General features: G+C 72.7%; 53 protein-coding genes and 1 tRNA gene (1 of these 54 only partly in view). 45 read left to right on the forward strand and 9 right to left on the reverse strand.

What is annotated here, in order from left to right:
* The first annotated feature begins 71 nt into the window (after positions 1-71).
* Complete coding sequence (locus tag FIC82_RS08015) at positions 72-791, forward strand: sigma-70 family RNA polymerase sigma factor (protein ID WP_253691601.1); 720 nt, start codon at positions 72-74, stop codon at positions 789-791.
* Positions 788-1,123 (forward strand): mycothiol system anti-sigma-R factor, encoded by a 336-nt coding sequence (gene rsrA / locus FIC82_RS08020; RefSeq protein ID WP_253691603.1) that lies wholly within the window; start codon positions 788-790, stop codon positions 1,121-1,123. The genes FIC82_RS08015 and rsrA overlap by 4 nt, the downstream gene beginning before the upstream one ends.
* Positions 1,124-1,223: 100 nt before the next feature.
* Here rsrA and FIC82_RS21335 read toward each other — a convergent pair whose 3' ends face one another.
* Positions 1,224-1,298 (reverse strand): 50S ribosomal protein bL37, encoded by a 75-nt coding sequence (locus FIC82_RS21335; RefSeq protein ID WP_099052597.1) that lies wholly within the window; start codon positions 1,296-1,298, stop codon positions 1,224-1,226.
* Between the two features lie 224 nt (positions 1,299-1,522).
* On the opposite strand from FIC82_RS21335, the gene FIC82_RS08025 reads away from it, so the two are divergent.
* The 3 genes from FIC82_RS08025 to FIC82_RS08035 all read left to right on the forward strand — a co-directional run bounded on the left by FIC82_RS08025 (position 1,523) and on the right by FIC82_RS08035 (position 3,926).
* Positions 1,523-2,446 carry a DUF4097 family beta strand repeat-containing protein gene (locus FIC82_RS08025; protein WP_154798204.1) on the forward strand — a complete coding sequence of 308 codons (924 nt, stop codon included), beginning with the start codon at positions 1,523-1,525 and terminating at the stop codon, positions 2,444-2,446.
* Entirely contained in the window at positions 2,446-3,045 is a 600-nt protein-coding gene (locus tag FIC82_RS08030) for a PadR family transcriptional regulator (protein WP_154798205.1), read from the forward strand. The genes FIC82_RS08025 and FIC82_RS08030 overlap by 1 nt, the downstream gene beginning before the upstream one ends.
* A gap of 77 nt (positions 3,046-3,122) precedes the next feature.
* Positions 3,123-3,926: a DUF4097 family beta strand repeat-containing protein gene (locus tag FIC82_RS08035; RefSeq protein ID WP_154798206.1), complete on the forward strand. Its 804-nt coding sequence runs from the start codon at positions 3,123-3,125 to the stop codon at positions 3,924-3,926.
* A gap of 70 nt (positions 3,927-3,996) precedes the next feature.
* On the opposite strand, the gene FIC82_RS08040 is transcribed toward FIC82_RS08035, so the two are convergent.
* Positions 3,997-4,620 (reverse strand): GDSL-type esterase/lipase family protein, encoded by a 624-nt coding sequence (locus tag FIC82_RS08040; protein WP_154798207.1) that lies wholly within the window; start codon positions 4,618-4,620, stop codon positions 3,997-3,999.
* A gap of 92 nt (positions 4,621-4,712) precedes the next feature.
* Positions 4,713-5,627, reverse strand: coding sequence for an aldose 1-epimerase family protein (locus FIC82_RS08045; RefSeq protein ID WP_253691607.1), 915 nt, complete (start codon positions 5,625-5,627; stop codon positions 4,713-4,715).
* Between the two features lie 108 nt (positions 5,628-5,735).
* Between FIC82_RS08045 and FIC82_RS08050 the strand changes: the two genes are divergently transcribed.
* Positions 5,736-6,731 (forward strand): aldo/keto reductase, encoded by a 996-nt coding sequence (locus FIC82_RS08050; RefSeq protein ID WP_154798208.1) that lies wholly within the window; start codon positions 5,736-5,738, stop codon positions 6,729-6,731.
* Positions 6,732-6,920: 189 nt separating this feature from the next.
* On the opposite strand, the gene FIC82_RS08055 is transcribed toward FIC82_RS08050, so the two are convergent.
* The 3 genes from FIC82_RS08055 to FIC82_RS08065 form a co-directional block, all read right to left on the reverse strand.
* On the reverse strand, positions 6,921-10,709 hold the full coding sequence (locus tag FIC82_RS08055; protein WP_253691609.1) for a multifunctional oxoglutarate decarboxylase/oxoglutarate dehydrogenase thiamine pyrophosphate-binding subunit/dihydrolipoyllysine-residue succinyltransferase subunit: 3,789 nt from the start codon (positions 10,707-10,709) through the stop codon (positions 6,921-6,923).
* A gap of 389 nt (positions 10,710-11,098) precedes the next feature.
* Complete coding sequence (locus FIC82_RS08060) at positions 11,099-12,307, reverse strand: sensor histidine kinase (RefSeq protein ID WP_154798209.1); 1,209 nt, start codon at positions 12,305-12,307, stop codon at positions 11,099-11,101.
* Entirely contained in the window at positions 12,304-12,984 is a 681-nt protein-coding gene (locus tag FIC82_RS08065; RefSeq protein ID WP_168732236.1) for a response regulator transcription factor, read from the reverse strand. Before FIC82_RS08065 ends, FIC82_RS08060 begins: the two co-directional genes overlap by 4 nt.
* 289 nt (positions 12,985-13,273) lie before the next feature.
* Between FIC82_RS08065 and FIC82_RS08070 the strand changes: the two genes are divergently transcribed.
* The 4 genes from FIC82_RS08070 to FIC82_RS08085 all read left to right on the forward strand — a co-directional run bounded on the left by FIC82_RS08070 (position 13,274) and on the right by FIC82_RS08085 (position 17,248).
* On the forward strand, positions 13,274-14,650 hold the full coding sequence (locus tag FIC82_RS08070; RefSeq protein ID WP_168731622.1) for a hemolysin family protein: 1,377 nt from the start codon (positions 13,274-13,276) through the stop codon (positions 14,648-14,650).
* Entirely contained in the window at positions 14,647-15,690 is a 1,044-nt protein-coding gene (locus FIC82_RS08075; protein WP_168731623.1) for a hemolysin family protein, read from the forward strand. Before FIC82_RS08070 ends, FIC82_RS08075 begins: the two co-directional genes overlap by 4 nt.
* Before the next feature lie 132 nt (positions 15,691-15,822).
* Entirely contained in the window at positions 15,823-16,632 is an 810-nt protein-coding gene (locus FIC82_RS08080; protein ID WP_168731624.1) for a M15 family metallopeptidase, read from the forward strand.
* A 52-nt stretch (positions 16,633-16,684) separates the two neighbouring features.
* Positions 16,685-17,248: a hypothetical protein gene (locus tag FIC82_RS08085; protein ID WP_154798211.1), complete on the forward strand. Its 564-nt coding sequence runs from the start codon at positions 16,685-16,687 to the stop codon at positions 17,246-17,248.
* 70 nt (positions 17,249-17,318) lie between these two features.
* Here the strand turns inward: FIC82_RS08085 and FIC82_RS08090 are convergent, their stop codons facing one another.
* A complete protein-coding gene (locus tag FIC82_RS08090; RefSeq protein ID WP_154798212.1) occupies positions 17,319-17,951 on the reverse strand; it encodes a CYTH domain-containing protein in 633 nt (210 codons plus the stop codon).
* Positions 17,952-18,108: 157 nt separating this feature from the next.
* Positions 18,109-18,181, reverse strand: a tRNA-Arg gene (locus tag FIC82_RS08095).
* Positions 18,182-18,342: 161 nt separating this feature from the next.
* Between FIC82_RS08095 and argS the strand changes: the two genes are divergently transcribed.
* The 32 genes from argS (at position 18,343) to FIC82_RS08255 (ending at position 53,937) form a co-directional block, all read left to right on the forward strand.
* Entirely contained in the window at positions 18,343-20,028 is a 1,686-nt protein-coding gene (gene argS, locus FIC82_RS08100) for an arginine--tRNA ligase (RefSeq protein ID WP_168731625.1), read from the forward strand.
* Entirely contained in the window at positions 20,025-21,413 is a 1,389-nt protein-coding gene (gene lysA / locus FIC82_RS08105; RefSeq protein ID WP_168731626.1) for a diaminopimelate decarboxylase, read from the forward strand. The genes argS and lysA overlap by 4 nt, the downstream gene beginning before the upstream one ends.
* Before the next feature lie 156 nt (positions 21,414-21,569).
* A complete protein-coding gene (locus FIC82_RS08110; RefSeq protein WP_171445695.1) occupies positions 21,570-22,907 on the forward strand; it encodes a homoserine dehydrogenase in 1,338 nt (445 codons plus the stop codon).
* Positions 22,908-22,963: 56 nt separating this feature from the next.
* Positions 22,964-24,067, forward strand: coding sequence for a threonine synthase (thrC, locus tag FIC82_RS08115; RefSeq protein ID WP_154799986.1), 1,104 nt, complete (start codon positions 22,964-22,966; stop codon positions 24,065-24,067).
* A complete protein-coding gene (thrB, locus tag FIC82_RS08120) occupies positions 24,067-24,993 on the forward strand; it encodes a homoserine kinase (RefSeq protein ID WP_154798213.1) in 927 nt (308 codons plus the stop codon). Before thrC ends, thrB begins: the two co-directional genes overlap by 1 nt.
* A gap of 245 nt (positions 24,994-25,238) precedes the next feature.
* Positions 25,239-27,389, forward strand: coding sequence for a transcription termination factor Rho (rho, locus tag FIC82_RS08125; protein WP_168731627.1), 2,151 nt, complete (start codon positions 25,239-25,241; stop codon positions 27,387-27,389).
* A gap of 165 nt (positions 27,390-27,554) precedes the next feature.
* Positions 27,555-27,773 carry a 50S ribosomal protein L31 gene (gene rpmE, locus FIC82_RS08130; RefSeq protein ID WP_168731628.1) on the forward strand — a complete coding sequence of 73 codons (219 nt, stop codon included), beginning with the start codon at positions 27,555-27,557 and terminating at the stop codon, positions 27,771-27,773.
* A 163-nt stretch (positions 27,774-27,936) separates the two neighbouring features.
* On the forward strand, positions 27,937-29,040 hold the full coding sequence (prfA, locus tag FIC82_RS08135) for a peptide chain release factor 1 (RefSeq protein WP_168731629.1): 1,104 nt from the start codon (positions 27,937-27,939) through the stop codon (positions 29,038-29,040).
* Position 29,041: 1 nt separating this feature from the next.
* A complete protein-coding gene (gene prmC, locus FIC82_RS08140; RefSeq protein WP_253691611.1) occupies positions 29,042-30,034 on the forward strand; it encodes a peptide chain release factor N(5)-glutamine methyltransferase in 993 nt (330 codons plus the stop codon).
* On the forward strand, positions 30,031-30,813 hold the full coding sequence (locus tag FIC82_RS08145) for an L-threonylcarbamoyladenylate synthase (RefSeq protein WP_168731630.1): 783 nt from the start codon (positions 30,031-30,033) through the stop codon (positions 30,811-30,813). Before prmC ends, FIC82_RS08145 begins: the two co-directional genes overlap by 4 nt.
* A complete protein-coding gene (locus FIC82_RS08150; RefSeq protein ID WP_168731631.1) occupies positions 30,810-32,075 on the forward strand; it encodes an MraY family glycosyltransferase in 1,266 nt (421 codons plus the stop codon). Before FIC82_RS08145 ends, FIC82_RS08150 begins: the two co-directional genes overlap by 4 nt.
* Positions 32,072-32,599, forward strand: a complete 528-nt coding sequence (locus FIC82_RS08155; protein ID WP_253691614.1) for a hypothetical protein — start codon at positions 32,072-32,074, stop codon at positions 32,597-32,599. The genes FIC82_RS08150 and FIC82_RS08155 overlap by 4 nt, the downstream gene beginning before the upstream one ends.
* Positions 32,600-32,817: 218 nt before the next feature.
* Positions 32,818-33,612, forward strand: coding sequence for a F0F1 ATP synthase subunit A (atpB, locus tag FIC82_RS08160; protein ID WP_253691624.1), 795 nt, complete (start codon positions 32,818-32,820; stop codon positions 33,610-33,612).
* 108 nt (positions 33,613-33,720) lie between these two features.
* Positions 33,721-33,954, forward strand: a complete 234-nt coding sequence (locus FIC82_RS08165) for an ATP synthase F0 subunit C (protein WP_141389322.1) — start codon at positions 33,721-33,723, stop codon at positions 33,952-33,954.
* Positions 33,954-34,556, forward strand: a complete 603-nt coding sequence (locus FIC82_RS08170; protein WP_154799991.1) for a F0F1 ATP synthase subunit B — start codon at positions 33,954-33,956, stop codon at positions 34,554-34,556. Before FIC82_RS08165 ends, FIC82_RS08170 begins: the two co-directional genes overlap by 1 nt.
* Complete coding sequence (locus FIC82_RS08175; protein ID WP_154798215.1) at positions 34,556-35,371, forward strand: F0F1 ATP synthase subunit delta; 816 nt, start codon at positions 34,556-34,558, stop codon at positions 35,369-35,371. Before FIC82_RS08170 ends, FIC82_RS08175 begins: the two co-directional genes overlap by 1 nt.
* 109 nt (positions 35,372-35,480) lie before the next feature.
* Positions 35,481-37,112, forward strand: a complete 1,632-nt coding sequence (gene atpA, locus FIC82_RS08180; protein ID WP_154798216.1) for a F0F1 ATP synthase subunit alpha — start codon at positions 35,481-35,483, stop codon at positions 37,110-37,112.
* 2 nt (positions 37,113-37,114) lie between these two features.
* Positions 37,115-38,011, forward strand: coding sequence for a F0F1 ATP synthase subunit gamma (locus FIC82_RS08185; RefSeq protein WP_154798217.1), 897 nt, complete (start codon positions 37,115-37,117; stop codon positions 38,009-38,011).
* A gap of 91 nt (positions 38,012-38,102) precedes the next feature.
* The gene (gene atpD, locus FIC82_RS08190) at positions 38,103-39,587 is read left to right on the forward strand and encodes a F0F1 ATP synthase subunit beta (RefSeq protein ID WP_154798218.1); all 1,485 of its coding nucleotides are present in this window, start codon (positions 38,103-38,105) and stop codon (positions 39,585-39,587) included.
* 133 nt (positions 39,588-39,720) lie between these two features.
* A complete protein-coding gene (locus FIC82_RS08195) occupies positions 39,721-39,987 on the forward strand; it encodes a F0F1 ATP synthase subunit epsilon (protein ID WP_087469516.1) in 267 nt (88 codons plus the stop codon).
* Positions 39,988-40,000: 13 nt separating this feature from the next.
* Positions 40,001-40,417 (forward strand): DUF2550 domain-containing protein, encoded by a 417-nt coding sequence (locus tag FIC82_RS08200; protein WP_154798219.1) that lies wholly within the window; start codon positions 40,001-40,003, stop codon positions 40,415-40,417.
* A 63-nt stretch (positions 40,418-40,480) separates the two neighbouring features.
* Positions 40,481-41,176, forward strand: a complete 696-nt coding sequence (gene nucS, locus FIC82_RS08205; protein ID WP_154798220.1) for an endonuclease NucS — start codon at positions 40,481-40,483, stop codon at positions 41,174-41,176.
* A 125-nt stretch (positions 41,177-41,301) separates the two neighbouring features.
* The gene (locus FIC82_RS08210; protein ID WP_336240417.1) at positions 41,302-42,108 is read left to right on the forward strand and encodes a TetR/AcrR family transcriptional regulator; all 807 of its coding nucleotides are present in this window, start codon (positions 41,302-41,304) and stop codon (positions 42,106-42,108) included.
* Positions 42,105-43,157, forward strand: a complete 1,053-nt coding sequence (locus tag FIC82_RS08215; protein ID WP_216610004.1) for a YndJ family transporter — start codon at positions 42,105-42,107, stop codon at positions 43,155-43,157. Before FIC82_RS08210 ends, FIC82_RS08215 begins: the two co-directional genes overlap by 4 nt.
* Positions 43,154-43,675: a DUF1990 family protein gene (locus FIC82_RS08220; RefSeq protein WP_154798222.1), complete on the forward strand. Its 522-nt coding sequence runs from the start codon at positions 43,154-43,156 to the stop codon at positions 43,673-43,675. Before FIC82_RS08215 ends, FIC82_RS08220 begins: the two co-directional genes overlap by 4 nt.
* A gap of 138 nt (positions 43,676-43,813) precedes the next feature.
* A complete protein-coding gene (locus FIC82_RS08225) occupies positions 43,814-45,094 on the forward strand; it encodes an N-acetylglucosamine-6-phosphate deacetylase (protein ID WP_154798223.1) in 1,281 nt (426 codons plus the stop codon).
* A 374-nt stretch (positions 45,095-45,468) separates the two neighbouring features.
* Positions 45,469-46,524 (forward strand): LacI family DNA-binding transcriptional regulator, encoded by a 1,056-nt coding sequence (locus tag FIC82_RS08230; RefSeq protein WP_154798224.1) that lies wholly within the window; start codon positions 45,469-45,471, stop codon positions 46,522-46,524.
* A gap of 71 nt (positions 46,525-46,595) precedes the next feature.
* Positions 46,596-47,897, forward strand: a complete 1,302-nt coding sequence (locus FIC82_RS08235) for an ABC transporter substrate-binding protein (RefSeq protein WP_154798225.1) — start codon at positions 46,596-46,598, stop codon at positions 47,895-47,897.
* A gap of 94 nt (positions 47,898-47,991) precedes the next feature.
* Positions 47,992-48,981: a carbohydrate ABC transporter permease gene (locus FIC82_RS08240; RefSeq protein ID WP_082918619.1), complete on the forward strand. Its 990-nt coding sequence runs from the start codon at positions 47,992-47,994 to the stop codon at positions 48,979-48,981.
* Entirely contained in the window at positions 48,981-49,910 is a 930-nt protein-coding gene (locus tag FIC82_RS08245) for a carbohydrate ABC transporter permease (RefSeq protein WP_154798226.1), read from the forward strand. The genes FIC82_RS08240 and FIC82_RS08245 overlap by 1 nt, the downstream gene beginning before the upstream one ends.
* Before the next feature lie 102 nt (positions 49,911-50,012).
* Positions 50,013-52,310, forward strand: a complete 2,298-nt coding sequence (yicI, locus tag FIC82_RS08250; RefSeq protein WP_154798227.1) for an alpha-xylosidase — start codon at positions 50,013-50,015, stop codon at positions 52,308-52,310.
* A gap of 181 nt (positions 52,311-52,491) precedes the next feature.
* The gene (locus tag FIC82_RS08255) at positions 52,492-53,937 is read left to right on the forward strand and encodes a GH1 family beta-glucosidase (RefSeq protein WP_253691766.1); all 1,446 of its coding nucleotides are present in this window, start codon (positions 52,492-52,494) and stop codon (positions 53,935-53,937) included.
* Positions 53,938-54,116: 179 nt separating this feature from the next.
* Here FIC82_RS08255 and FIC82_RS08260 read toward each other — a convergent pair whose 3' ends face one another.
* Positions 54,117-54,371 (reverse strand): hypothetical protein, encoded by a 255-nt coding sequence (locus FIC82_RS08260; protein ID WP_154798229.1) that lies wholly within the window; start codon positions 54,369-54,371, stop codon positions 54,117-54,119.
* A 557-nt stretch (positions 54,372-54,928) separates the two neighbouring features.
* Here FIC82_RS08260 and nrdH point away from each other — a divergent pair.
* The 3 genes from nrdH to nrdE form a co-directional block, all read left to right on the forward strand.
* Positions 54,929-55,174, forward strand: a complete 246-nt coding sequence (nrdH, locus tag FIC82_RS08265) for a glutaredoxin-like protein NrdH (RefSeq protein WP_154798230.1) — start codon at positions 54,929-54,931, stop codon at positions 55,172-55,174.
* A gap of 79 nt (positions 55,175-55,253) precedes the next feature.
* On the forward strand, positions 55,254-55,685 hold the full coding sequence (gene nrdI / locus FIC82_RS08270) for a class Ib ribonucleoside-diphosphate reductase assembly flavoprotein NrdI (protein ID WP_021480850.1): 432 nt from the start codon (positions 55,254-55,256) through the stop codon (positions 55,683-55,685).
* Positions 55,682-57,671, forward strand: partial view of a class 1b ribonucleoside-diphosphate reductase subunit alpha gene (gene nrdE, locus FIC82_RS08275; RefSeq protein WP_168731632.1) — the 5' portion only. The gene runs 170 nt beyond the window's last position; the window shows 1,990 of its 2,160 coding nt (coding positions 1-1,990); the start codon lies at positions 55,682-55,684; its stop codon lies off the right edge, out of view. Before nrdI ends, nrdE begins: the two co-directional genes overlap by 4 nt.

The following is a 57,671-nucleotide window of genomic DNA, read 5'->3' on the forward strand; positions in this document are numbered from 1 at the left end:
TCGCCGCCGCGTGGTCGGCACCGGTCACGTCACCGGACACCCAGACGAACAGGGGACTAGGCTCGTTGTTGATGACAGAGCGAATCTCCGGCAGCGACGTCTCCGGCAGCCCCGCGACGACGTCGGGAACGACGCCGGTCGAGGGTACGGCGCTGCCCGCGGACGCCACCGACGCCGAGGACACGAACCGCGCGCCGCGGGCCGAGAGCGACGCCGAGCGCGCCGCGCGGTTCGAGCAGGACGCGCTGCAGTACCTCGACCAGCTCTACTCCGCGGCGCTGCGCATGACGCGCAACCCGTCGGACGCCGAGGACCTGGTGCAGGAGACGTTCGCGAAGGCGTTCGCGGCGTTCCACCAGTACCGGCCGGGCACGAACCTCAAGGCGTGGCTGTACCGCATCCTCACGAACACGTTCATCAACACCTACCGCAAGAAGCAGCGCGAGCCGCAGCAGGCCCAGACGGACGACGTCGAGGACTGGCAGATCGCGCGCGCCGCGTCGCACACGTCGCAGGGGCTGCGCTCCGCCGAGGCGGAGGCGCTCGACCGCCTGCCGGACTCGGACGTGAAGCGCGCGCTGCAGGAGCTGCCCGAGGACCGACGCATGGTCGTGTACTACGCGGACGTCGAGGGCTTCCCGTACAAGGAGATCGCGGAGATCATGGGGACACCGATCGGTACGGTCATGTCCCGCCTGCACCGAGGCAGGCGCCAGCTGCGAGAGCTGCTGGCCGACTACGCCGCGAGGCGAGGACTGGTGGGGGCCAAGAGCCCCGGAGGTGAGTCGTGAGCACGTCGGAGAACCGGAACCCCGGGAACGTCCCGGTCGCGGAGTCGGTGACGCCCATCCCGCACTCGACCGCGGGGGAGTCCGAGTGCGAGCACGCGCTCACGCACCTCTACGAGTACCTCGACTCGGAGATGACGCCGGACGACGAGCTGCGCATGCGTGCGCACGTCGCGCACTGCTCGCCGTGCCTCGCCGAGCTGAGCGTCGAGGAGCTCGTCAAGCAGCTCGTGCGCCGCTCGTGCCACGAGAAGGCGCCCGCGGGGCTGCGGGAGCGCATCCACACGCAGCTCACCGTCATGGTCACGACGACGACGGTCGTGGAGACCCGCTGAGAACCCCGTCGTCGTCCGCCACCGCACGACGACGAGAGAGGGCCCGGACCGACGACGTCGGTCCGGGCCCTCTCGGCATCCCCCGCAGGGGTGCGTCGGCTCAGGCGTTGGGGCGCTTGCCGTGGTTCGCGGCGTTGCCCTTGCGGCTGCGACGCTTGCGTCCGCGCTTGCTCATGGTGTTCTCCTGACGGTCGGGGAGGGTTGCCGGTCTCGGCGGTTCTCGACGTGGAACGACCGGTCTCGGCTGTCCAGTCCGCCTCCCATGGTCCCACACGTGACCCCTTGCCAGGCCCGAGCACGCGATATATCGTGTTGGTAAACGAGATATATCGCGAGTGTCGCCGCCACGTCCGGGCCGTCGTCCGGCCCCGCGGCGCACCGACCAGGACGGAGCGCGGGATGACGCAGGAGACCTGGACCGTCACCGGTCCGCAGGCCATCGACCTCGCGCGCGTGACGGCGCTCGACGCGACGGTCATCGGTGGGCGCCTCGACGTCGTCGCCCACGACGACCCGACGCGCACCGACACGCGCGTCGAGGTGCACTCGGTCGTCGGTCGCCCCTTGGAGGTACGCCTCGACGGCACCACGCTCCGGGTCGGCTACGGGTCGTTCGTCGCCGGCTGGAAGGGCTTCCTCGAGCGGTTCCGCACGTACACCGGGAAGGACGCGGCCGACGTGCACGTGGCCGTCCCGGCGACGACGGCGGTCAAGGTCGCGACGGTGCAGGGCGAGGCCCTCGTCGCGGGCGTGCGCGACGGCGCCCGGCTGGCGACCGTCTCCGGCTCCGTGATGACGAGCCGCACGCGCGGCGAGCTCCGTGTCGACACGGTCTCGGGGGAGGTGTCGGCGAGCGAGCACGACGGCGCGGTCCGCATGGACTCCGTGTCCGGCGGGCTCACGGCCACGGGCGCGCTGCGCTCGCTGCGGCTCGACTCGGTCTCGGGTTCCGTCACCGTCGACACCCGCACGACGCCGTCCGAGATCACCGTGAGCGCGGTCTCCGCCGACGTGCTCGTGCGCCTGCCCGACCCGGACGCGATGGACTACGCGATCCGCTGCGTGAGCGGGCGCCTCCTCGTGGACGGCGCGGAGCAGCGCGGGTCCGCGCGCTCGTTCCACCAGCCCGCACGGCACGGGAAGGGCTCGCCGGTCCGGGTCTCCGCCGTCTCCGGCGACGTGACCGTCCTGCGCGGGGCGCCTGACGGGACCCCGTGGGACGGGAACCCGGTCGAGGACGCCCCCGCCGACGCGGACGCCCCCGCGTGGGGGAGCCCGGGAGCCGGGAGCGCCGCGCCGTCGAGCGGACCGGTGGACCGCTGATGGCCACGGTCTTCGCCCACGGCCAGCTCCGGCTCTACCTGCTGGCGCTGCTCGACTCCGGGCCCAAGCACGGCTACGAGCTCATCACGGAGCTCTCGGACCGCTTCGGGGGCACGTACCGGCCGAGTGCCGGGACCATCTACCCGCGTCTCGCGCGGCTCGAGGACGAGGGTCTCGTGCACCGCAGCGCGGACGGTCGCAAGACGACGTACGAGCTGACGCCGGCCGGCCGCGCGGAGATCGAGGCGCGCCGCGACGACGTCGCCGCCCTGGAGCACGGCATCGCCGAGACGGTGCGGCAGCGGGCCGAGGCGCTGCGCGCCGACGTGCAGGGGTCGCTCCAGGGCCTGCGGGCCGAGCTCGCGGCCGCCGCCCAGACGGCGCGCGCGCGGCCCCGCGAGGGCGAGCCCGACCCGCGTCGTCGCGAGTCCTACGCGTGGCGCATGGAGGCCGAGGCCGTGCTGCAGCGCTTTCGCGAGGACGTGCGCGCGGACCTGCGCCGGGCCGACGCCGCGAGCGTCGTCTCGGAGCTCACGGTCGACACCTTGCGCACCGTCCTCGACAGCGCGCGCAAGGCCGTGCGAGCGACGCTGCCCTGACCGACGATCACGAGTACCCCTCGACGAACGACACAGCACCGAACCCCCGAACCACGGAACCGAACGAGGAGAAGCGCATGAGCACCGAGTCCTGGGTCATCAACGCCCCCCAGACCGTCGACGTCGCCGACGTCCGGCGCGTCGTCGTCCAGCTCACGGACGGCGCGGTCGACGTCGTCGCCGACCCCGCGCGCGAGGCCGGGGCCCACCTCTACGTCAGCGAGGTGTCCGAGCGTCCGCTCCAGGCGAGCGTGCACGACGGCGAGCTGCGCGTCGGCTACGACTTCGCCGGCGTCGAGGGCCTCGTCGAGCGGGCGAAGGGCCTGCGCGACAAGGACCGCGCCGTCGTGCGCCTGACGGTCCCCGCCCACGTGCCGGTCAAGGTGACGACGGCGCGTGCCACCGCGAGCGTCCTCGGCACGCAGGCGGACCTGTCCGTGACCACGGCCACGGGCGCCGTCCGGGTCCAGGGCGTGTCGGGCACGGCGTCGATCAAGACGGCGACCGGCGCGGTCGACGTCGGCGAGCACGTCGGCGACGTCCACGTGAGCACCGCGTCCGGGGCGGTCACGCTCGGCGGGACGCTCGGCCGGGTGTCCGTGAACACCGTGACGAGCGGCGTCGAGGTCGTCGCGCGCGAGAGCACCCCGCTCGTCGACGCGCGCACCGTCTCGGGCGACGTGGCCGTGCGCCTCGGCGCCGGCTCGCCGGTCAACCTCAAGGCCCGCAGCGTCACGGGCAAGGCGGTGCTCGACGGCGTGCGTCTCGACTCCTCCGCGCAGCGCACGACGTCGGTCGACCACGTCGACCAGCCGGGCGCCGGCGGTGCGTACGTCTCGGCCAACACCGTCTCGGGCGACCTCACCGTCTCGCGCGGCTGACTCACCGACGACGACGGCCCGTCGCCCCGGGATCGCTCCCGGGCGGCGGGCCGTCGTCGTGCGCGAGGCGTCAGACCGTGTCGTCGGGCAGGCCCAGCCAGGCGTGCCAGCCCGTGTGCAGCACGAGCCAGGCCATGAGCCCGTAGCCCGCCTGACCGGGGAACCCGTTGCCGCTCTGCGCGAGGTCCGCGAGCCACTGCTCGTGCGTGACGAGCGGGCTGAACGTGTCGACGTACGGCACGCGACGCCGGTTCGCGACGTCCGAGAAGGCGTGCGAGAGCTCGGCGAGCCGCTCGGCGTCCCGGGCGTGACCGGGCGGGGGTCCCACGACGAACGTCGGCAGGCGGTGCGACTCCGCGACGTCGAGCACGTTCGCGAGGTTGAGGCGCGAGCGTGCGACCGAGAGCCCAGCGTCGAGGTCGTGGCGACCGAGGCCGATGACGAGGCGGTTGTCCACGTCCGGCTCGGGCGCGAACCGCCGCGCCGTCTCCGCCTCCCAGCGCTGGCTGAGCGCCGTCGTCGTCTCGCCGGGGATGGCCAGCGGGAACACGTACGCCGGCTGGGGGAAGCGCGTGCGTGCGACGACGCGCCCCGCCCACCCCAGTGCCTTCGCGTCGCCGACGCCGGCGCTCAGCTCGTCGCCGACGACGCAGATCCGTACCTCACGACTCACCGCGTCTTCCACGGGCGACATTCTCCCCGACGCGGGCCCCGCCGGTCGATCCGGTCGGGCGCCGACGGCGTGTCCAGCCGGGCATATCGGACGGACCGCCCACGGCTGTCGGTTCAGAGCAGCGTCGCGCCCCACGTGACCTCGTGCGAGGCGCCCGGTGCGAGCCGGACGAGGCGCTCGCCGGTGCGGAACGCGTCCGCGATGCAGCTCATCGGCTCGGCGGCGACGCCGGACCGGCGGAACGCGACGTCCCCGACGTGGTCGCCCGTGCACACCTGCCACGTGTCCATCGAGCCGTCCATCCAGACGGCGGCCGTCCGGCCGTCGGGGGCCCCGAGCCGCATCCAGGACAGGCCGTCGGCGTCGCGCAGCACGTCGACGTAGGCGTCGTCCAGGTCGACGCCCGCGAGCAGGCGCGGCTCGCGCAGGTCGAAGCTCCCCGCGGCGGGCTCGGTGCCCGTGGGCAGCAGCCGGTCGTCGGTCGTGACGCGGGTCGCGGCGTCCAGGCGCAGCGTGCACTCGTCGAGGTTCGCGCCGTCCGCCGAGAGCCACGGGTGGAAGCCGATGCCGTACGGCGCGGTCGCGACGCCGACGTTCGTCGTGCGCACGTGGACGCGCAGCCCCGCGTCGTCGAGCGAGTAGGTCACGCGCGTCACGAGGTCGAACGGGTAGCCGGGTGACGGCGGCAGGTGCAGCTCGAGCGTCGCGTACGAGGCCTCGTGCTCGACGACGACCCAGCGCTGCCAGCAGGTGAGCCCGTGCAGCGCGGTGGAGCGGCCGGGCTCCGACACGGGCACCTGGTACGCCGTGCCGTCCACCTCGTACGCGCCGTCGCGCAGCCGGTTGGGCCAGGGGAGCAGCACGGCCCCGTTGAACGCGGGCGCGACCTCGTCCTCGGCGAACGGGGTGAAGACGGGCCGGTCGCCGACCGCGTACTCGCGCACGGCCGCTCCCACCTCGGTGATCGTCGCTGCGTGCTCGCCGTGGGCGATGCGGACCTGGGTCCCCGAGGGGGCATGGGTGTTCACGCTCACATACGGTACTCGGCGTGCGCGGGTGCGCGATGCGCGCTCGGCAGTCAGACTCGGTGCCCGGGTGTGTCTCCCGGCGTACCCGACGCAGCACGAGGAGGAACGATGGAACGACAGGTGCTCGGACGCACGGGACGGCTCGTCTCGGTCGTCGGACTGGGAACCTGGCAGCTCGGCGCCGACTGGGGCGACGTGAGCGAGGACGACGCGCGCGCCGTCCTCGACGCCTCCGCCGCGGCCGGCGTGACGTTCTTCGACACCGCGGACGTCTACGGCGACGGCCGCAGCGAGCAGATCATCGGCGGCTACCTCGCGGACAACCCGGGCCACGCGATCACCGTCGCGACGAAGATGGGGCGCCGCGAGGCTCAGGACGCGGACAACTACACGCTCGCGAAGTTCCGCGAGTGGACCGACCGGTCGCGCCGCAACCTGCGCACCGACCGTCTCGACCTCGTTCAGCTCCACTGCCCCCCGACGGCGGTCTACTCGCGCGACGAGGTCTACGACGGCCTCGACACCCTGGTCGCTGAGGGCGCGATCGCGAGCTACGGCGTGAGCGTCGAGACCGTCGACGAGGCGCTCACCGCGATCGCGCGCCCCGGCGTCGCGACCGTGCAGATCATCCTCAACGCGTTCCGTCTCAAGCCGCTCGACGCCGTCCTGCCCGCCGCGTCCGCCGCCGGGGTCGGCGTCATCGCTCGCGTGCCGCTCGCGTCCGGCCTGCTGTCCGGGAAGTACACGAAGGACACGACGTTCGCGGCCGACGACCACCGCACGTACAACCGCGACGGGAGCGCGTTCGACGTCGGCGAGACCTTCTCGGGCGTCGACTTCGAGACCGGCGTCCAGGCGGCCGGCGAGTTCACCACGCTCGTGCACGACGTCGTCGGGCAGGACCTCACGCCCGCCCAGGTCGCGATCGCGTGGGTCTGGCAGCAGCCCGGCGTGTCCACCGTGATCCCCGGTGCGCGCAGCGTCGAGCAGGCACGGGCCAACGCCGCGGCCGGGGACGCGGACGTCCTCGGCCCGCTCTTCACCTCGGGTGTGCGCGAGATCTACGACGAGCACCTGCGCGCGAAGATCCACGACCGCTGGTGACCTGCGAGATCGGCCCGGACGTCGCCGGATCGACCCCCTGAGGGCGATCTCGGAGGCCCGGGCCGATCTGGCGACCGGCCGGCGGTGGACGTCACCGTCGCCCGGGCGACCGTGCCGCACGCACCGACGACGAAGGCCCCCTCCGCGACGGAGGGGGCCTTCGTCAGGTCAGGGCCGGAGGCCCGGACGTCAGCGGGCGAACGCCTGCTCCAGGAGCACGGCCTGCTGGGCCTGGTGCTTCTTCGCCGTGCCGGCCGCGGTCGACGCCGACGCCGGGCGCGAGACGACGCTCACGCGCGGCAGGTCCTCGGGCAGGTTGATGTGCACGAACGACCAGGCGCCCTGGTTCTCGGGCTCGTCCTGGACCCACACGACCTCGGCGCCCGGGTACTTCGCGAGCTCGGCCCGGATGCCGTCGACGTCGAGCGGGTAGAGCTGCTCGAGGCGGACGAGCGCCACGCCCTCGTCGCCGCGCTTGGTGCGCTCGGCGAGGAGGTCGTAGTACACACGGCCCGTGCTGAGCAGCACGCGGTCGACCTTCGCCGGGTCGGCCGTCGCGTCCGCGATGACGGGCTGGAACGTGCCGGTCGTGAAGTCCTCCACGCTCGACGCGGCGGCCTTGAGACGCAGCAGCTGCTTCGGCGTGAAGACGACGAGCGGACGCCGCGGGCGCGCGTACGCCTGCTGGCGCAGCAGGTGGAAGTACGACGCGGGCGTCGACGGCTGCGCGACCGTCATGTTGTCCTCGGCGGCCAACTGGAGGAACCGCTCGATGCGCGCGGACGAGTGGTCCGGCCCCTGGCCCTCGTAGCCGTGGGGGAGGAGCATGACGACCGAGGAGTACTGGCCCCACTTCTGCTCGGCGGACGAGATGAACTCGTCGATCACCGTCTGGGCGCCGTTGACGAAGTCGCCGAACTGCGCCTCCCACAGCACGAGCGCGTCGGGGCGCTCGACGGAGTAGCCGTACTCGAACCCGAGCGCGGCGTACTCCGACAGCGACGAGTCGTAGACCCAGAACTTGGCCTGGTCCGCCGACAGGTACAGCAGCGGCGTCCACTCGGCGCCCGTCTCGCGGTCGTGCAGGACGGCGTGGCGCTGCACGAACGTGCCGCGGCGCGAGTCCTGACCGGCGAGGCGCACCGGGGTGCCCTCCGCGAGGAGCGAGCCGAACGCGGCGAGCTCGCCGAAGCCCCAGTCGATGCCGCCCTCGACGGACATCTGCCGGCGCTTCTCGAGGAGCTGCGCGAGCTTGGGGTGGACGGTGAAGCCCTCCGGCGGCGCGACGTGCACCTGGCCGACGCGCTCGAGGACCGAGCGGTCGATCGCCGTCTTCCAGCCGACCATCGTGCCGGCGTCCTCGAGCTGGGACTCCGGGCGCTCGAGGCCGGCGACCGGCTCGCGGTCGGCGGCGGGCGTGAAGCCGCCCTCCTTGGTCTCCGTGAAGACCCGCTCGAGCTGGGCCTGGTAGTCCTGGAGGACGTGCTCGGCCTCCTCGAGCGTGATGTCGCCGCGCGCGACGAGGTTCTCGGTGTAGAGCTTGCGCACCGAGCGCTTGGCCTCGATGAGGTTGTACATGAGCGGCTGCGTCATCGAGGGGTCGTCGCCCTCGTTGTGACCGCGGCGGCGGTAGCAGATCAGGTCGATGATCACGTCGCGGTCGAACTGCTCGCGGAACGCGAAGGCCAGCTCCGCGACGCGCACGCACGCCTCGGGGTCGTCGCCGTTCACGTGGAAGATCGGGACCTGGTAGCCCTTGGCGACGTCGGTCGCGTACGTCGTCGAGCGGGACGACGACGGACCGGTCGTGAACCCGACCTGGTTGTTGATGATGACGTGCACGGTGCCGCCCGTGCGGTACCCGCGCAGCTGCGCGAGGTTGAGCACCTCGGGCACGACGCCCTGGCCTGCGAAGGCCGCGTCGCCGTGGATGAGGATCGGCAGGACGGAGAAGCCGTCGCCGCCGAGGTCGATGCGGTCCTGCTTGGCGCGCACGATGCCCTCGAGCACCGGGTCGACCGCCTCGAGGTGGGACGGGTTGGCCGCGAGGTAGACCTTCGTCGTCGCCCCGCTCTCCGCGGTGAAGACGCCCTCGGTGCCGAGGTGGTACTTCACGTCGCCCGAGCCCTGCACGCTCTTCGGGTCGAGGTTGCCCTCGAACTCCGCGAAGATCTGCGCGTAGCTCTTGCCCGCGATGTTGGCGAGCACGTTGAGGCGGCCACGGTGGGCCATGCCGATGCCGACCTCGTCGAGGCCGTTCTCCGCCGCCTTCGACAGGATGGCGTCGAGCAGCGGGATCACCGACTCGCCGCCCTCGAGCGAGAAGCGCTTCTGCCCGACGAACTTCGTCTGGAGGAACGTCTCGAACGCCTCGGCCGAGTTGAGGCGGCGCAGGATGCGGAGCTGGTCCTCGCGCGGCGTGCGGGCGTAGCCCGACTCGAGCCGCTCCTGGAGCCACTTGCGCTGCGTGCGGTCGGCCAGATGCATGTACTCCACGCCGACGGTGCGGCAGTAGGAGTCGCGCAGCAGGCCGAGGATGTCGCGCAGCGAGGACTTCGACTTCCCGCCGAACCCGCCCGTGGGGAACGTCCGGTCCAGGTCCCACAGCGTCATGCCGTGGTTCTGGATGTCCAGGTCGCCGTGCTTGCGCTGGCGGTACGCGAGCGGGTCGGTGTCCGCCATGAGGTGGCCGCGGGACCGGTAGGAGTGGATGAGCTCCGCGATCTTCGCGGGCTTGGCCGCCTCGATCTCGGCGTCCGTCGTGTTGTCGCGGACCCAGCGCACCGGCTCGTACGGGATGCGCAGCGCGGCGAACACGCGGTCGTAGAAGCCGTCCTCGCCGAGGAGCTTCTGCGACAGGATCCGCAGGAACTCGCCCGACTGCGCGCCCTGGATGATGCGGTGGTCGTAGGTCGACGTGATCGTCAGGACCTTCGAGATGCCCAGGCGCGCGAGGCGCTCGGTCGAGGCCCCAGCGAACTCGGCGGGGTAGTCCATCGCGCCGACGCCGATGATCGTGCCCTGGCCGGCCATGAGGCGCGGGACCGAGTGCACGGTGCCGATGCCACCCGGGTTGGTCAGCGAGATCGTCGTCCCGGCGAAGTCGTCGACGCCGAGCTTGCTCCCGCGCGCCCGGCGCACGAGGTCCTCGTAGGCCGCCCAGAACTGGGCGAAGTCCATCGTCTCGGCCTTCTTGATGCTCGGCACGAGGAGCTGGCGCGACCCGTCCGGCTTGGCCAGGTCGATCGCGAGACCGAAGTTGACGTGCGCGGGCTGGTTCACCGCGGGCTTGCCGTCGAGCTGCGCGTAGCTCGCGTTCATCACCGGCATGTCGCTCAGCGCCTCGACGAGCGCGAACCCGATGAGGTGCGTGAACGAGATCTTGCCGCCGCGGCCGCGCGCGAGGTGGTTGTTGATGACGATGCGGTTGTCGACCATGAGCTTGGCCGGCACCGCGCGCACCGACGTCGCCGTCGGCACCTGGATGCTGGCCTCCATGTTCGTCACGACGCGCGCGGCGGGGCCACGGAGCTTCTGCACGTCGTCCGCGGCGGCCTCGGCCTCGGCCACCGGGGCGCCCGCGACCTTGCGCGCCGGCACCTGGGCGTACGGCGCGGTGGCCGGCTGCGCGGTCGCGACGGGACGCGTCGCCCGCACGGCCTCGGCGGCCGCGTTCACCTCGGGGTCGGCGGGGAGCTTCGGGGGCTTGACGCGCTGCGCCGCCTCGGCCGCGGCGGACCCGTCCGTCGCGGCGGCGGGCGCGGCGGGTGCCGGCGCGGCCGGTGCCGTGGGCGCCGGGGCGGCGGACGCGGCACCGTTCACCGGCGCCGCGGGGGCGTCGGCCGCGGGGGCGGACTCGGCGCGCTCCGCCGGGCGGTAGTCCTCGAAGAAGTCCCACCACGCGGGGTCCACCGCGTTCTTGTCCTGGAGGTACTGCTCGTAGAGCTCGTCGACCAGCCACTCGTTCGCTCCGAACACGGAGCTTGCGTCGCTGATCGCCTCTGACTCAGCCTTCGGGGACACGCGAGGATCGCCCACTTTCACACAGGTCGCTGTCGGTCACGGTCTGCGAGCGACGAACGCACGCGAGAGCGAGGCGTCCGACGTCGGCACAGACCCGGTCCGGATCCCGGACCACTCCAGCGTAGGCCCTCGGCGACGGCCCAGCGGGCCGCGCGGGGCGTTCCGTCCCCGCCTGTTCGCGGGTTCTTCACGCCACGTCTGGGCAAGGCAAACGCGACGCCACGCATCGATGGTCGGAGGGCAAGATCGCGGAATTCCACGCCATACCGAGGTATCCGACCGTCGCGGTGTGACGGATCTCACGCGGGATGGTGCGGTTCCCGGCCCGCCGGGAACCGCGACACTCACGAGGCCTCTGCGTGCCCGGTCCCGTCGTCGGTACCGGGTCCCGGAAGGTCGGGCAGGGCGTCGGGGTGCGCCGGGAGCGTGACCCGCATCGTGGCGCCGCGGCGCGAGTCGGCCACCTCGATCCGTCCACCGTGGAGGTCGACCGCCCACCGGACGATCGCCAGGCCGATCCCCGTCCCGCCCGTCGACCCTCCGGTCGTCGTGTGGGTGCCCGTCGCGCTGGCCCGCGCGAAGCGCTCGAAGATGCGCTCCCGGTCCTCCTTCGCGATCCCCGGACCCTCGTCCACGATCTCGAGCACGACGTCGTCGTCCACGGGGTAGGCCTCGAGCCGGATCTCGCCGCCCTGCGGGCTGTGGCGGATCGCGTTCTGCAGCAGGTTCGTCACGACCTGGTGCAGGCGCTCCCGGTCCGCCTCGAGCACGAGGTCCGGCGGCGTCACGTCGACGACGTAGCGCAGCTGCTTCCCGGCCTCGACCATCGACACGCCCTCGGCGTTCTCCTCGAGGAAGTCGCCGACGTCGATCTCGGTGATGTTGAGGGCGGCCGCCCCGGCCTCGATGCGCGAGAGGTCCAGGAGGTAGGAGACGAGCCGCGTGAGCCGCTCGGTCTGCGCCAGCGCCATCTCCATCGTCGCGGGCGTCGGGGGCGTCACGCCGTCGACGACGTTCTCGAGCTGCGCCTGGAGCGCCGCGACGGGGGTCCGGAGCTCGTGCGAGACGTTCGCGATGAGCTCGCGTCGCACCTGGTCGCTCGTCGCGAGGTCCTCCGCCATGACGTTGAACGCGACCGCGAGCTGGCCCACCTCGTCGCGGCTCGTCGCGCGCACGCGGCGGGTGTAGTCGCCGTCGGCCATCGCGCGCGCCGCCGCGGTCATCTCGCGCAGCGGGGACGTCATGCCGCGCGCGAGGAGCTGGGTGAGCAGCAGCGACAGGACGATCGCGAGCGGGAACGTGCGGGACGGGCCGAGCTGGTTCTGCAGCCCGATCCACGTGATGAGCACCGCCAGCGTCACGGTCGCCGCGACGAGCACGCCCAGCTTGATCTTCAGCGAGCGGAACGAGTCGAGCGGCCGGACGTCGGGCAGGTGCGGGCGGATCGCGTGCGCCCGGTGGACGCCGTTGCGCCCCGGTGCCGGGTTCGTCGGCCCGACCGCGGGCCGGGCCGGGCCCGCGCCGTCGGCAGGGTCGGCGGGGGAGGGGGTCATCCGGCGGGCGGCTCGAACGCGTAGCCGACGCCGTGCACCGTGCGGATGAGGTCGGCGCCGAGCTTGCGGCGCAGCGCCTTGATGTGCGAGTCGACGGTGCGCGTCCCGCTCGCGTCGGCCCAGTCCCACACCTCCGCGAGGAGCCGCTCACGCGTGAGCACGGTCTTGGGCGAGCTCGCCAGCATGACGAGGAGCTCGAACTCGGTGGGCGTGAGGTGGACCTCCTCGCCCGCGCGGTAGACGCGGCGCTGGGCCTTGTCGATCGTCACGTCGCCCACCGTCATCGGCGGGTCGGACGGTGCGGTGCTCGCGGCCTGCGTGGCGCGGTCGACCCGGCGCAGGAGCGCCTTGATGCGCGCGACCAGCTCGCGCATCGAGAACGGCTTCGTCATGTAGTCGTCGGCGCCCACGCCGAGGCCGATGAGCATGTCGGTCTCGTCGTCGCGCGCGGTGAGCATGAGGATCGGGACGGGCTGCTCCGCCTGGATGCGCCGGGTCACCTCGAGGCCGTCGATGCCGGGCAGCATGACGTCGAGCACGATGACGTCCGGGCGCAGCCGGGTCGCGGCGTCGACCCCCGAGAGACCGTCGCGCGCGACCTCGACGCGCCAGCCCTCTGCGCTCAGCCGCTGCGCGATCGCGGTCGCGATGGCCGGCTCGTCCTCGACGACGAGCACCGTGGCCGCCTGCTGCGGGGTCCCGCCGGTCAACGGCGCCGTCGTGGGCACGGGCCCGCGGCCCGGGACGGGACCGGCGCCCGCGCCGGTCGGTGATGCGCTCGCTGCCCTCGGATCTGCCATGGCTACAGCGTGGCACACGTCGGTCCAGGTCGGCCGGATTTCGGGACCGCGTGGAAGGCGTGCGTCCCCGGTCGTCGAGGGTCGTCCGCCCAGGCGTCCCGCCCGGTGCGGGCGCTAGCATCGTCGGCACGATGAAGAGCACCTCCCGATATCGGTGGAGCACCTCGTGGTAGGCGACTGGGTCATGGTCGCGCTCGGGGTGCTCCTCACCGCAGGTACCGCCGTCTTCGTGGCCAGCGAGTTCTCCCTGGTCACGATCGACCCCGCCGTCCTCCCCGCCACGGACGACCCCGAGCAGGAGGGCGACGGACGCGGCTCCCCGTCGTCCCGAGCCGCCCCCCGGGCCGACCGCCGCGACCGCAGCGTCCGGGCCGGCCTCAAGCACCTGTCGACCGAGCTCTCGTCGGCGCAGGTGGGCATCACGCTCACGACCATCCTCCTCGGCTACACCGCCCAGCCCGCGCTGCTCTCGCTGTTCGGGGCCGGTCTGCGCGGGACGGCGCTCGGACAGGCGGCGTCCGCGGTGCTCGCCGGGGTCCTCGCCCTCCTCGTCGTGAACCTCGTCTCGATGCTCTTCGGCGAGCTCATCCCCAAGAACTTCGCGCTCAGCGCCCCGTACGCGACCGCACGGCAGGTCGTGCCGGTGCAGCGCCAGTTCACCAAGCTGTTCCGCCCCGTGATCGCGGTGCTGAACGGCTCGGCCAACGCGATCCTGCGCCGGGTCGGCGTCGAGCCGCGCGAGGAGCTGTCCGGGGCACGCTCCGCGTCGGAGCTCGCGGCCCTGGTCCGACGCTCGGCCCAGGAGGGCACGCTCGACGTGTCCGTCGCGACGCTCCTCACCAACTCCATCGAGCTCGACGAGCTCAGCGCGGTCGACGTCATGACGGACCGGATGCGGATGGTCGTCGTCGACCGGGACGCGACCGCCGCGGACGTCGTGGACGCCGCGCGCCGGACCGGGCACTCCCGGTTCCCCGTCATCGGCGAGGACCGGGACGACGTCGTGGGGCTGGTCCACCTGCGCCGCGCCGTCGCGGTCCCGTTCGACCGCCGCGAGGACGTGCCGGCGGCCGCCCTGATGGTCGAGGCGCCCCGGGTCCCCGAGACCGTGCGTCTCGGCCCGCTGCTCGTCGAGCTGCGGGGCTTCGGGCTCCAGATGGCGGTCGTCGTGGACGAGTACGGCGGCACGTCGGGCGTCGTGACGCTCGAGGACGTCGTCGAGGAGCTCGTGGGGGACGTGGCGGACGAGCACGACCCGCGGCGCTCCGGCGCGGCGCGGCGCGCGGACGGTTCGTGGCTCGTGCCCGGCGTGATGCGGCCCGACGAGCTCACCGAGGTGACGGGGCTCCGTGCCCCGGAGGACGGCGCGTACGAGACGCTCGGCGGCCTCGTCATGGCGCGGCTCGGGCGGGTGCCGGAGCCGGGCGACGAGGTCGTCGCGGGCGACGGTCGCGACCGCGTCGTGCTGCGCGTCGAGGCGATGGAGGGGCGGCGGGTCGAGCGGCTCTCGGTCCGCGCGACCCCGGTGGAGGTGGGGTCGTGAGCTCGACCACCGCGCTCCTCGTCGCCGTCCTCCTGCTCGCGGGCAACGCGTTCTTCGTGGGCGCCGAGTTCGCCGTCATCTCCGCGCGCCGCTCGGCGATCGAACCGCTCGCGGCCCAGGGCAACCGGCGCGCGCAGACCGTGCTGTGGGCGATGGAGAACGTGTCCCTCATGCTCGCGTGCGCCCAGCTCGGCGTCACGGTCTGCTCCACGGGTCTCGGCGTCGTCGCGGAGCCGGCGCTCGCGCACCTCATCGAGGACCCGCTGCACGCGCTCGGCGTGAGCACGTCCCTCGCGCACCCGATCGCCTTCGTGGTCGCGCTCGCGATCGTCGTCTACCTGCACGTGGTGCTCGGGGAGATGGTCCCCAAGAACCTCGCGGTCGCGGGCCCCGAGACGGCGGTCATGTGGTTCGGCCCGCCGCTCGTGTGGATCGGGCGCGTGCTGCGGCCGGTCATCGTCGCGCTGAACTGGCTCGCGAACCACGCCGTCCGCGCGACGGGCGTCGAGCCCAAGGACGAGGTCGCCTCCGCGTTCACCGCGCAGGAGGTGCAGTCGATCGTCGTGCACTCCCAGGCGGAGGGCGTGCTGCGGGACGAGCAGGGCCTCCTCTCGGGCGCGATCGAGTTCTCCGAGCGCACCGCGCAGGACGTCATGGTCCCGGTCGCGGACCTCGTCACCGTCACCGAGGGCTGCACGCCGGACGAGGTCGAGCGGCTCGTCGCGAAGACGGGGTTCTCGCGGTTCGCCGTCGCCGACGCCACGGGCGAGCTCGTGGGCTACCTCCACGTCAAGGACGTGCTCTACGCGGACGAGACGACGCGCGGGGCCCCCGTCCCGTCGTGGCGCGTGCGGGCGCTCGCGACCGCCGCGCCGGGGGACGAGGTCGAGGACGCGCTCCGGGCGATGCAGCGTTCGGGCGCGCACCTCGCGCGGGTCGACGCGCCCGAGGGCGGCGGCGCCCTCGGGGTCGTGTTCCTCGAGGACATCCTCGAGGAGCTCGTGGGGGAGGTGCGCGACGCGATGCAGCGTCGTCCGTGACGTGCTCGCGCGGGTCCGTCCCTGGCGCTGAGCAGGGGACTTGGCATCGACGGAGTGCTTCGTTACTGTGCCGTGATTGATCGGTCGTCGGTGGCCCGAGAGCCACCCGGAAGCGTGAGAGGCAGGTGGCGGGTGGAGTCGCAGCAGACCGACGCACCCGCCCTCGAGTCCCGACGGGCACGGCGCGAGGCGGAGCAGGGTACGCGCCGCCGTCGCCCCCAGGCACAGGTCTCCAGCCAGCACCGCTGGGTGCCGCGCATGGCCGTCCTCGGGACGCTCGCGGCCGCGACGATCGCGATGCCGCTGTCCGCCGGGGCGGACGACGCCCTCGGCACCGGCTCGCCCTTCGAGCCGGACACCCGCCCGCTGGGTCCCAGCGCCCTCGACCTCGCGACCGCCGCGTCGACGGCGCCCGCGGTCTCCGCGAACGTCGCCGCCGCCCCGCGCGTCGAGGTGCGGCGCGAGGCGGCGTCCCGCTCCGCCGCACGTGACCCGCTCCCGGGGTGCGACCCCACCGTGCGACCCGCCGGCACGAACGGCAAGCTCGACGAGCACGCGCTGTGCGAGCTCTGGCAGGCCGGCGAGCACCTGCGGCCCGACGCGGCCGTCTCGCTGTCGGCCATGAACGAGGCCTTCCGGGCGACGTTCGGTCGCGACCTGTGCCTCGTCTCCTCGTACCGCACGCTCTCGACGCAGGTCTCGCTCAAGTCCTCGCGCGGCGCGTTCGCCGCACCCCCCGGTTGGTCGATGCACGGCTGGGGCCTCGCGATCGACCTCTGCTCCGTCGAGACCGGCTCGCGCGAGGTCTACGCGTGGATCAACCAGAACGGCGCCACGTACGGCTGGGCCAACCCCGCCTGGGCCAAGCGTGGCGGCAGCGGCGCCTACGAGCCGTGGCACTTCGAGTTCGTCCAGGGCGTCGAAGAGGTCCAGAACTCCTGACGCGCGGCCCGTCGCACGCCGCGGCGGCCCGGGGCGCCGTATCGTCGGAACCGTGGCCGACCTGCTCCTCGCCGCGGTCGTCCTGCGCCGCCCCGAGCACGCGCTCGCCGCGCAGGTGCTGAGCCTCGCGCTCACCGGCCTCGTCCGCGTGGAGCCGACGCCGTCCCCCGGGCCTCCGGCGCTCGTCCTCCTCGACGCGCCGCCCACCTCGGAACGCGAGCACGTCTCCCTGTCCGCGCTGTTCGGCGACGACGTGCGGCCGGTGGCACGCATCGTGCTCGACCCCGCCGACGACGACCTCCGCGGGAGGGTGCGCGAGGCGTCGCGCCGCGTCGTGCAGGGTGCGCGCCGCGACGGATACCTCGAGCCCGGCCAGGCTCGTCGCCTGACGGACAAGGGCGAGGCCGTGCGTGCCGAGCTCGTGGCGCTGGAGGACGCCGTGGAGCGGGAGGTCGCCGACGCCCGGGCGCACGACCACGCGCGCGAGCACGTCTCGTCGGGGATGCTGCCGTGGGCCGTGCTGTTCGGGCACGAGCCCGGGTGGGTTCCGGTCGACCGCCGCACCGTCCGGTTCGACGTCGCCGCGGTGTGCGCCGCGGCCGACGCGCTGCGCTGACGCCCTGCAGGCAGCGTGCGCTCGTCACGCTCGCCCCCGTGCGCCGAGCAGCGACGTCCGGCGGCGGGACCTACGGACCCGCGAGCCGCTCGTTGTGCCCGAAGTCCTGGAGGAACCTCGGCCCCGACGCCGCGAGCTCGGCCTCGAACGTCGCGCGCCACGCGCCGTAGGGCCGGCTCGCCAGGGCGTCGTTGGAGAAGCGGGGGTCGTCCGTGAGCTCCGTGACGCAGAACGCGGGGATCTGCAGGTCCGTCACCGGCCCGGTGCGCTCGCACTCCGCGACGACGAGCGGGTGGTTCGCCCCGCCGAAGACGTCGACGACCCAGCCGTCCGCACCGACCCAGAGCGAGTACCGCGTCTTGACGACGCGTGCGCCGCCGCGACGGATCATCTGCACGCCGACCGCGACGTCGACCTCGCGCTCCGCCTCGTACCGCGTGCCGCCCGCCATCGGCCCCTTCACCGTGAGCGTGCACAGGTCGACGGCGGGCGCGAACCGGTCGAGCAGGCGCACCGGGTCCGTCTCCGTGTCCATCGTCGCGTCGACCGTCGGCACCTTGGCGCGCAGCCGCAGCGCGTAGCCCTCGTCCGCCAGGTAGTAGCTCTGCACGATGAGCGCGGGCGCGTCGCGCAGGTCCTCGGGCAGGTCGCGCACGAGGAACCGCCGCTCGAACTCGAAGTCCCCGTAGCCGCCGTCGGTCATCGCCCCACCGTAGCGGGCCCTACGCCGGGCGTCGTCGTACCCGGGGGACGTCGTACGCGGGGAGCGTCCTCCGCAGGGTCGTGGGACGGCAGTGGGCCCGGAGGCGGCACGAGCCCGGCCGCAGGAAGCGGGCCGGGCTCGTCGGAGCGGTGCAGGGTGCCCTCGATAGGATTCGAACCTACGACCTTCTGCTCCGGAGGCAGACGCTCTATCCACTGAGCTACGAGGGCGAGCGCCGACGGTGTCCGTCGACGCGATGCACGAGACTACCAGCCCGCCCGGGGTGCGTGGACCCCGTTGGCGTCGCGGCCCGTCCGTGGCCCGGGCGCCCTGCGGGCGTCCCCGCGACATGACGCCACCGAGCGTGCTCGTGCCTCGGTAGAATCGCCCGGTGACCCCCGACGAGCTCTCCGAAGCGCTGAGCGCTGCCCTGGCCGCCGCCGTCGCCGACGGCACCCTCGCCCTGGACCCGACCGCGGTCCCCGAGCGCGTCCACGTGGAGCGACCCCGCCAGCGCGAGCACGGCGACTGGGCCACGAACGTCGCGCTCCAGCTCGCCAAGAAGGCGGGCACGACGCCGCGCGCCCTCGCCGAGGATCTCGCGACGCGGCTCGCCGCGACCCCGGGCGTCAAGGCCGTGGACGTCGCCGGCCCGGGCTTCCTCAACATCACGCTCGACGCGGCCGCCGCGGGCGAGCTCGCGCGCACGATCGTCGACGCGGGCCCGGCCTACGGACGCAACGACTCGGAGGCGGGCACGAAGGTCAACCTCGAGTTCGTCTCCGCCAACCCCACCGGCCCGATCCACATCGGCGGCGTCCGCTGGGCCGCCGTCGGCGACTCGCTCGCGCGCGTGCTCGAGGCGAGCGGCGCGGACGTGACGCGCGAGTACTACTTCAACGACCACGGTGCGCAGATCGACCGCTTCGCGCGCTCGCTCCTCGCGCGCGCCCGCGGGCTGGAGGCGCCCGAGGACGGGTACGGCGGCGAGTACATCTCCGAGATCGCCGACGCGGTGATCGCCGACGCGCTCGCCGCGGGCGACCCGGACCCGCGCACGCTGCCCGACGCCGAGGCGCAGGAGGTCTTCCGGTCGCGCGGCGTCGAGCGCATGTTCGGCGAGATCAAGGCGTCGCTGCACGACTTCGGCGTCGACTTCGACGTGTACTTCCACGAGGACTCGCTGCACGAGTCCGGTGCCGTGGAGCGGGCCGTCGAGCGCCTGCGCGCGTCCGGCCACATGTTCGAGCAGGACGGCGCGACGTGGCTGCGCACGACCGACTTCGGCGACGACAAGGACCGCGTCGTCATCAAGTCGGACGGCGACGCTGCGTACATCGCGGGCGACATCGCGTACTACCTCGACAAGCGCGAGCGCGGCTTCGACGAGGCCATCATCATGCTCGGCGCCGACCACCACGGGTACGTGGGCCGCATGATGGCGGTGTGCGCCGCGTTCGGCGACACCCCGGGGAAGAACCTGCAGCTCCTCATCGGGCAGATGGTCAACCTCGTCAAGGACGGCCAGCCCGTGCGCATGTCCAAGCGCGCCGGGACCGTCGTGACGCTCGAGGACCTCGTGGACGCGGTCGGCGTCGACGCCGCGCGCTACTCGCTCGCGCGCTCGTCCGCGGACCAGAACATCGACCTCGACCTCGACCTGCTCGCGCGGGCGACGAACGAGAACCCCGTCTACTACGTGCAGTACGCGCACTCGCGCACGGCGGCCGTGGACCGCAACGCGGCCGACCGCGGCGTCGCGCGCGCCGACGGCTTCGAGCCCGCGCTGCTCGACCACCCGAGCGAGGCCGCGCTCATCGGGCGCCTCACCGAGTTCCCGCGCATCGTGGCCCAGGCCGCCGAGCTGCGCGAGCCGCACCGCGTCGCGCGCTACCTCGAGGCGCTCGCGGGCGACTACCACACGTGGTATCAGCAGAAGTCGCAGCGCGTCCTGCCCTACCCGGACGAGGAGGTCACGGACACGCACCGCACGCGCCTGTGGCTCAACGACGCGGTGCGCCAGGTGCTCGCCAACGGCCTCGGCCTGCTCGGCGTCTCCGCGCCGGAGCGCATGTGAGCACGGGTCTGCCGGGCCACCCCGGCGAGCCGTGGTCGCGGGGCGTGCGCCGTCGGGAGGACGGGTCCGTCGAGGTCGCGGGCGTCGACGTCCACGACCTCGTGGCCGAGCACGGCACGCCCGTCTACGTGCTCGACGAGGCGGACTTCCGGGCCCGCGCGCGCGGGTACCGCACGGCGTTCGAGACGGCGTTCCGCGCCGTCGGGTCCGACGTGGACGTCTACTACGCCGGCAAGGCGCTGCTGACGGTGGCGGTCGCGCGCTGGGCGCGCGAGGAGGGCCTGCGGGTCGACACCGCGAGCGGCGGAGAGCTCGCCGTCGCGCTGCGGGCGGGAGTGCCCGGCGCGGAGATCGGGCTGCACGGCAACAACAAGTCCGACGCCGAGATCGGCCGGGCGCTCGACGAGGGCGTGGGCCGGATCATCGTCGACTCGCTCGTCGAGGTCGAGCGCGTCGCGCGCCTCGCGGGGGAGCGCGGCGTCGTCGCGCCCGTCATGGTGCGCGTGACCACGGGGGTCCACGCGGGCGGGCACGAGTACATCTCGACCGCGCACGAGGACCAGAAGTTCGGCCTGTCGATCGCGGCGCCCCGCGGCACGGAGGGCGGCCCGGCCGGCGACTCCCCGGCCATGGCCGCGCTGCTCGACGTGGTCGTGCGTCCCGAGCTGCACCTGCTCGGGATCCACTCGCACATCGGGTCCCAGATCCTCGACCCGTCGGGGTTCGAGGTCGCGGCGCGCGCGGTGCTGGAGCTGCGGGCGGAGCTCGCCGCACGCACGGGCGTGCTCGTCGACGAGGTCGACATCGGCGGCGGCTACGGGATCGCGTACCTCCCCGGGGAGGTCGCGCTCGACCCGGAGCGCGTCGCGAAGGACGTCGCCGCCGCGGTCGATGCGGCGGCCGCGGAGCTCGGCACCCCGCTGCCGCGGTTCTCGATCGAGCCGGGTCGCGCGATCGTCGGGCCGGCCGGCCTCACGCTCTACACCGTGGGCACGGTCAAGCCCGTGACGCTCGACGACGGCCGCGTGCGCACGTACGTCTCGGTCGACGGCGGCATGAGCGACAACATCCGCCCGGCGCTCTACGAGGCGCAGTACCACGCGGAGGTCGTCGGCCGGGCGTCGGACGCGGAGCCCGTGCTCGCGCGCGTGGTCGGCAAGCACTGCGAGAGCGGCGACATCGTCGTCCACGAGGTGCGGCTCCCCGGCGACGTACGCGCGGGCGACCTGCTCGCCGTGCCCGCCACGGGTGCCTACGGCCGCTCGATGGCGTCGAACTACAACATGCTGACGCGCCCGCCCGTCGTCGCGGTGCGCGACGGCGCGAGCCGCGTGCTGGTACGGCGCGAGACCGTCGAGGACCTGCTGGCGCTCGACGAGGGCTGACCGCCGGCACGCCCACGGTCCGGCATCCGACCCGTGGGCACGCCCCGGGCGGGAGCACTCGTCGCCGTATCCTGTGCCTGCGGCTCCCGGGCCGCCCGGGCACGACCCGGGCCGCGCGGCGCCGCACCCGTCCTGACCACCCGAGGAAGGTCCGTCGTGCCGTCTGCCGCCGAGTCCCACCCGCCCCTGCGCGTCGCCCTCCTGGGCTGCGGCGTCGTCGGCACCCAGGTCGCGCGGCTCCTCACGGAGCAGGCCGACGACCTCGCCTCGCGCGTGGGCGCACGCCTCGAGCTCGTCGGGATCGCGGTGCGGGACGCGGCGGCCCCGCGCGACGCCGCGATCGACCGGTCGCTGCTCACCGAGGACGCGGAAGGCCTCGTCGCGCGCGCGGACGTCGTCGTGGAGGTCATGGGCGGCACCGAGCCCGCGCGCGCGCTGCTGCTGCGCGCGATCGAGGCGGGCGCCGCCGTCGTCACGGCGAACAAGGCGCTGCTCGCCGAGGACGGGCCCACGCTCTACAAGGCCGCCGACGCGGCCGGCGTCGACATCTACTTCGAGGCCGCCGTCGCGGGCGCGATCCCCATCGTGCGCCCCGTGCGCGAGTCGCTCGCGGGCGACCACGTGCGCCGCGTCCTCGGCATCGTCAACGGGACGACCAACTACGTCCTCGACCAGATGGCCACCACCGGCATGGGCCTCGAGGAGGCCGTCAAGGAGGCGCAGGACCTCGGGTACGCGGAGGCCGACCCGACGGCGGACGTCGAGGGCTACGACGCCGCGGCCAAGGCCGCGATCCTCGCGAGCCTCGCCTTCCACACGCGCGTCTCGCTGGACGACGTCGCGCGCGAGGGCATCATGTCCGTCACCGCCGCCGACGTCGCGTGGGCCGCGCAGACCGGCCACGTCATCAAGCTGCTCGCGATCGCGGAGCTGCGCGACGGCACGTCGGCGGGCGGGTCCGCCGGAGTGTCCGTGCGCGTGCACCCGGCGCTCGTGCCGACGTCGCACCCGCTCGCGAACGTGCGCGGGTCGTTCAACGCCGTGTTCGTCGAGGCGGAGTCCGCCGGCGAGCTCATGTTCTACGGGCGCGGCGCGGGCGGCGCGCCGACGGCGTCGGCCGTGCTGGGCGACGTCGTCTCGGCCGCGCGCCACCGCGTGCTCGGGGGCAAGGGTCCGCAGGAGTCCACCTACGCGGAGCTCGCCATCCTCCCCGCGAGCGCGGCCGTGACCCGCTACCAGGTGCGGCTCGACGTCGACGACCGCCCGGGCGTGCTCGCGCAGGTCGCGCACGCGCTCGCCGAGCACGGCGTCTCCATCGAGGCGGTCCGCCAGCCCACGGCCCCCGGGGGCGCCGACGCCGAGGGCGGGGTCGCGGAGCTGCTCATCACCACGCACGCCGCGCCCGAGTCGGCGCTCGCGGCCACCGTCGCCGCGGTGGCCGGGCTCGATCCCGTCCGCACGATCACGTCCGTCCTGAGAGTCGAGGGAGCCTGATGGCTCACCGGGAGGCACACCACCAGATGGCACACCACCAGATGGCACACCACCAGATGGCACACCAGTGGCAGGGCATCATCGCCGAGTACCGTGACCGGCTGCCCGAGCACGTGTCCGAGCGGATCGTCACGCTCGGCGAGGGCGGCACGCCGCTCGTCGAGGCCCCGGCGCTCTCCGCGCGCACGGGCGCGCAGGTCTTCGTCAAGGTCGAGGGCATGAACCCCACGGGGTCGTTCAAGGACCGCGGCATGACGGCGGCCATCTCCGCCGCAGCGGGCCGCGGCGCGCGGGCGGTCGTGTGCGCGTCGACGGGCAACACGTCGGCGTCGGCGGCCGCGTACGCGGTGCGCGCCGGGATGACCTGCGCCGTGCTCGTCCCGGACGGCAAGATCGCGATGGGCAAGCTCAGCCAGGCGATCGCGCACGGCGCGCGCCTGCTCCAGGTCGACGGCAACTTCGACGACTGCCTCGTCGCCGCGCGCAAGCTCGCCGACTCCTACCCGGTCGAGCTCGTCAACTCGGTGAACCCCGACCGCATCGAGGGTCAGAAGACCGGCGCGTTCGAGATCGTCGACGCGCTCGGCGACGCGCCCGACATCCACGCGCTGCCCGTCGGCAACGCGGGGAACATCACCGCGTACTGGAAGGGCTTCCGGGAGTACGCCGGCCAGGGCGCCCCCGGCCACGCGGGCGAGGGCCTGCCGGCCGTCGCGACGCACGTGCCGCAGATGTGGGGCTTCCAGGCGGCGGGCGCCGCACCGATCGTCGCCGGGCACCCGATCACCGAGCCGGAGACGATCGCGACCGCGATCCGCATCGGCAACCCCGCCTCGTGGGAGCTCGCCGAGACGGCGCGCGACGACTCGGGCGGCGTCATCGAGTCCGTCACGGACGAGCAGATCCTCGCCGCGCACCGGATCCTGTCGAGCGAGGTCGGCGTGTTCGTCGAGCCCGCATCGGCGGCCGGCGTCGCCGGGATCCTGTCGCGCGCCGAGCGCGGGCTCGTGCCCGCGGGCTCGCGCATCGTCGTCACGGTCACGGGCCACGGGCTCAAGGACCCGCAGTGGGCGCTGCGCACGCTCGACGGCAGCGAGGTGACGCCGACGCGCGTGAGCGCCGACGTCGTGTCCATCGCCGACGCCCTCGGGCTCGACTGATGCAGCTCGGCGCGGACCACGTGCGGGTGCGCGTCCCGGCGACGAGCGCGAACCTCGGCCCCGGCTTCGACGCGCTGGGTCTGGCGCTCGCGCTCCACGACGTGCTCGAGGTGCGGGCGCTCGCGAGCGACGACGTCGTCGTCGAGGTGGAGGGAGAGGGCGCCGGCGAGGTCCCGGGCGACGAGTCGCACCTCGTGGTGCGGGCGCTGCGCGCCGCGCTCGACGCGGCCGGTGCCCCTCGGACCGGGCTGCACCTGTCCTGCGTCAACCGCGTCCCGCACGGGCGGGGCCTCGGCTCGTCGGCGGCCGCCGTCGTGGCGGGCGTCGTGGCGGCACGGGCGCTCGTCGCGGACCCCTCCGTGCTCGACGACGACGTGGCGCTCGGCCTCGCGACCGCGATCGAAGGGCACCCCGACAACGCGGCGCCCGCGCTCCTGGGCGGCGCGACCGTCGCGTGGGACGCCGGACCCGGTGCCGGGCCCCGCGCCGCGCGGCTGGAGGTGCACCCCGACGTGCGGGCGACCGTGCTCGTGCCCTCGGCGCGCCTCGCGACCAGCCGGGCGCGTGGCGTGCTCCCGGCGCAGGTGCCGCACGCAGACGCCGCCTTCAACGCCGGGCGGGCGGCCCTCCTCGTCGAGGCGCTGACCCGGCGCCCCGACCTGCTGCTCGACGCGACCGACGACCGCCTGCACCAGGGGTACCGGGCCGACGTCATGCCGTCGTCGTTCGAGCTCGTCCAGGCGCTGCGGGCCAGCGGGCTTCCCGCGACCGTGTCGGGGGCCGGCCCGACCGTCCTCGTGCTGTCGACGGCGGACGACCTGGCCGCCGTCGCGCGCGTCACGGACGAGCTCGTCGGGGGGAGCACGGACTGGGCCGTGCACCGCCTCGACGTCGACACGCGCGGCGTCGTCGCCGAACGGCTCTGACCTCGGGCGGGCCGGTGCTAGGATGGGTCAAGCCTTCGGTCACGCTCTCGCATCAGCAGTCGAGCGTTCTCCAACGCGGAAGTGCCGCGAAAGAGCCGTCCGAGAGAAGGCAATCCAGCCCGCGTCAGCTGACGTCGTCGTACCACTGACGCGTGACACCTGCGCACCGGCCGTCACGGCCGGGCGTCGACCACCCGCGGCCCGCCCTCTGAGAGGCGGGCGCAAACGAGGGGGAAGGGTCCTTCGTGACAGACACCATCGACACCGCCACGAGCAGCGCGACCGGTTCGGCCGCTGCCGGCGGGAACGCCCGGAGCGGCGCGCTCTCCACGCTGCGCCTCCCGGAGCTGCAGGCCCTCGCCTCGCAGCTCGGGGTCAAGGGCACGTCCAAGATGCGCAAGGGCGATCTTGTGGACGTCATCCGCGCCCGCACCGGCGAGCAGAGCGCCTCGGAGCGCCCCGCCGCGCCGCGGCGCGACACGGACGGGGCGAACGCCGCGGGCCGTGAGACCACCGAGGCGCCCGCCGCCTCCGGGCGCGGCCGCAGCCGCCGCGCCGAGCGGCCCGCCGCGAGCCCGGTGAGCACCACCGACACCACGCCGGCGACGCGACAGGACGCGCCGTCGGCCGCGAGCCGCGAGGAGCGCACCGCCGCTCCCGTGCTCGACCTGCCCGTGCGTGCCGACGAGCAGCGCGCGGAGCGCCGCGACGGCCGTCGCGACTCTCGGTCCGAGGCCGCGGCCGCGGTCGCGGAGGCGCTCGGCGAGCAGGGCGTGCGCACGCGCGACACGTCCAACGAGTCCGCCGACGAGCGCGCCGCGCGCGCCGCGGCGGCGGTCGGCCTCGTGACGGGCGAGCGCGGCTCGCGCCGCTCGGGCCGTGGCGCCGGCGCCCCCCGGAACGGCGAGGGCGACGGCGACGCGTCGCGCGCCGACCGCCAGCGCGACCAGTCCGGTGGCGAGCGCCAGCGCGACCAGTCCGGTGGCGAGCGCCAGCGCGACCAGCAGGGTGGACAGCAGTCGGGTCAGCAGTCCGGCCAGCAGTCCCGTGGCGAGCGTCAGGGCGACCGCCGTGACGACCGCCAGCTGCTGGACGACGAGCGCGGCGGCCGTCGCCGCCGGGGTCGTGACCGCGGCCGCGAGCGTGACCGCAAGCGCGGCCGCAACCGCCAGGGACCGGACCTCGCGGGCCTCGACGACATCGAGGTCAACGAGGACGACGTCCTGCTCCCCGTCGCCGGCATCCTCGACATCCTCGACAACTACGCGTTCGTGCGCACCAGCGGGTACCTGCCGGGCCAGAACGACGTCTACGTCTCGCTCGGCCAGGTGAAGAAGGCCGGCCTGCGCCGCGGCGACGCGGTCACGGGCGCCGTGCGCCAGCCGCGCGAGGGCGAGAACCAGGGGAACACGGCGCGCCAGAAGTTCAACGCGCTCGTCCGCCTGGACACGGTCAACGGGATGTCGCCCGACGAGGCGCGCCAGCGTCCGGAGTTCACCAAGCTCACGCCGCTGTACCCGCAGGACCGCCTGCGCCTGGAGAACACCGAGGCGACGCGCCTGACGCCGCGCGTGATCGACATCGTCGCGCCGATCGGCAAGGGCCAGCGCGGCCTCATCGTCGCTCCGCCCAAGGCCGGCAAGACGATCATCATGCAGCAGATCGCCAACGCGATCACGGCCAACAACCCCGAGGTCCACCTCATGGTGGTGCTCGTGGACGAGCGGCCCGAAGAGGTCACGGACATGGAGCGGACGGTGAAGGGCGAGGTCATCGCCTCGACGTTCGACCGCCCCGCGTCCGACCACACGATCGTCGCCGAGCTCGCGATCGAGCGCGCGAAGCGCCTGGTCGAGCTCGGCCAGGACGTCGTCGTGCTCCTCGACTCGCTCACCCGCCTGTCGCGCGCGTACAACCTCGCGGCCCCGGCCTCGGGCCGCATCCTGTCCGGTGGTGTGGACGCGTCCGCGCTCTACCCGCCCAAGCGGTTCTTCGGCGCGGCCCGCAACATCGAGAACGGCGGCTCGCTGACGATCCTCGCCTCGGCGCTCGTCGAGACGGGCTCCAAGATGGACGAGGTCATCTTCGAGGAGTTCAAGGGCACGGGGAACATGGAGCTCCGCCTGTCGCGCAACCTCGCGGACAAGCGCATCTTCCCGGCCGTGGACGTCAACGCGTCCGGCACGCGCCGCGAGGAGATCCTCCTGTCGCAGGACGAGCTGAAGATCGTCTACAAGCTCCGTCGTGTCATGGGCGCCCTCGACCAGCAGCAGGCGATCGAGCTGCTGCTCGGCCAGCTCAAGAAGACGCAGACGAACGTCGAGTTCCTGCTCCACGTCCAGAAGACGACCCCCGGTGGTCTCGCGGACGACGACAACGTCGGCCGCACGATCTGACGGTCGTCCGGCAGGAGCTGACGGCGGGCTGCCCCGGGACGTTCCCGGGGCGCCCGTGCGTTCTGGCACAATGGTTCGTCGGCCTGCACTCGTCAGGCCGCCTGTCGCCGGTTCACAGGTGCGGTCGCCGCACCTGACCCGGAGACGTCACCCCAAGGAGAAACCGTGAAGTCTGACATCCATCCCGAGTACGTCCTCACCGAGGTCACGTGCACCTGCGGGAACACGTTCGTGACGCGCAGCACCGAGGCGTCGGGCAAGATCAGCGCCGACGTGTGCAGCGCCTGCCACCCGTTCTACACGGGCAAGCAGAAGATCCTCGACACCGGTGGTCGCGTGGCCCGCTTCCAGGCGCGCTACGCCAAGAAGGACGCCGCCAAGTAGCGACACCGCAGCGCCGGTGGTCCGAGCCCGACAACCTCTCCAGGGGCAGTCGGTGCGCTCGGACCACCGGCGCTGTCGCTTTGCCCGAGCGATCCCCCCGATCCTCGCGCGGTCGCCGCCCGGGCCCGGCGACCACGACCCGCCCGCCACCGAGGAGCCGTCCGTGACCGAGTCGTTCGCCGCCGTCGAGCCGCTGCTGGCCGAGCACGCCGACATCGAGACCCAGCTCGCCGACCCCGCCGTCCACGCCGACGCCGGCCGCGCGCGCACGCTCGGGAGGCGCTACGCCGAGCTCAACCAGGTCGTGGGCGCGTACCGCGCGTGGCGCGAGGCGAGCGACGACGCCGAGGCCGCCGCCGAGCTCGCGGCGCTCGGGGGCGAGGACGGCGACGCGTTCGCCGCGGAGCTCCCGGGCCTGCGCGCCGCCGAGGAGGAGACGCGCGAGCGCCTGCGCCGCGTGCTCGTGCCGCGCGACCCCGACGACGGGCGCGACGTCATCCTCGAGATCAAGGCGGGCGAGGGCGGCGAGGAGTCGGCGCTGTTCGCGGGCGACCTGCTGCGCATGTACCTGCGGTACGCGGAGCGCCGGGGCTGGAAGACCGAGGTCCTCGAGTCGACCGACTCCGACCTCGGCGGCTACAAGGACGTCCAGGTCGCGGTCAAGGCGCGCAGCACACCGTCCGACCCGGCCGACGGCGTCTGGGCGAACCTCAAGTACGAGGGCGGCGTGCACCGCGTCCAGCGCGTCCCCGTGACCGAGTCGCAGGGGCGGATCCACACGTCCGCGGCGGGTGTCCTCGTGTTCCCCGAGGTCGAGGACGCGGGCGAGGTCGAGATCGACCCGAACGACCTGCGCATCGACGTCTACCGCTCGTCGGGACCGGGCGGGCAGTCCGTCAACACGACCGACTCGGCCGTGCGCGTCACGCACCTGCCCACCGGCATCGTCGTGTCGATGCAGAACGAGAAGTCCCAGCTCCAGAACCGCGAGCAGGCGATGCGCGTCCTGCGCGCGCGGCTGCTCGCCGCCCAGCAGGAGGCCGCGGCCGCGGAGGCGGCGGACCTGCGACGCTCCCAGGTCCGCACCGTCGACCGCTCCGAGCGCATCCGCACGTACAACTTCCCCGAGAACCGGATCGCGGACCACCGCACGGGCTACAAGGCGTACAACCTCGACCAGGTGCTCGACGGCGACCTCGACCCGGTCGTGCGCTCGGCGGTCGAGGCCGACGAGGCGGCCCGGCTCGCCGCCGCGGGCGAGGCCTGACGTGGGCGACGCGCTCACGGCCGACGGCCTGCGCCGCGCCGTCCGCGCCGCGGAGAGCATCCTCACGGAAGCGGGCGTCGGGTCGGCCCGGCACGACGCCGAGGCCCTCGCCGCCTGGTGCCTGGGCCTCCCGCGCCTCGAGTGGTACCGGCTCCCCGCGGGCGACGCGGCGCTCGCGCCCGCGCTGCCGGGCGGGACGACCGACGGCTTCCTCGGGGAGTACGCGGAGGTCGTCGAGCGGCGGCGCACGCGCGAGCCGCTCCAGCGCATCGTCGGGCACACGGTGTTCCGGCACGTGACGGTCGAGGTCGTCGACGACGTGTTCGTGCCCCGGCCCGAGACGGAGACGGTCGCGCAGGTCGCGATCGACGAGGCCGCTCGCCTGCGCGCGGACCCGGCGCGGGCCGACGACCCGCCCCTCGTCGTGGACCTGTGCTGCGGCTCGGGCGTCATCGGGATCAGCGTCGACGTCGAGGTCCCCGGCACGCGGGTCGTCGCGGTGGACCTCTCGCCCGAGGCGGTGCGCGCGACGAGCGCGAACGCCGCCCGCGTGGGGTCGCTCACGCAGCGCACGCTCGTCGGCGACGTGACCGACCCGGCACTGCTCGCCGAGCTCGACGGGACCGTCGACGTCGTCGTGTCCAACCCGCCCTACATCCCGCCGGACGCCGTCCCCGTCGACCCCGAGGTGCGCGACCACGACCCCGACCTCGCGCTCTACGGGCGCGGGACCGACGGCCTCGAGGTGCCGCGCGCCGTCGTGCTCGCCGCGGCGCGCCTGCTGCGGCCCGGTGGCCTCTTCGTCATGGAGCACGCGGAGGTGCAGGCCGCGCAGGTGCGCGAGGCCGCCCGGGCGGCGGGCGCGTTCACCGACGTGCGGACGCTGCCCGACCTCACGGGGCGCGACCGCATGGTCGTCGCCCGGCGTGCCGACGACGGCAGCGTCCCGGGTGCGCCGGTCCCGGCCCGCGACCGTGGAAGGATGGACCCGTGAGCTCCGTCCACCCCGTGACCGACCCGAACACCTGGGGCGCCGGCATCGACGAGGCGGTCAACGCGATCTCCCGCGGTGGCCTCGTCGTGCTGCCCACCGACACCGTCTACGGCATCGGCGCCGACGCCTTCGACGCGGAGGCGGTCTCCGCGCTCCTCGCCGCCAAGGGCCGGGGCCGGCACATGCCGCCGCCCGTGCTCGTGCCGGACGCCCGCACGCTCGACGGCCTCGCCACCGACGTGCCCGACGCCGCGCGCCGTCTCGTCGAGGCGTTCTGGCCCGGCGGCTTCACGATCATCCTGCAGGCGCAGCCGTCCCTCGCGTGGGACCTGGGGGAGACGCACGGGACCGTGGCGCTGCGCATGCCCGACCACCCGGCGGCTCTCGCTCTCCTGCGCCGCACGGGCCCGCTCGCGGTGTCGTCGGCGAACGCGACCGGCCGCCCTGCGGCGCTCGACGTCGACGACGCGCGGGAGCAGCTCGGCGACGCCGTGACCGTCTACCTCGACGGCGGGACGGTGACCGGGGGAGTGGCGTCGACCATCGTGGACGCGACGTCGGGCACGCTGCGCGTCGTGCGCCAGGGCGCGGTCACGCTCGACCGGCTCCGCGAGGTCGCGGACGTCGCCGGCCCGGACGACGCGCCTGCCGACGCGAGGGCCGATGCGCCCGCGGACGCGGTGGCCGACGCGCCCGGTGCGAGCGAGGACCCGGTCGCCGCGATCGCCGACGCACCGACCACGGACGACGCCGGGGAGCCGGAGGCGAACCGCGGGTGAGGGTCTACCTGCTCGTGATGCTCGTCGCCGCCGTGGTGACGTTCCTCGCGACGCCCTTCGCCCGCTGGGTCGCGCTGCGCACCGGCGCGATCACCGCGGTGCGCGACCGCGACGTCCACACGATCCCGACCCCCCGGCTCGGTGGGCTGGCGATGCTGCTCGGCCTCGTGGTCGCGGTGGTCTTCGCGTCCCAGATGCCGTTCCTGGAGGGTGTGTTCGTCGGCGAGGTCTCGGGGCAGCTCGTGGCGGACTCGCGTGCGTGGGGGATCGTCGGTGCGGCCGCGATCGTCTGCCTGCTCGGGGTCGCGGACGACATCTGGGACCTCGACTGGATGACGAAGCTCGCGGGCCAGGTGCTCGCGGCGGGGTTCATGGCGAGCCAGGGCGTCGTGCTGTTCACGCTGCCGCTCGGGTTCGGCGACCAGCAGCTCATCTGGTCCTCGCGGCTCCAGCTCGCCGCGACCATCCTCGTGGTCGTCGTCGCCATGAACGCCGTGAACTTCGTCGACGGGCTGGACGGCCTCGCGGCGGGGCTCGTCGCGATCGGCGGCTCGGCGTTCTTCGTCTACTCCTACGTGCTCACGCAGAAGGCGAGCGCCGACGACTACTCGAGCCTCGCCACGCTCGTGATCGCCGCGCTCGTCGGCATCTGCGTGGGGTTCCTCCCGCACAACTTCCATCCCGCGCGCATCTTCATGGGGGACTCGGGCTCGATGGTCCTCGGCCTCGTGATGTCGGCCGCGGCGATCGTCGTGACGGGCCGGATCGACACGACCGCGCTCTCGGGCGCGCAGCAGATCCCCGCGTTCATCCCGATCCTCCTCCCGCTCGCGGTGATCCTTCTGCCGCTGCTCGACATGGGCATGGCGGTCGTGCGCCGCGTCGCGCGCGGGAAGTCCCCGTTCCACCCGGACCGCATGCACCTGCACCACCGGATGCTCGCGATCGGGCACTCGCACCGGCGCGCCGTGCTCATCCTCTACGTCTGGACCGCCGTGTTCGCGTTCGCCGCCGTCGCGCTCGTGCAGTGGCACTGGCACGGTGTCGCCGCGGGCCTCGCGGTCGCCGTCGTGGTCGCGGCGCTGCTCACGCTCGGCCCGCTGCGGACGCGCGGCCGGTTCCTCGACGACGACGCGGCGACCGCGACGTCGCCCGTGCCCGTCACGACCGTCACGACCGTCACCTCCGACGACCGCCCGGGAGAGGCCGTCCCGCCGGCTCCGCCCGCCGTCACGACCCCGCCGAAGGAAGCCCTGAGATGACCACGAGCCAGCCGGAGCCCGCCCAGCCCGAGCCCGCCCAGCCCGAGCCCGTTCAGCCCGAGCCCGTACGGCCGGACGGCGGGCGGGCCGCCGAGCAGACGGTCGGCCCGCACGGGCAGGCCGTGCGCGCGGTGTTCCGGACGGCGCTGCGCGACGTGCTCGTGCTGCTCGGCGCGCTCACCGTCCTCGGGGTCGCGATCGGTGCGCTCGTCGCCGGGCTGCCCGGCGTCTGGGGCGCGCTCCTGGGCGTCGGCGTCGCGCTGCTCTTCTCGGCGACGACGGTCTGGGCGATGCTGCGCACCGTGGACGCGAGCCCGTCGACGACCGCCGCGGTCGTCATGGGGAGCTGGCTCGTCAAGATGGTCGTGCTCATCGTGATCCTCGTGGTCCTGCGCGGCATGGACTTCTACGACCGCTGGGTCTTCGCCGCCGTCCTGCTCGTCGGCGTCATCGGCTCCGCGGTGCTCGACTACCGGGCCGTGAGCAGGGGCCGCATCCCGTACGTCGAGCCCGGCGCGCGCTGACTATCACGGGGGCGGTGACCGGGGCGAGGGACCAGCGGCCCGGAAGGCATGAGCAAAATGTCACAAGCACCGCCAGATCGGCGAGAGCACGCCGATCCATACGTTAGGCTACTGGCGAATCCATGACGGCCAGGTCCGACGGCGTGCCCACCAACGAGTGACGGCTGCCCGGACCGCACGACCATTGGGAGTCCACCCTGTCCACGCTTGCGACCCCCGTGCTCCTCGCTGCTTCCGAGAGCGAAGGTGGCTTCCACGCGCCGTCGATCGCCGACTTCTTCCCGCCGGCCATCCTCTTCGAGGGCACCATCTTCCAGATCGACCGCATCTGGATCATCCGCGTCGTCGCCACGATCGTCCTCCTGGCGATCTTCGTCTTCGCGGCCCGCCGCGCGCGGCTCGTCCCCGGGCGGCTCCAGAACGCGATCGAGATGCTCATCGACTTCGTGCGTGTGCAGATCGTCGAGGAGATCATGGGGAAGGAGACCGCGCGGCGGTTCGTCCCGATGATCGCGACGATCTTCTTCGCCGTGCTGGCGTTCAACATCACGAGCGTCATCCCGTTCCTCAACCTGGCCGGGACCTCGCGCATCGGCCTCCCGATCGTGCTCGCGCTCTGGGTCTTCGTGACCTACTGGGCGGTCGGCATCCGGAAGCACGGCCTCGGCGGCTACCTGAAGAACAACCTCTTCCCGCCCGGGATCCCGTGGCCGATCTACCTCATCGTGACGCCGATCGAGCTTCTGCAGATCCTCATCATCCGGCCGGCCTCGCTCGCCATCCGACTCGCGGCGAACATGATCGCGGGCCACATCATGCTCGTGCTCTGCTTCGCGGCGACGCAGTACTTCGTGTTCGAGGCCGTGCCCGCGATGAAGGCCTTCGGCGCGCTCACCCTCGTCGGCGGTTTCGCGATCACGCTCTTCGAGATCCTGGTCGCCTTCCTGCAGGCCTACATCTTCGCCCTCCTCGCGGCGGTCTACATCAACATGTCGCTCGAGGAGGAGCACTGACCCCCCGGGTCGTGCCCCGCCCCCGCACCACCAGACACACCATCAAGCGCAGTACCCACGCGACGCCCGGTCATCCGGTCGGGCGCCCAACGGAAGGAACGAGCAATCGTGGACGTCACCACTCTCGCTGAGGTCACCGGCAACATCGGCACCGTCGGTTACGGCCTCGCCGCGATCGGCCCGGGCATCGGCCTCGGCATCCTCATCGGCAAGACCATCGAGGGCATCGCGCGTCAGCCCGAGGTCGCCGGCCAGCTTCGCGCCACCATGTTCATCGGTGTCGCGTTCGTCGAGGTGCTCGCGCTGCTCGGTCTCGTCGCCGGCTTCCTCTTCACGGCGTGATGTCGGCGCTGGCGACCGCCGCGCTGTACGTCGCGGCGGAGACGGGCGAGGAGCCGCAGGGCATCGACCTGTTCCTCCCCGCCGGGTACGACATCCTCTGGTCGTCCGTCATCATGATCGTCATCGCGGTCGTCTTCTACAAGGCGATCCTGCCGAAGTTCCAGGCGATCCTCGACGAGCGCACCGCGAAGATCGAGGGCGGTCTCGCCAAGGCCGAGTCCGCCCAGGCCGAGGCCGCGGCCGCGCTGGCGGAGTACCACCAGCAGCTGCAGGAGGCTCGTGCCGAGGCCGCGAAGATCCGCGAGGAGGCGCGTGCCGAGGGCGGCGCCATCGTCGCGGACCTGCGGACCAAGGCGTCCGACGACGCCGCGCGCATCGTCGAGACGGCACACCGCCAGATCGAGGCCGAGCGCCAGCAGGCCGCGGTCTCGCTGCGCAACGACGTCGGTCTGCTCGCGACGGAGCTCGCCTCGAAGATCGTCGGCGAGTCGCTCGCCGACTCGGCGCGCCAGAGCCGCGTCGTCGACCGCTTCCTCGACGAGCTCGAGGCCGCGGGTCCCGCGGCGGCGAGCGCGGCGGGCACGGCATCCGAGGAGCGCTGATGCGCGGAACGAGCGGCGAGTCCCTCACGCAGGCGCGGGACCGGTTCGAGCCGGTCCTGCGCGCGGCCGGCGAGGGCGCGCTGGCGCTGGGCGAGCAGCTCTTCGCGGTCACCGCGGCGTTCGACGAGTCGGCGCCGCTGCGGCGCTCGCTCGCGGACCCGTCGCGGTCCGGGGCGGACAAGGCGGCCCTCGTGTCCGCGGTCCTCGCGTCGGGCTTCGACGAGCGCGTCGTGGACCTCGTGTCCGGCCTGGTCCGGTCACGCTGGTCCCGCGATGGCGACCTCGCGGACGCGACCGAGCGCCTGGGACTGGACGCGGTCCTCGCGTCGGCCGAGGCCCGCGGTGCGCTGGAGAAGGTCGAGGACGAGCTGTTCCGGACCTCGCGCGCGCTCGTCGGGCAGCGCGAGGCGCGGCAGGTCCTCTCCGACGACACGACCGACCCCGGGCGTCGTGCCGCGTTCGTGCACGCGCTGCTCGACGGCAAGGTCGACCGCGTCACCGAGGTGCTCGCGGTCCACGCGACGCGTGCGCTGCGCGGTCGCCGTTTCGTCCCGACGCTGGGGTGGATCGGGGAGGTCGCGGCTGAGCGCCGTCAGCGACTCGTCGCCTCGGTCACGTCGGCCTCGGTGCTGACGCAGGCACAGCTCGACCGGCTCGCGGGACTGCTCGAGCGTGCCTACGGGCGCGCCGTGCAGCTCAACGTGACGGTGGACCACGCCGTGCTCGGCGGGCTCCGCGTGCAGGTGGGTGCCGACGTCGTCGACTCCACCGTGCTGTCCCGGCTCGCGGACGCGCGCCGACGCCTCGTGAGCTGACGAGCCGACCCTTCCGACCGACGACCGTCCTGCCGGCCACCGGCCGCACAACCGACAAACGTTCGACCGCACCCGAACCACGAGGTGCGGCCACGACAGGAGAAGAGCAATGGCTGAGCTGACGATCCGGCCGGAGGAGATCCGGGCCGCTCTGGACAGCTTCGTGAAGTCCTACGAGCCCGAGGGCGCCGTGTCCGAGGAGGTGGGTCGGGTCACCCTGGCCGCCGACGGCATCGCCCAGGTCGAGGGTCTGCCGGGCGCGATGGCCAACGAGCTGCTGCGCTTCGAGGACGGGACCCTGGGTCTCGCCCTCACCCTCGACGTCCGCGAGATCGGTGTCGTCGTCCTCGGCGAGTTCACCGGCATCGAGGAGGGGCAGGAGGTCCGTCGCACGGGCGAGGTCCTCTCGGTCCCCGTCGGCGACGGCTACCTCGGTCGCGTCGTCGACCCGCTGGGCAACCCGATCGACGGACTGGGCGAGGTCGCCACGGAGGGCCGCCGCGCCCTCGAGCTCCAGGCGCCCGGTGTCATGGACCGCAAGTCGGTCCACGAGCCCCTGCAGACCGGTCTCAAGGCGATCGACTCGATGATCCCGATCGGCCGCGGCCAGCGCCAGCTGATCATCGGCGACCGCCAGACGGGCAAGACGGCGATCGCGATCGACACGATCATCAACCAGAAGGCCAACTGGGAGACGGGCGACCCCGAGAAGCAGGTCCGCTGCATCTACGTCGCCATCGGCCAGAAGGGCTCCACGATCGCGTCCGTGCGCGGCGCGCTCGAGGAGGCCGGCGCCCTCGAGTACACGACGATCGTCGCGGCTCCCGCGTCCGACCCGGCGGGCTTCAAGTACCTCGCCCCGTACACGGGCTCGGCCATCGGCCAGCACTGGATGTACGGCGGCAAGCACGTCCTCATCGTGTTCGACGACCTGTCGAAGCAGGCCGAGGCCTACCGTGCCGTGTCGCTCCTGCTGCGCCGCCCGCCGGGCCGCGAGGCGTACCCCGGTGACGTCTTCTACCTGCACTCCCGTCTGCTCGAGCGTTGCGCGAAGCTCTCGGACGAGCTCGGTGCCGGCTCGATGACCGGCCTGCCGGTCATCGAGACCAAGGGGAACGACGTCTCGGCGTACATCCCGACGAACGTCATCTCCATCACCGACGGCCAGATCTTCCTCCAGTCGGACCTGTTCAACGCCGACCAGCGCCCCGCCGTCGACGTCGGCATCTCGGTGTCCCGCGTCGGTGGTGCCGCGCAGGTCAAGGCCATGAAGCAGGTCTCCGGCACGCTGAAGCTCGAGCTCGCGCAGTTCCGCTCGCTCGAGGCGTTCGCGATGTTCGCGTCCGACCTCGACGCGGCCTCGCGCGGCCAGCTGAAGCGCGGCGCGGCGCTCATGGAGCTCCTCAAGCAGGGGCAGTACTCGCCGTACCCGGTCGAGGACCAGGTCGCCTCGATCTGGGCCGGCACCAAGGGCAAGATCGACGACGTCCCGGTCGAGGACGTGCGCCGCTTCGAGTCCGAGCTGCTCGACCACCTGCGTCGCAACACGGACGTCCTGTCGACGATCGCCGAGACCGGCAAGCTGTCGGACGAGACCGAGGCCCAGCTCTCCTCGGCGGTCGACGCGTTCCGCTCCGGCTTCCTCACGGGTGACGGCACGCCGCTCGTCGGTGGGGACACCGAGGACGAGGCCGAGACGGAGATCGAGCAGGAGCAGATCGTCCGGCAGAAGAGGGCCTGACGATGGCCGGATCCCAGCGCGTCTACAAGCAGCGGATCAAGTCGACGCAGTCGCTCAAGAAGATGTTCCGCGCGCAGGAGCTCATCGCGGCGTCGCGCATCGGCAAGGCGCGCGACCGCACCGCCGCCGCGTCGCCGTACGCCCGGGCGATCACCCGGGCCGTGTCGGCCGTCGCGACGCACACGTCGACGAAGCACCCGCTGACGAGCGAGCGCACGGACACCAACCGCGTCGCGGTGCTCGTCGTGGCCTCCGACCGTGGCATGGCCGGCGCCTACTCGGCGTCGATCATCCGCGAGACGGAGCGCCTCGTCGAGCGTCTCGAGGCCGAGGGCAAGGAGGTCGCGCTCTACGGGGCCGGCCGTCGTGCCATCTCGTACTACACGTTCCGCGGGCGCGAGCTCGCCGGGTCGTGGTCGTACGGGTCGGACGCGCCGAACTCCGAGGTCGCGGGCGAGATCGCGGACGCCCTCCTCGGGGCGTTCCTCGCCCCGGCGGCCGAGGGCGGCGTGAGCGAGCTGCACATCGTGTACACGCAGTTCGTCAACATGGTCACGCAGCGTCCGCGCGTCGTGCGGATGCTCCCGCTCGAGGTCGTCGAGGGCGTCGCCCCGGCGGGCAAGCACGACGTGCTCCCGCTGTACGACTTCGAGCCCTCCCCGGAGGCCGTGCTCGACGAGCTCCTCCCGCGCTACGTGCGCAGCCGGATCTTCAGCTGCCTCCTCGAGGCGGCGGCGTCCGAGCTCGCGGCACGTCAGCGGGCGATGCACACGGCGACGGACAACGCGGAGGACCTCATCCGCAACTACACGCGGCTGGCGAACCAGGCGCGTCAGGCGGACATCACCCAGGAGATCAGCGAGATCGTCTCGGGTGCCGACGCCCTGGCGGCGTCATGACGGGCCGCACGGCCCGCGCGGCCAGCACCATCACCGACATCCTGACCGACACCGCCGGGGACCACTCCGGCACTGCGAAGCGAGGCAAGCAATGACCGCCACCACCGTGGAAGCAGGACGCGGCGCGGCCCCGACTGAGCCCGGAATTGGCCGGGTCGCCCGTGTGATCGGCCCCGTCGTGGACATCGAGTTCCCGGCGGACGCGATCCCCGACATCTACAACGCGCTTACCGTCGAGATCGACCTCTCGTCGCAGGGCGAGGGCGAGAAGTCGTTCACGCTCACGCTCGAGGTCGCCCAGCACCTGGGTGACTCGCTCGTGCGCGCGATCGCCCTCAAGCCGACGGACGGCCTCGTCCGTGGTGCCCAGGTCACCGACACCGGCGCGCCGATCAGCGTGCCCGTCGGCGACGTCACCAAGGGCAAGGTCTTCAACGTCACGGGCGACGTGCTCAACGGGGCTCCCGGCGAGACGGTCGAGATCACCGAGCGCTGGCCCATCCACCGCAAGCCCCCGGCGTTCGACCAGCTCGAGTCGAAGACCACGATGTTCGAGACGGGCATCAAGGTCATCGACCTCCTCACCCCGTACGTCCAGGGTGGGAAGATCGGCCTCTTCGGTGGTGCGGGCGTCGGCAAGACGGTTCTCATCCAGGAGATGATCCAGCGCGTCGCGCAGGACCACGGTGGCGTGTCCGTGTTCGCCGGTGTCGGCGAGCGCACGCGTGAGGGCAACGACCTCATCGTCGAGATGGAGGAGGCCGGCGTCTTCGACAAGACCGCGCTCGTCTTCGGCCAGATGGACGAGCCCCCGGGCACGCGTCTGCGCGTCGCGCTCTCCGCGCTGACCATGGCGGAGTACTTCCGCGACGTGAAGAAGCAGGACGTCCTCCTGTTCATCGACAACATCTTCCGCTTCACGCAGGCGGGCTCCGAGGTGTCGACGCTGCTCGGCCGCATGCCGTCCGCGGTGGGCTACCAGCCGAACCTGGCGGACGAGATGGGTCTGCTCCAGGAGCGCATCACCTCGACGCGTGGTCACTCGATCACGTCGCTCCAGGCGATCTACGTGCCGGCGGACGACTACACCGACCCGGCGCCGGCGACGACGTTCGCGCACCTCGACGCGACGACCGAGCTCTCCCGTGAGATCGCCTCGCGCGGTCTGTACCCCGCGGTGGACCCGCTCGCGTCGACGAGCCGCATCCTCGACCCGCGCTACGTGGGCCAGGAGCACTACGACGTCGCGACGCGCGTGAAGTCGATCCTGCAGCGCAACAAGGAGCTCCAGGACATCATCGCGATCCTCGGTGTCGACGAGCTCTCGGAGGAGGACAAGACGGTCGTCGCGCGTGCGCGCCGCATCCAGCAGTTCCTCTCCCAGAACACCTACATGGCCGAGAAGTTCACGGGCGTCGTCGGCTCGACGGTGCCGCTGAGCGAGACCATCGAGGCGTTCAAGAAGATCGCGGACGGCGAGTTCGACCACGTCGCCGAGCAGGCGTTCTTCAACATCGGTGGCCTCGAGGACCTCGAGCGCAACTGGGCGCGCATCCAGCAGGAGTACGGCGCCTGATCCGACGCACGCGCGGGGCCGGGCCGAGCGGCCCGGCCCCGCGGGCGTCGCACCCGGACCCGGTCCGCGTCATGCGGGCCGGGCGTCGTCCCGGACACCACGCCGGGCATGAACCGCCCATGAAGGAGTTCCCGTGGCACAGCTGAACGTCGACCTCGTGGCGGCGGACCGCAAGATCTGGTCGGGCCGCGCGCAGCGGGTCACGGCCCCTGCGGCGGACGGCGAGATCGGCATCCTCGCGGACCACTCGCCGCTGCTCTCCGTGCTGCGCGAGGGCTCGGTGCGCATCGTCGCCGAGGGCGAGACCCTCGACGTGCACGTCAGCGGAGGGTTCCTCTCCGTCGACTCCAACCAGGTCACGATCGTCGCGGACTCGGTCGAGTCCGTACCGGCCCGCTGACCCTCGCACGACCATGACGCCCCTGGCCTGGATCGCGATCGGACTGCTCCTCCTCGTCCTGCTCGCGATCGGGCTGGGGGCGTGGCGTCTCCGGGCGCTCTCGCACCGCGTCGGCTCGTTCGAGTGCGGCGCGCGACGCGCGGGCACCGCCGGCGCACCCTGGGTCGCGGGCATCGCGCACTACGGCGTCGGTCGCATCGACTGGTGGCGGCTCTGGTCGGTGTCGCTGCGACCTGCCCGGACCTGGTCGCGGTACGACCTCGTCATCGCGGGGCGGGAGCCCTTGCCCGGTGACGCGACCGACACCTACCTCGTCCGCTGCCGCTACCACGGCCAGGACTTCGAGCTCACGATGTCGCGCGCCGCGTACGAGGGGCTCGCCTCCTGGTTGGAGGCGGCACCTCCCGGACGGCGCGACGTCGTCGTCTGAGGCGTCGCCCGTGGGGCGATGCCCTGACCGGACCGCCCACACCACCCGGAGGACCCCCGCCCCATGCGTCTCGTCGTCGCCCGCTGCTCCGCCCGCTACACCGGCCGCCTCGCGGCTCACCTGCCGCTCGCGACGCGCGTGCTCATCGTCAAGGCCGACGGGAGCGTGCTCCTGCACTCCGACGGCGGGTCGTACAAGCCGCTCAACTGGATGAGCCCGCCGTGCTCGCTCGCCGTGCGCGAGCCGTCCGACGAGGCGCGCGAGCGTGGCGTGACCGAGGTGTGGGCCGTGCAGCACGCGAAGAGCGACGACCGCCTCGAGATCGAGCTGCACGAGGTCCAGCACGACAGCTCGCACGAGCTGGGCGTCGACCCGGGCCTCGTCAAGGACGGTGTGGAGGCCCACCTGCAGGAGATGCTCGCCGCGCAGATCGAGCTGCTCGGGTCCGGGCACACGCTCGTGCGCCGTGAGTACCCGACCGCGATCGGCCCGGTGGACATCCTCGCCAAGGACGCGTCCGGAGCGACGGTCGCGGTCGAGATCAAGCGCCGGGGCGACATCGACGGGGTCGAGCAGCTCACCCGCTACCTGGACCTGCTCAACCGCGACCCGCTCCTCGCTCCCGTCCGCGGCGTGTTCGCCGCGCAGGAGATCAAGCCGCAGGCGCGCGTGCTCGCGACGGACCGGGGCATCGGCTGCCTGGTGCTCGACTACGACGCGATGCGCGGCGTCGACGACGTGGACTCCCGCCTCTTCTAATCCCGGCCCCCACCCCGCCGACCAGGCGGTCATGGCCCGTCCCGACCCCTGGACGCGCCACGACCGCCTGCTCGTCTCGCCAGGACAGCCTGCTCGGCAGCGACCGCCGTCTCTTGGTGTTCCGCATGGAGCGCCTCTGTCCCCTGTGCTGGCGACGCGCCGTGGTAATTTTTGAACATGTTCAAAAACGGCGGCGACGCATGAGCGCGACACCGAAGTCCGAGCGGACGCGCGCGCACCTGCGCGACGTGGCGATTCGGATGCTGCGCGACGTCGGGTACGAGCGCACGACGATGCGTGCCGTCGCGGCCGAGGCCGGCGTGAGCACGGGGAACGCGTACTACCACTTCCCGTCCAAGGACGCGCTCGTCCAGGAGCTCTACCTCGAGGTGCAGCACGAGCACGCCGAGCGCGCCGCGTCCGTGCTCGCCGCCGAGGGGCCGCTCACCGACCGGCTGCGCGGGGTGTGGGGCGCATCGGTCGACGCGTTCGCGCCGTTCCACGCGTTCGGCGGCGAGTTCGTGTCGGTCGCGATCCGCCCGGGCTCGGACGCGAGCCCGTTCTCCGCCGCCTCGGCGGCGTCGCGCGACCTCTCGCGCGACCTCTTCGAGCGGGTCGTCGCCGGGTCGTCGTCGCGGGTCCCCGCCCGGCTGCGTGCCCAGCTCCCGGAGCTGCTGTGGCTCGCCCAGCTCGGCATCACCCTGTTCTGGGTCCATGACACGTCGCCCGGGTTCGCCCGCACGCGCAGGCTCGTCGACGGGGGCGCAGCGCTCGTCGGCAGCCTCGTCCGGCTGTCCCGGCTCCCCGTCGCGCGCGGGGTGGTCGACGACGTGCTACGCCTCGTGCGCGCGGTCCACCCGGGTGCGCCCGGGGCGCCGGAGCCGGCCGTCGCGCCCCGCGAGCGCGCCGACGGGCCGGAGGATCGCGCGTGAGCCCGGCCGGCGCGGCGCTCGTCTCGGGGCTGGTGGTCCTCGGCATGGTCGTGGTCCTGCCGCTCGGCCTGCGTCTCCTCGGGCCCGACGTCGTCCCCGCACCGCGCAGCGCCGCATGGCCCCTCGCAGGGGTCGCCGGAGCGGCGGGCGTCGTCCTCCCGCACGGCACCGCGTCGGTCCTGCTCGCACTCGTCTTCGCGGCGGCGACCGCCGTGCTGGCCGGTGCCGGCGCGCGGCTCGCGGCGCGCACGCTGCGCGAGGTGCGGGCGAGACGTGCCACGCGTGCCGATCGGTCCGCCGTCGCGCGCCTCGCCTCGCGCGCGGCGACCGTGACCGCCCTGGTCATGCCCGCGGTCGGTGCGAGCGCCCTGGTCGCCGAGCGTGCCGGGTGGGGGCTCCTGGGGTTCTCCGGGACGTATCTCGCGCTCACGGTCCCGCACATGCTCTACGCCGGGTTCGGTGCGGCGCTGATCGCGGGCGCGGTCGCGCGCCTCGGCACCGACCGGCTCGCGGTCGCCGGGGCGTGGGGCGTGCCGCTCGGGACGGTGCTCGTGCTCGTCGGCTACTTCGTCGGCGACGTGGCCGAGCTCGTCGGCGCGGGGGTGCTCACGCTCGCCCTGTGGGCGACCGCGGTCGCGACCGTCCGGTCGTTCGCGCGGCCCACCGGCCCCGCGGAGCCGGGCGGCGCGCAGCCGGATGGCCGTCGACCGGGGGACGACCGCCGGGAGCCGGCCGACCGTCGGCTGCCGGACGGTCGCGGGGACACTGCGGTCGCCCGGGTGCTGCTCGGCACGGGCGCGACCCTCGTCGGGCCGTCGATGCTGCTCGCTCTCTGGTGGGCCGCGGGCGAGGCGCTCGGGTTCGCGCACCCGAGCCTCGACGTGATGGCGGCGACGCACGGCGTCGCGAACGCGCTCGGCTTCGTGCTGTGCACGATCCTCGGGCTGCGGATCCTCGCGCGCGGGCCGTCGGCCTCGGACGAGGCGGACGGTGCCGGACGGGGTACGAGTCGTGGGCCCGGGCGGGCCCCGGAGGGGAGCAGGTCATGACGTTCACGTACCCGGAGGTCGGTGCGACCCGCACCGACGACCGTCCTGCGGGGTACCGGTACCTGCAGGTGCGCCGCCGGCTCACGGACCGCCCGCACGGTCCGGAGGACCTCGCGTGGCTGGGGGAGCAGCTGCTCACGTGGCGGGTCCACGCGGCGGCGCGGGTGCGCCTGGACACCGCGGCCCCGGTCGCGGAGCCCGGCGCGCGCGTGACGACCCTGCTCGGCGTCGGGCGCCTGCGCCTGCACGAGCCGTGCGAGGTCGTGTGGGTCGAGCGGTCCGCGCGCCGGGTCGCGTTCGGGTACGGCACCCTGCCCGGGCACGCGTTCGTGGGGGAGGAGCGCTTCGCCGTCGAGCGGGACGACGCGGGTGACCTGTGGTGGAGCATCGACGTGTTCAGCAGGCCCGTGCTGTGGTGGGTGCGTCCGTTCGCGTTCGCGGTGCCGACGTTCCAGCGGCTCTTCGCCCTGCACCTCGGCCGTGGTGCCCGCCGCCTCCTCGCGTCGCGCGAGCGCTGAGGCGCACGGCTACCGCGGGCGGTCCGACGGCGGCCGAGCGCGGTCGTCCCGTGCGCCGCGTCTCGGCTCTCGACCCGCGTGCGTCCACGGCCCGACGGGTTTGCACGCCAGGTGTACGAAGTGCGGCAGGATGGCTCCATGACCGACGCCGCCAGCAGTCCTCGTCCCGCCCAGCAGCCCGGCACCGAGCGAGTCCTCGTGGGCCGCGTCGTCACCCCGACGGGTGTCCTCGACGACGGCGTCGTCGCCGTGGCGGACGGGCGGATCGCGTGGGTCGGCCCCCGGACGGAGGCCGTCGCCGCGGGGTACGCCGACCTGCCGTCGGACGGCGCGGCGACGCTGCTCCCGGGCCTCGTCGACGTGCACGACCACGGCGGCGGCGGGTCGAGCTTCCCCGACGCGACGAGCGTCGACGAGGCGCGCGTCGCCGCACGCGAGCACCTGCGCCACGGCACGACGAGCCTCGTCGCGTCCCTCGTGACCGCCCCGCGCGACGTGCTGCTGGAGCGCACCGGCACCCTCGCCGACCTCGCCGACGAGGGGGAGATCGTCGGCATCCACCTCGAGGGGCCGTTCCTCTCCGAGGTCCGGTGCGGCGCGCAGAACCCGCACGACATGCTCGAGGGAGACCCGGAGCTCGTCCGTGCGATCGCCGCGGCGGCGCGCGGCTACCTGCGCACGATGACGGTCGCGCCCGAGGTGCCGGGCGTCGTCGGCGCCGGGGGAGTGATCGAGACCCTCGTCGAGGTCGGGGCGATCCCGTCGATCGGGCACACCGACGCGAGCACCGAGCAGACGGAGGCGGCGATCGCGTCGGGCGTCGCGGCGCTCGCGGCGGCCGGGCGTCCCGGGGCACGGCTGACCGCCACGCACCTGTTCAACGGCATGCGGCCCCTGCACCACCGCGAGCCGGGTCCGATCGCGGCGTGCCTCGCCGCTGCTGCCCGCGGCGAGCTGGTCGTCGAGCTCGTGGCCGACGGCACGCACCTCGTGCACGGCACCATCCGCAGCGTGGCCGAGCTCGTCGGCGCGCACGTCGGCGGGGACGGCGCGGTCGCCGGGCCGGACGCCGTCGCGCTCGTCACCGACGCGATGGCCGCGGCCGGCATGCCCGACGGCGCGTACGAGCTCGGGCCGATGAGCGTCACGGTCGCGCACGGTGTCGCGCGGCTCACCGAGGGCGGGTCGATCGCGGGCGGCACGTACCACCTGCTCGACGTCGTCCGCGAGACGGTCGAGGCCGGGGTGCCCCTCGTCGACGCGGTGCGCGCCGCCTCCTGGACCCCGGCCGGCGTGATCGGCCTCGACGACCGTGGCGGCCTCGTCGCGGGCCGCCGCGCCGACGTCGTCGTCACGGACGCCGACCTGCGCGTGCGCGAGGTCCTGCGTGCGGGCGACCCGGTCGACCTCACGCTCTGACGCCCCGCGCGCACCCTTCGCGCCGCCGACCGCACCCGCCGAACCCGAGGTCGCTCCTCACCCACCCCGTCCCGTGAGGAGTGATCCCGGGTTCGGCCGGTTGGGGAGCTCGACGAACCCGGGGTTGCGGGCAGCCTGCGTGCTGAACCTGCCGATGTCTCCGGGTTGGGCGTTCGCGGGCGCGGACGTGGGCCGCGGCGTCGTCGCAGGTCGGGCCGTGCGCACCGAACCGGAGAGCGTGTTCTTGCTCCGCGGGCTTGACTCTCGTCATTTGTTCATCCAATACTCGTAACAGCGAAGCGCTTCGACGATGCGTTTCGACGAAGCGCTTCGACGGCCGAGGCGACGGACCGGACCACAGGGGAGTGGTGACGATGGCGACGATGCAGGACGTGGCGCGACGCGCGCAGGTCTCGCTGAGCACGGTCTCCTACGCGCTGTCCGGCACCCGGCCGGTCTCCGACGAGACGCGCCGCCGCATCGAGGACGCCATGGCGGAGCTCGGCTACCAGCCCAACGCGATGGCCCGCGGTCTCGCGTCGCGCCGCAGCCACGTGCTCGCGCTGATCTACCCGGCGATGGAGAAGGGTCTCGGCGGCACGGTCGCCGAGTTCGTCTCGTCCGCCGCGGAGACCGCGCGCGAGAACGGCTACCACCTCGTGCTGTGGCCCTTCCGCACGACCCAGGCCCCGGAGGTCCGCGACCTCGTGCGCCAGGGGATGGCGGACGGCGTCCTGCTCATGGAGGTCGCCCTCGACGACGACCGCGTCGACGTCCTCCACGAGGCCGGCGTGCCGTACACGATGATCGGTCGCACGCGCGACGTGACGGACCGGCCGTCCGTGGACATCGACTTCGAGCGCACGACGGACGACGCGGTCCAGCACCTCGTCGACCTCGGGCACCGGCACGTCGCGTTCGTGAACCACTCGCAGGCGACGGCGGACGACGGCTATGCCCCGACGTTCCGGGCCGAGGAGGGCTTCGAGGTGGCCATGCGCCGCCGCGGGCTCGAACCGGTCTCGCTGCGCGTCGACGAGTCCCCGCGCGCGGGTCGTGACGCCGTCGCGACGCTCCTGGAGCGCGAGCCGCGCCTGACGGCCTTCGTCACCATGAACGAGATCGCGACGTTCGGCGTCGTCGCCGAGCTGCAGCAGCGCGGCGTCGCGATCCCCACCGACATGTCGATCCTGTCGATCGTCACGTCGCCCGGCGTCGGGGAGATGAGCAACCCGCCGCTGACCACGATGCACGCGCCCGGGGCCGAGCTCGGCCGCCTGGGCGTGCAGAAGCTGCTGTCCCTCGTGGACGGCTCCCGTCCGAGCACGCCGAACGTGCTCATCCCGTGCGTCCTCGAACCCGGCAGCAGCGTCGCCCCCGCGGCCGGCCGGTCCCCGGACGACGACGACCGCGAGCCCGAGGCTCGCTGAACCGACCGGCCGGGCGACGCCCCGGTCACGCTCCGGCTCCAGCGCCGGAACTCGATGAGGAGGACACGCACATGCTGCGATCCCGGAAGATCTCGCTCGTCGCTGCCGTGGCAGCGCTCCCACTCGCCCTGGCGGCGTGCGGGGGCACCGGCGGCAGTGGCGGGTCCGACGACCAGACCCTGACGATCTGGCACTACGAGAACGAGGACTCCGCCATGGGCCAGGCGTGGGCCGAGGCGATCAAGATCTTCGAGGAGGAGAACCCGGACGTCGACGTCGTCGTCGAGAAGCAGACGTTCGAGCAGATCCAGAAGAACGCCAAGATCGTCCTCACCGGCGACGACGTGCCCGACGTCATGGAGTACAACAAGGGCAACGCGACGGCCGGCCAGCTCGCGGCGCAGGGCCTGCTGACCCCGCTCACCGACGCGGCGACCGAGCGCGGCTGGGACGAGAAGCTCAGCGGCTCGCTCCAGACCACCGCGACCTACGACGACCAGGGCCTCATGGGCTCGGGCGAGTGGTACGGCGTCCCGAACTACGGCGAGTTCGTGCAGGTCTACTACAACAAGGACATGTTCGCCCAGTACGGGCTCGAGGTGCCGACGACGCTCGAGGAGCTCGAGACCGTCATGCAGGCGTTCAAGGACCAGGGCGTGACCCCGCTGGCCGAGGCCGGCGCCGAGTACCCGATGGGCCAGCTCTGGTACGAGCTCGTGCTCGCGAACTCCGAGCGCGACTTCGTCGACCAGTACCAGCTCTTCGACGGTGACCCGGACTTCCACGGCCCCGAGATGACGCAGGCGACCGAGCAGCTCGACTCGTGGATCAAGGACGGCTACGTCGCGTCCGACTCCGCGGCGCTGACCGCCGAGGACATGGGCGTGTCGTTCATCAACGGCACCTACCCGATGATGGTCTCCGGCTCGTGGTGGTTCGGCCGCATCGTCGAGGAGATGGACGCCGACTGGGGCCAGTTCAACTTCCCCGGCAACACGCTCCAGGTCGGCTCGTCCGGCAACCTCTGGGTCGTCCCGGCGAACGCGGACTCGCCCGACCTCGCCGAGGAGTTCATCGACATCACGCTGCGCCCCGAGGTGCAGAACATCCTCGCGGAGAAGGGCGGCCTGCCCGTCGCCGGTGACGCGTCCGTCATCACGGACGAGCGCACGCAGCAGCTCACCGAGAACTTCCAGGCGATCCTCGACGACGACGGCCTCGCGTTCTACCCCGACTGGCCCGTGCCCGGCTACTACGACGTGATCGTCAGCGAGCTCCAGTCGCTCATCAACCAGTCGAAGTCGCCGACCGAGGTGCTCGACGGCCTCGAGTCCGCGTACGTGGACGGCAAGGCGGACCTGCTCGACAGCTGAGCGGACGCACGCGCCCGGCCGGTCGGGGCCGATCCCAGGATCGCCCCGGCCGGCCCGGGCCCCCACCCGAGGACCTCCCGCGAAAGAGACCGTCATGACCACCCGCACCGACACCGTGCCCGAGGCCGGGCCCGGCCCCGCGCGCGAGGCGTCGCGCGCGACCGCGGCACCCCGCCGCCGTCGCCGGCCCGCCTGGCTCCCGTACCTGCCCTACCTCCTGCCCGGCGCGGTGGCGTTCGTCGTCGTGATCGGCTACCCGTTCGTGATGAACGTCTACTACAGCCTGTTCAAGTGGCGCGGCGGCATGGCGCCGATGCGCTGGTACGGGCTGGGCAACTACGCCGACCTCATGAACGACTCGGCGTTCTGGACCTCGTTCCAGAACTCGATCGCGATGATCCTCGCGATGGTCGTCGCGCCGACCCTCATCGGCCTCGTCCTCGCGGCCGTGCTGTTCGACTACCTCGGCCGCCGGTTCGGCCCGCGCGTCGCGGCGTTCCTGCGCGCGACGTACTACCTGCCGCAGATCCTGCCCGTCGCCGTCGCCGGCGTGCTGTGGAACTGGATCCTCAACGCCCAGACCGGCGCGCTCAACGTGATCCTGCGCGGGATCGGCATCGAGAACCCGCCCAACTGGCTCGGTGACACGACGACCGCGCTGCCGAGCGTCATGCTCGTGCTCATCTGGGTGCAGATCGGCTACCCCGTCGTCATCTTCATGTCCGCGCTCCAGCGCGTGGACCCCGAGCTGTACGAGGCGGCCGAGCTCGACGGCGCGGGCTGGTGGCGCCGCTTCCGGGCCATCACGATCCCGCAGATCCGCCCGGAGACGTTCGTGGTCACGCTCACGTGCACGGTCGCCGCGCTCAAGGTGTTCGGCCCCATCTACGTGCTCACGCGCGGCGGGCCCGAGAGCTCGACGCTCGTCCCGAGCTACTACTCGTACCTCAACTTCTTCGACAAGTCGAAGGTCGGCTACGGCGCCGCGGTGGCGACCGTGCTGACCCTCGTCATCATCGTCGTCGCCGTCGTGATCCTCGCGCTGCAGAGCCGCGCCGAGCGTCGTGAGCAGGAGGGCCGCTGATGTCCACCGTCACCACCACCCCGACCGCGGGCGGCACGCCCGCGGAGCCCGCGCCGTCGTCCGGTTCCCGCCGCCCTCTGCGGGCCACGCGCCAGGACGAGCGCTACCGCCGCGGCGTCGGTCGCTGGTTCGTGCTCGCCGCGGCGATCCTCGTCGCCCTGCTCATGCTGTCGCCGTTCGTCATCATGGTGCTCAACGCGTTCAAGTCGCCGGCCGAGTACTCCCAGGACGGTCCGCTGAGCATCCCGAAGGAGCTCTACCTCGAGGGCGTGCAGAACTTCTGGACGCGGACGAACTTCCCGCAGAAGCTCTGGAACTCCGTCTTCATCTCGGCACTCGTCGCCGTGTTCGGCACGCTCCTGTCGCTGCTCAGCGCCTACGCGATCGGCGTCGGCCGCATCAAGGGTCGCCTGTGGATCGTCACGCTCTTCCTCGTGGCCAACATGCTGCCGCAGGAGGCGCTCATCTACCCGCTGTTCGACATGGCGCAGAAGGTGGGCCTGTCGAACTCGCAGTGGTCGATCATCATCATCTTCACGGTCATCCAGGCGGCGTTCGGCACGTACCTGCTCGCGTCCGTGCTCGGCACGTTCCCGCCCGCGCTGCTCGAGGCCGCCCAGCTCGACGGCGCCGGCCGCTGGCGCATCCTGTGGCAGGTCGTGTACCCGATCGTCAAGCCTACGCTCGGCGTCCTCATGATCTTCTTCTTCATCTGGACGTGGAACGAGTTCTTCATCCCGCTGGTCATGCTGACGACCAACGACACCCAGACGATCCCCATCGCCCTCGCGTCGCTCCAGGGCGACCGGATGATGGACGCCCCGACGACGAACGCTGGCGCGCTCGTCTCGCTGATCCCCGCGCTGATCTTCTTCCTCATCTTCCAGCGCACGCTCACCCGGGGCGTCACGGCCGGCGCCGTGAAGTGACGCCTCCCGCGTGACGCCGTGCCGCACACCGTGCCTGCCCCGGGGCAGGCCGCGAGGCGGCCACCGAGACTCCTGAACGCACCGACGAAGGAAGCACCACCCATGAAGTTCACCGACGGGTACTGGCAGGTCCGACCGGGGATGCACCCGCTCTACGCGGTCGAGGTCGACGACGTCCGCGCGGACGAGGCGGCCGGCACGCTCACCGTGTACGCGCCGACGGCGAAGATCCGCGGTCGCGGCGACACGCTCAACCGCCCGATGCTCACGACGACGTACTCCTCGCCCGCGCCCGGCGTGATCCGCGTGCGCGTCGAGCACCACCAGGGCGCGGTGCGCCGCGGCCCGGCGTTCCAGGTGACCGGCGAGCCCGGGTTCCGGCCCGAGGTCGAGGTCCACGACGACGTCGCGGTCCTGCGGTCCAAGGACCTCGCCGTGCGCGTGCACCGGGGCGACCGGTGGCGCGTCGACTTCGAGGCGGACGGCGAGGTGCTGACGTCCTCGCTGCCCAAGTCGGTCGGGCACGTCACGGCCGACGACGGCCGCGCGTGGACGCACGAGCAGCTCGCGCTCGAGCCGGGCGAGCTCGTCTACGGGCTGGGGGAGCGGTTCGGCCCGTTCGTCAAGAACGGCCAGGTCGTCGACATCTGGAACGAGGACGGCGGCACGTCGAGCGAGCAGGCGTACAAGTCCGTCCCGCTCTACCTGACGACCAAGGGCTACGGCGTGTTCGTCGAGCACCCGGAGAAGGTCTCGTTCGAGGTCGCGTCCGAGGTGAACACGCGCGTCCAGTTCTCCGTCGAGGGCCAGGCGCTCGAGTACCTGGTCATCCAGGGACCGACGCCCAAGGACGTGCTGCGCCGGTACACCGCGCTGACCGGCCGCCCGGCGCGCGTGCCCGCGTGGTCGTTCGGGCTGTGGCTCACGACGTCGTTCACGACGAGCTACGACGAGCAGACGGTGAACGGGTTCATCGACGGCATGGCCGAGCGCGACCTGCCGCTGTCGGTGTTCCACTTCGACTGCTTCTGGATGCGCGAGTACCAGTGGGTCGACTTCGAGTGGGACCCGCGCACGTTCCCCGACCCCGAGGGCATGCTGCGCCGCCTGCACGACCGCGGGCTCAAGGTGTGCCTCTGGATCAACCCGTACGTCGCGCAGCGCTCGCCGCTCTTCGCGGAGGCCGCGGAGCAGGGCTTCCTCGTCAAGCGCGAGGACGGGTCCGTGTGGCAGTGGGACCTGTGGCAGGCGGGCATGGCGCTGGTGGACTTCACCAACCCCGACGCGACCGCGTGGTACGTGGGCAAGCTCGAGGGCCTGCTCGACCAGGGCGTCGACTGCTTCAAGACCGACTTCGGCGAGCGGATCCCGGTCGACGGCATCGCGTGGCACGACGGCTCGGACCCGCGCAAGATGCACAACTACTACGCCCAGCTCTACAACGAGGCGGTCTTCCGCCTGCTGGAGCGCAAGCGCGGCGAGGGCGACGCGGTGCTGTTCGCGCGGTCCGCGACGGCAGGCGGCCAGCAGTTCCCCGTGCACTGGGGCGGGGACTGCGACTCGACGTACGCGTCGATGGCCGAGTCGCTGCGCGGCGGCCTCTCGATGTCGATGTCCGGCTTCGGCTACTGGAGCCACGACATGGGCGGCTTCGAGGGCACGCCCGACCCGGGAGTGTTCAAGCGCTGGACGGCGTTCGGCCTGCTGTCGTCGCACTCGCGCCTCCACGGCTCGGGCTCGGTCCGTGTGCCGTGGGCGTTCGACGACGAGGCCGTCGACGTCACGCGCAAGTTCACGCACCTCAAGCTGTCGCTCATGCCCTACCTCGGCCGCGTGGCCGAGGAGGCGCACACCGACGGCGTGCCGATGATGCGCCCGCTCGCGCTCGAGCTGCCGCACGACCGTGCGGGGTTCACCGCGGACACGCAGTACCTGCTGGGCGACGCGCTGCTCGTCGCGCCGGTCTTCCGTGCCGACGGCCGCGTCGAGTACTACGTGCCCGAGGGCACCTGGACGCGCCTCGTCCAACCCGACGACGGCCCCGCCCTGAGCGAGACCGTGACGGGTCCGCGCTGGGTCACCGAGACCCACGGGTTCAGCTCGCTCCCGGTGCTCGTGCGCCCGGGCACCGTCCTCCCGGTGGGCGCCCGCACCGACCGTCCCGACTACGACTGGGCCGACGGCGTCACGCTGCACGCGTTCGAGCTGCCCGAGGGGTACGACGAGCTCGTGGTCGTCCCGCCGGCGGACGGCGCGCCGGGGGCGACGTTCCGCGTGCGCCGGTCGGGCACGACGCTCACGGTCTCGTCCGACGACGCCGTGGCCGCCTGGTCCGTGCGGGCCGGCTCCGCGACGGCGGAGGCCCACGGCGCGACGAGCGTGACGATCGACCTCGGCTGAGGACGTATCCTGGGCGAGCACGCTATGGAAGCGCTCCCATGGCATGCTCGCCCAGGTACTCGTCGCACGCGCCGAGCACCCCACCGACCACCCGTCGCGGACCGCGTCGTCCGACGACCGAGCAGCGAGGACCCCCGTGACCACCGACACCACCGCCCCCGACACCGTCGACACGCAGTCCGTGCCCGCGCCGTCGGGTCGCCGGACGTTCCCGACCGACTTCCTCTGGGGCTCGGCCACCGCGGCGTACCAGATCGAGGGCGCCGCCGCCGAGGGCGGCCGCACGCCGTCCATCTGGGACACGTACTCCCACACGCCGGGCCGCACCCTCAACGGGGACACGGGCGACGTGGCCGACGACCACTACCACCGGTGGCAGGAGGACGTGCGGCACATCGCCGACCTCGGCCTCGGCGCCTACCGGTTCTCGATCTCCTGGTCGCGCGTCCAGCCCGGCGGCACGGGCCCGCTCAACCCCGAGGGCGTCGCGTTCTACTCGCGCCTCGTCGACGCGCTGATCGAGAAGGGCGTCAAGCCCGTCGTCACGCTCTACCACTGGGACCTCCCGCAGGAGCTCGAGGACGCGGGCGGCTGGGCCAACCGAGACACCGCGTACGCGTTCGCCGAGTACGCCCGCCACATGGCGCGTGAGCTCGGCGACCGGATCGACACGTGGACGACGCTCAACGAGCCCTGGTGCTCCGCGTACCTCGGCTACGGCTCCGGGGTGCACGCGCCCGGCCGTACCGAGCCCGCCGCGGCGCTCGCGGCTGTGCACCACCTCAACCTCGCGCACGGGCTCGCCGTCCAGGCGATCCGCGACGAGCTCGGCGAGGACGCGAAGACGTCCGTCACGCTCAACCTCCACGTCATCCGGCCCGACGACCCGACGTCCGCGGGCGACCTGGACGCCGTGCGGAAGATCGACGCCCTCGCCAACCGGGCGTTCCTCGCCCCCATGCTCGACGGCGAGTACCCCGCGGACCTGCTCGCCGACACGGCGCACGTGAGCGACTGGTCGTTCGTGCGCGACGGCGACCTCGACACCGTGCGCCAGCCGCTGTCGATCCTCGGTGTCAACTACTACTCGACCGTGCGCGTGCGCCACTTCTCCGGCGAGGGCGAGCGCTCGGAGAACGACGGGCACGGCGCGTCGAAGCACAGCCCGTGGATCGGCGTCGACGACGTCGAGTTCGTCCAGCAGCCCGGCCCGTACACCGCGATGGGCTGGAACATCGAGCCCGCCGGCATGACCGAGCTGCTCGTCTCCGTGGCGAAGACGTACCCGCACCAGCCGATGATGGTCACCGAGAACGGCGCCGCGTTCGCCGACGAGGTCACGGTCGACGCCGACGGGTCCGCCCGCGTGCACGACGACCGCCGCGTCGCGTACCTCCACGACCACGTCGACGCCGTGGGCGCCGCGATCGACGCCGGTGCCGACGTGCGCGGGTACTTCGCGTGGTCCCTGCTCGACAACTTCGAGTGGGGCTACGGCTACGAGCGCCGCTTCGGGATCATCCGCGTCGACTACGACACGCTCGAGCGCACGTGGAAGGACTCCGCGCACTGGTACCGCCGCCTCGCGACCTCGAACGAGCTCCCGACGGTCGACGAGACCGCCTGAGCCGTCCTGCCTCGACAGGCCCGCCCGGTACCCCCGGGCGGGCCTTCGTGCGCTCGTCGGGTGTGCGTCCGCGGGGTGGGGCTCGCGGGGGCTCCGCGGGTGGGGCTCCGTGGGGGCTCCGCCGGTGGAGCTCCGCGGCGTGCGTCCGCGGGTGGGGCTCCGCGGGCGGGGTCGCGGGTCTACCATCCGGCCGCTCGTGCCTCGCGGCCTCCCGCCAGACCCGCCACGACCCGCGACCCCGCCCGCTCCGCCCCACCCCGCTCGTCCGTCGTCTCGCCACGCGAGGTAGAACCGTGGTCCGCCGAAGTAGAACGGTGGTCGCGCGAGGTAGAACCGTGGTCCGGCGAAGTAGAACCGTGGTTGCGCGGGGTAGAACCGTGGTTGGCCGAGAGGGTGCCCGGCTCCGCGTCGGGTGCGGCGCTGTTCGTCGTCACGCTCGTCCTCTCGAGGGCGGGCGTGACGTTCGTCGCAAGGTTCTGCGCGCCGGGCGCGACACGCCGAAGGAACGCGACACGCCGACGAGTTGGGTGTTCGTCGTGTCCGGATTGGGCCGGTTCGCCGGGCGTCGGCGCGGAGCCGCACGACGGCGGAGGCGGCCTCACGAGGCGGCCTCACCGGGTCTCACAGGGTGTGGACCGACGTCGTCCCCACCCTGTGGACGATGCCTCGCCGTCCGCGAGAGGACGCCGTTCGTGGTGCCTCCGGGCGGTGGACGACGGGCTGTGGACGAGTCCTCCGGAAGGGGTGTCAGAGGGTGGTGGGACCATGGATCCATGGCTCCTAGCACACCCCGATGGGTGAAGTTCGACCACGACATCTAGTGCGGTGGCGCGGTGTCGACCACTAGGTATAGTGGTTGCACACCCAGGGGGCCGGAGGCCTTCTGGCGAATCACACAGACGTAGTTCCACCGGTGTCCTTCGAGGTCAGAGACGTTTCTCCCTCCCCGAGGACCGTCCCGGGCAGAGCGCGAGAGACGAGGAGTCACCCCATGAGCGTCACGGTCTACAGCAAGCCGGCTTGCGTTCAGTGCGACGCGACGTACCGCGCTCTCGACAAGAAGGGCGTCGAGTACACCGTCGTGGACATCAGCCAGGACGCCGAGGCGCTCGAGCTCGTCCGCGGGCTCGGCTACCTGCAGGCGCCCGTGGTGGTCGCCGGGGACGAGCACTGGTCCGGGTTCCGTCCCGACCAGATCAACGCCCTCGCGCAGAAGGTCTCGCCGGTCGTCGCCTGACCGGCCTCCCGGGGCGCCGTGAGGCGCCCCGACCACGTACGGAAGCAGGCGGAGCAGGGCAGGACGGAGGTGCGTCCCCGTGGGGTCGCTCGTGTACTTCTCCAGCGTCAGCGAGAACACGCACCGGTTCGTCCAGCGGCTCGACCTGCCGGCCCTCGGCATGGACGTGCAGCGCATCCCGCTGCGTCCGACCGAGGGCTTCCTGCGCGTCGAGGAGCCGTACGTGCTCATGGTCCCGACCTACGGGGGCGGCAACGAGGGCGGTGCCGTCCCGCGCCAGGTCGTGAAGTTCCTCAACGACGTGCACAACCGGTCGTTGATCCGCGGCGTCATCGCGGCGGGCAACACCAACTTCGGCGAGGCGTACTGCATCGCCGGTGACATCATCTCCGCGAAGTGCCAGGTGCCCTACCTGTACGCCTTCGAACTCCTGGGAACAGCCGAGGACGCCGCGCGCGTCCGCGACGGATTGGGACGATTTTGGCAACGACAGTCACGGATTCCGGCGTGAGCGTGGCAGGCGGTGGCACGGTCACCGAGGTGCCGCTGGCGAGCACCCAGCTCGACTTCCACGCGCTCAACGCGATGCTGAACCTCTACGGCCCGAACGGCGAGATCCAGTTCGACAAGGACCGCGAGGCCGCGCGCGCGTACTTCCTGCAGCACGTCAACCAGAACACGGTGTTCTTCCACGACCTGCAGGAGAAGCTCGACTACCTCGTCGAGAACAAGTACTACGACCCGGCCGTGCTGGCGAAGTACGACCGCGCGTTCGTCAAGTCGCTGTTCGAGTTCGCGTACGCCAAGAAGTTCCGCTTCGAGACGTTCCTCGGCGCGTTCAAGTACTACACGTCGTACACGCTCAAGACGTTCGACGGGAAGCGGTACCTGGAGCGCTTCGAGGACCGCGTGTGCATGGTCGCGCTCGGCCTCGCGGACGGGAACGAGCAGGCCGCGCTCGACATCGTCGAGGAGGTCATCTCGGGCCGCTTCCAGCCCGCGACCCCGACGTTCCTCAACGTCGGCAAGGCGCAGCGCGGCGAGCCCGTGTCATGCTTCCTGCTGCGCATCGAGGACAACATGGAGTCCATCGCGCGCGGCATCAACTCCGCGCTGCAGCTCTCCAAGCGCGGCGGCGGCGTCGCCCTGCTCCTGTCGAACATCCGCGAGCACGGCGCGCCGATCAAGCACATCGAGAACCAGTCGTCGGGCGTCATCCCCGTGATGAAGCTGCTCGAGGACTCGTTCTCCTACGCGAACCAGCTCGGCGCGCGCCAGGGTGCCGGCGCCGTGTACCTGCACGCGCACCACCCGGACATCCTGCGGTTCCTCGACACCAAGCGCGAGAACGCGGACGAGAAGATCCGCATCAAGACGCTCTCGCTGGGCGTCGTGATCCCGGACATCACGTTCGAGCTCGCCAAGAAGAACGAGGACATGTACCTCTTCTCGCCGTACGACGTCGAGCGCGTCTACGGCAAGCCGTTCGCCGACATCTCGGTCACCGAGAAGTACGACGAGATGGTCGACGACTCGCGCATCCGCAAGACGAAGATCAAGGCGCGCGACTTCTTCCAGACCATCGCCGAGCTCCAGTTCGAGTCGGGCTACCCGTACATCATGTTCGAGGACACGGTGAACAAGGCGAACCCGATCAAGGGCCGCATCACCCACTCGAACCTGTGCTCGGAGATCCTGCAGGTCTCGACGCCGTCGACGTTCAACGAGGACCTCTCGTACGACCACGTCGGCCGCGACATCTCCTGCAACCTCGGCTCGCTGAACATCGCCAAGACGATGGACTCGCCGGACTTCGCCAAGACGATCGACACCGCGATCCGCGCGCTCACCGCGGTCTCGGACCAGACGAGCATCGAGTCGGTCCCGTCGATCAAGCGGGCGAACGAGGCGGGCCACGCGATCGGCCTCGGCCAGATGAACCTTCACGGCTACCTCGCGCGCGAGCGGATCCACTACGGGTCCACCGAGGGCGTCGACTTCACGAACATCTACTTCTACACGGTCGCCTACCACGCGATCGCGGCGTCGAACCGCCTCGCGATCGAGCGCGGGCGCGCGTTCGGCGGCTTCGAGGACTCGAAGTACGCGTCGGGGGAGTACTTCGACAAGTACACCGACCAGGTGTGGGAGCCCGAGACGGAGCGCGTGCGCCAGCTCTTCGCCGACGCCGGCGTGCACGTGCCGACCCAGGACGACTGGAAGGCCCTCAAGGCCTCGGTCATGGAGCACGGGATCTACAACCAGAACCTCCAGGCCGTCCCGCCGACGGGCTCGATCTCCTACATCAACAACTCGACGTCCTCCATCCACCCGGTGCCGTCGAAGATCGAGATCCGCAAGGAGGGCAAGATCGGGCGCGTCTACTACCCGGCGCCCTACCTGACGAACGACAACCTCGAGTACTACGAGGACGCGTACGAGATCGGCTACGAGAAGATCATCGACACGTACGCCGCCGCGACGCAGCACGTCGACC

It is taken from the genome of Cellulosimicrobium protaetiae, assembly GCF_009708005.2.
In the GTDB taxonomy this organism is placed as follows: Bacteria; Actinomycetota; Actinomycetes; order Actinomycetales; family Cellulomonadaceae; genus Cellulosimicrobium; species Cellulosimicrobium protaetiae.

Coding starts and splice junctions, on each gene's coding strand:
- FIC82_RS08015 (WP_253691601.1), top strand. CDS start 72: ATGACAGAGCGAATCTCCGGCAGCGACGTCTCCGGCAGCCCCGCGACG.
- FIC82_RS08025 (WP_154798204.1), top strand. CDS start 1,523: ATGACGCAGGAGACCTGGACCGTCACCGGTCCGCAGGCCATCGACCTC.
- FIC82_RS08030 (WP_154798205.1), top strand. CDS start 2,446: ATGGCCACGGTCTTCGCCCACGGCCAGCTCCGGCTCTACCTGCTGGCG.
- FIC82_RS08035 (WP_154798206.1), top strand. CDS start 3,123: ATGAGCACCGAGTCCTGGGTCATCAACGCCCCCCAGACCGTCGACGTC.
- FIC82_RS08040 (WP_154798207.1), bottom strand. CDS start 4,620: ATGTCGCCCGTGGAAGACGCGGTGAGTCGTGAGGTACGGATCTGCGTC.
- FIC82_RS08050 (WP_154798208.1), top strand. CDS start 5,736: ATGGAACGACAGGTGCTCGGACGCACGGGACGGCTCGTCTCGGTCGTC.
- FIC82_RS08060 (WP_154798209.1), bottom strand. CDS start 12,307: ATGACCCCCTCCCCCGCCGACCCTGCCGACGGCGCGGGCCCGGCCCGG.
- FIC82_RS08090 (WP_154798212.1), bottom strand. CDS start 17,951: ATGACCGACGGCGGCTACGGGGACTTCGAGTTCGAGCGGCGGTTCCTC.
- thrC (WP_154799986.1), top strand. CDS start 22,964: ATGGCACACCAGTGGCAGGGCATCATCGCCGAGTACCGTGACCGGCTG.
- thrB (WP_154798213.1), top strand. CDS start 24,067: ATGCAGCTCGGCGCGGACCACGTGCGGGTGCGCGTCCCGGCGACGAGC.
- FIC82_RS08155 (WP_253691614.1), top strand. CDS start 32,072: ATGACCACGAGCCAGCCGGAGCCCGCCCAGCCCGAGCCCGCCCAGCCC.
- FIC82_RS08170 (WP_154799991.1), top strand. CDS start 33,954: ATGTCGGCGCTGGCGACCGCCGCGCTGTACGTCGCGGCGGAGACGGGC.
- FIC82_RS08175 (WP_154798215.1), top strand. CDS start 34,556: ATGCGCGGAACGAGCGGCGAGTCCCTCACGCAGGCGCGGGACCGGTTC.
- atpA (WP_154798216.1), top strand. CDS start 35,481: ATGGCTGAGCTGACGATCCGGCCGGAGGAGATCCGGGCCGCTCTGGAC.
- FIC82_RS08185 (WP_154798217.1), top strand. CDS start 37,115: ATGGCCGGATCCCAGCGCGTCTACAAGCAGCGGATCAAGTCGACGCAG.
- atpD (WP_154798218.1), top strand. CDS start 38,103: ATGACCGCCACCACCGTGGAAGCAGGACGCGGCGCGGCCCCGACTGAG.
- FIC82_RS08200 (WP_154798219.1), top strand. CDS start 40,001: ATGACGCCCCTGGCCTGGATCGCGATCGGACTGCTCCTCCTCGTCCTG.
- nucS (WP_154798220.1), top strand. CDS start 40,481: ATGCGTCTCGTCGTCGCCCGCTGCTCCGCCCGCTACACCGGCCGCCTC.
- FIC82_RS08210 (WP_336240417.1), top strand. CDS start 41,302: ATGGAGCGCCTCTGTCCCCTGTGCTGGCGACGCGCCGTGGTAATTTTT.
- FIC82_RS08220 (WP_154798222.1), top strand. CDS start 43,154: ATGACGTTCACGTACCCGGAGGTCGGTGCGACCCGCACCGACGACCGT.
- FIC82_RS08225 (WP_154798223.1), top strand. CDS start 43,814: ATGACCGACGCCGCCAGCAGTCCTCGTCCCGCCCAGCAGCCCGGCACC.
- FIC82_RS08230 (WP_154798224.1), top strand. CDS start 45,469: ATGGCGACGATGCAGGACGTGGCGCGACGCGCGCAGGTCTCGCTGAGC.
- FIC82_RS08235 (WP_154798225.1), top strand. CDS start 46,596: ATGCTGCGATCCCGGAAGATCTCGCTCGTCGCTGCCGTGGCAGCGCTC.
- FIC82_RS08240 (WP_082918619.1), top strand. CDS start 47,992: ATGACCACCCGCACCGACACCGTGCCCGAGGCCGGGCCCGGCCCCGCG.
- FIC82_RS08245 (WP_154798226.1), top strand. CDS start 48,981: ATGTCCACCGTCACCACCACCCCGACCGCGGGCGGCACGCCCGCGGAG.
- yicI (WP_154798227.1), top strand. CDS start 50,013: ATGAAGTTCACCGACGGGTACTGGCAGGTCCGACCGGGGATGCACCCG.
- nrdH (WP_154798230.1), top strand. CDS start 54,929: ATGAGCGTCACGGTCTACAGCAAGCCGGCTTGCGTTCAGTGCGACGCG.